This is a genomic window from Streptomyces chattanoogensis (assembly GCF_001294335.1).
Classification (GTDB): Bacteria; Actinomycetota; Actinomycetes; order Streptomycetales; family Streptomycetaceae; genus Streptomyces; species Streptomyces chattanoogensis.
On the sequence record NZ_LGKG01000143.1, the window covers coordinates 1 to 56,626 of the forward strand.

A 56,626-nucleotide genomic window follows, 5' to 3' on the forward strand; every position below is an offset into this window, starting at 1 on the left:
AGCCTGCCCCGCCCCCGCCCCAACCCCGCCCGCCACCGCGCGCCCCCGCCCCCGCATGGGCCGTACGCTGACCGGGTGACGAACTCGCACGCAGAGAACGCGCAGGACGGCCAGCACCGACCGGACGCAGCGGATGCATCAGGCGCGCCGGAGGCACCAGGCACGCCGGGCGCCCCGGATGCCCCGGCCGACCCGTACGCATCGGATGTCCGGACCGGCCCGCAGGGACACAACATCCCCAAGGGTGATCACGGTGATCACGGTGATCACGGCGGCCACAAGGCTCAGGACGAGGCGACCCAGCGTCTGGCGAAGGCCGTGATGGCGGCTGAGCAGGCGTTGATCGAGTTCGAGATCGCAGTGGAGACGTTCCGGGTGGAGGTGGAGAACTTCTCCCGGCTCCATCACCAGCGGCTCGGCCCCATGTATGCGCGGCTGGACGAGCTGGATGCGCAGATCGCCGAGGCCGTGGCGGCTCGTACGGGGGACCCTGAGGACATCCGTAAGGCCAAGGAGGCGCGCGCGTCGGTGCTGCCGATGCCCAATGTGGAAGAGCTGTTCCACGGCTGGATGGGGTCGGACGGACTGTTCCCCGAGGCGCAGGCCATGCTCACCGAGCAGCCGGTGCAGCCGCCGCAGAAGGTGCGGCCCAGCGAGGAGGCCCGCAAGGTCTACCGCGACCTGGTGCGCAAGGCTCACCCTGACCTGGCGCGGGACGATGCGGAGCGGGCCCGGCGGGATGCGTTCATCGCGCGGGTCAATGCGGCGTACGGGCGGGGTGACGAGGCGGTCCTGCGGGACCTGGCGCAGGAGTGGGAAGCCGGTCCCGCACCGGCCGAGAGGTGGCTGAGCGAGAGCGAGGAGCTCTATGCCCGGCTGGAGTGGCTGGCCGAGCGCAAGGAGTTGCTGGCCGCCGTCGCGGCGGAGCTGGAGGAGAGCGCGATCGGGGCGATGATCAAGATGGCGCCGCAGGACCCGGACGCGCTGCTGGACGAGATCGCCGAGAAGCTGCTGGCCGATGTCGCGGAACGCGAGGCATATCTCGCGCAGCTGGTCGGGTAGCGTCGGGAGCATGCGATTTGGTTCTGTGCCCACGGTCGGTGTCGACGCTCTCACGTCCGAGGACTTCCTCTTGGACGTGCGTGAGGACGACGAGTGGGAAGCGGGGCACGCCCAGGGCGCGCTGCACATCCCGATGAGCGAATTCGTCGCCCGTTACGGGGAGCTGTCCGAGGCGGCACCGGAGGGCGGCAAGGTCTATGTCCTGTGCCGGGTGGGCGGGCGTTCGGCCCAGGTGGCGCAGTATCTGGTCCAGCAGGGGATCGACGCGGTGAACGTTGAGGGCGGCATGCAGGCCTGGGAGGCCACCGGCCGCCCCGTCTCCGACGGCAAGGGCGGCACCGGGACGGTCATCTGAGCGGGACGGTCGTTTGACCGGGACGGTCATCTGAGCGGGACGGCAGCGTGGGTCGGCCGGGCCACCGCTGTCGAAGCGAACCGGACTCGTCATAGCGATCCCGCTCGGCGAAACCCGTGAACCTGTCGCAGTGCACCCGTGTGAGCGGCTCCCGTCCGGTACGGCCCGGCCGGAGCGCGTCCGGTATGCCCCATGCAGGTCACACCCACGGCGGGCCTGATACTCCCCCCCCGGCCACCGCCCCGCCCACGCGCGCCCCGCCCGCCCCTCAGCTCAACGAATGCGCCGCAAGAAGATCGCCAAGCATTTCCTCATGTGCGGCCGCCGGGCCCAGGGAGAGTTCGAGCTGTTTGGCCCAGGCGTGGTAGCGGTGCAGGGGGTAGTCGGTGTCGGCGCCGAAGCCGCCGTGCAGGTGCTGGGCGGTCTGGACGACGCGACGTACGCCGTCGGCGGCCCAGATCTTGGCGACCGCGACATCGCCGGCGGGTGGCAGCGGGCCGGCCGAGCCGGTGGTGATGCGCCAGGCGGCCTGCCAGAGGGTGGCCTCCATGGCGCGCAGGTCGATATAGCGGTCGGCGGCCTGGACAGCGACGGCCTGGAACGTTGCTACGGGGAATCCGAACTGTTCGCGTTTGCTGGTGTAGTCGCTGGTCATGGTGAGGACACGTTCGCCGAGGCCCAGGGCGAGCGCGCAGATGCCGGTGGTCAGGACGTTGCGCAGCGTCTCCCAGGCGGCCGGGTCGGTGATCGTTTCCCGGGCGTCGATGCGTACGGAATCCAGCCGGACCTCGGCGTAGCGCTCGCCGTTGGTGGATATCTGGTCGGCGAGGGTGATGCCGGGGTGGGTGCGCGGGACCAGGGTGAGTACGGCCCGGCCGTCGTGGGTGTGGGCGGGGAGCAGGATGCGGTCGGCGGTCTGGGCCCAGGGGACGGCGGTCTGGGTGCCGTCGAGGATCCAGCCGGTGCCGTCCGGGCGGGCGGTCACGGCGAGTTCGGCGGGGTCGTGGCCGCTGCGGCCGGAGGCGGCGACCGTCAGTACGAGGTCGCCGGTGGCGATCGGGGGCAGTACCTCGTCGCGCAGCTCGGCTCCCGCGTATGTCTGGAGGGTGTGTGCGGCGGCGGTGGTCTCCAGCAGGGGTACGCGCGCCAGTACCTTGGCCGATTCGCGCAGTACGAGGCAGAGGGCGATCGGGTCGAGGCCCGCGCCGCCGTGTTCGGGGGCGATCGGCAGACTTAGTAGATCGGCGTCGGCGAGCTTGCGCCACAGTGCGCGGTCGAAGTCGTCGGCGACGGCTGCGGGGGTGAGTGCGGGGCTGGGCACGCCGTCGGGAGCGACGCCCGAGAAGACGGCCCTGGCCGCTTCGAGGGCGGCTTGCTGCTCCTCGGTGAAGGTGAAGTCCACTGGTCTGTCCTCCCGCGCGGCGCATTGACCTGACGGGGCGTCAAGGTAGAACAGGTTGCAGGAATTGGGAATGGCGGGGGAGGAAATGGCGCCGTGCGGGTCCGCGGGGCGAGGTCAGCGGTCGAAGTCCAGCTCGACCTTCTCGGTGACCGGGTGCGACTGGCAGGCCAGCACATACCCGGCGTCGACCTCCTCCGCCTCCAGTGCGAAGTTGCGGTCCATGCGTATCTCGCCGGACACCAGGAACGCCCGGCAGGTGCCGCACACGCCGCCCTTGCAGGCATACGGTGCGTCCGCGCGATTGCGCAGCACCGCCTCCAGCAGCGATTCGCCGTCGTGGACCGGCCAGTTGCCGGAGCGTCCGTCGAGGGTGGCGGTCACCGTGCTGTGTGCGGGGGCGGAGCGGGCGGGGGCCGGGGCTACGGTGGCGGCGCCGTTGTCGATGTGGAAGATCTCTTCGTGGATGCGGCTGCGGGGCACCTTCAGGGAGCGCAGTGCCCGCTCAGCGCCCTGGACCAGGCCGTAGGGCCCGCACAGGAACCAGCCGTCCACCGAGTCGACGGTCAGCAGTGCGGGCAGCAGCGAGCGCAGCCGTTCCTCGTCGAGCCGTCCGGACGGCAGACCTGCCTGCTGTTCCTCGCGGGAGAGGGTCTGGATCAGCTGGAAGCGCTGTGGATAGCGGTCCTTGAGGTCGGCCACCTCCTCGAGGAACATCGTCGAGGCCGCCGTGCGGTCGCTGCGGATCAGGCAGAAGCGCGCGTCGGGCTGCCGGGCGAGCAGGGTGGTGACGATGGAGAGCACGGGGGTGATGCCGCTGCCGCCGACGATGCCCACGAAGTGGCCGGGGCGCGGTGCGAGGGTGAACCGGCCGGCCGGGGCCATGACCTCCACGGTGTCGCCGGCGGCCAGTTCCTTGAGGGCGTACGTGGAGAAGGCGCCGTCCTCGACCAGGCGGATGCCGACCCGCAGAACGGGATCGTCGGTGACGGGGGTGCAGATGGAGTACGTACGGCGGATCTCCTGGCCGTCGACCGTTCTGCGCAGCGCGATGTGCTGCCCGGGGGTGTGCCGGAAGGTCTCGCGCAGCTCGGGTGGGACGGCGAGGGTGACGGCCACCGCGTCGTCCGTGAGCCGCTCGACCTCCTGGACCCGGAGCGGGTGGAACATCACAACTCCTTGAAGTGGTCGAAGGGTTCGCGGCAGGTCTCGCAGCGGCGCAGGGCCTTGCATGCCGTGGAGGAGAAGCGGCTGAGCAGGGTGGTGTCGGTGGAACCGCAGTGCGGGCAGCGGATGGTGAGGTCGACGGTGACGGGGCCGCCGGCCGGTCCGGCGGGGCGCGGCGGGGCGATGCCGAAGGCGGCGAGCTTGCGGCGGCCCTCGGCGGTGATGGCGTCCGTGGTCCACGGCGGGGACAGGACCGTACGGACCTCGACCTCCGGTATGCCGTGCTCGTGCAGTACTCGCTCGATGTCGGCGGACATCGCCTCGATGGCGGGGCAGCCGGTGTAGGTGGGCGTCAGCTGCACTTCGACGCGGTCCGGTGATGCCAGCCGCAGGCCGCGCAGCACGCCGAGCTCGGCGAGGGTGAGTACCGGCAGCTCGGGGTCGGGTACGGAGCCGGCCGCTGCCAGCAGCTTCTCCTCGAGCGCGGTGAGGGCGGTGGTGGTCACCATGACGCCCCCGGGTGGCTGCGGTGCAGATGCTGCATTTCGGCGAGCATCCGCCCGAACGGCTCGGTGTGCAGTCCCTGCCGGCCTCCGCCGGCGGTCCAGGCGCCGCGCTGCGGGCCCTGCGGAAGGGTGAGGGTGGCCCGTTCCAGGAGGGCGGTGATGCGTGTGGTCCATTCGTCGTGCAGTGCAGCCCAGGGGGCGTCCAGTCCGTCGACCGGTTCGAAGAGCTCGCCGGTGAAGCGCCACAGGGCGTCCAGGCCGCGCTGCATACGGGTGTGGCTCTCGTCGGTGCCGTCGCCCAGCCGCAGCGTCCACTGTTCGGCGTGGTCGCGGTGGTAGGAGGTCTCCTTGACGGCCTTTGCGGCCAGCGGTGCCAGCTCGGTCCCGCCGGTGGCGAGGTGGTCGAACAGCAGCTGCTGGTAGACGGAGAAGTAGAGCTGGCGGGCGATGGTGTGGGCGAAGTCGCCGTTGGGCTGCTCGACGAGCTGGAGGTTGCGGAACTGCCGTTCCTCGCGCAGATAGGCCAGTTCGTCCTCGTCGCCCGCCAGGGAGAGCAGGATGCGGGCCTGGCCGAGCAGGTCCAGGGCGATATTGGCCAGTGCGACCTCTTCCTCCAGGACGGGGGCGTTGCCGGCCCACTCGCCCAGGCGGTGGGAGAGGACCAGCGCGTCGTCCCCGAGGGCGAGAGCAGGGGTCAGGGTGAGGTTCGTCAAAGGTGCTGCACCCCGTCCGGGATCTCGTAGAAGGTCGGGTGGCGGTAAGGCTTGTCGCCGGCCGGTTCGAAGAAGGCGTCCTTCTCGTCCGGTGAGGAGGCGGTGACCTGGGTGGAGGGCACCACCCAGATGGAGACGCCCTCGGAGCGGCGGGTGTACAGATCGCGGGCGTTGCGCAGCGCCATGGCGGCGTCCGGGGCGTGCAGGCTGCCGGCGTGGGTGTGGGAGAGGCCGCGGCGGCTGCGGACGAAGACCTCCCACAGGGGCCATTCCGTGGGCCGGGCGGCCGCCGGGACGGCGGGGGTGTCGGCGGGGCGTGGTGTCGTCATCGGTCGGCCTTCCCGTGCTTGGCCGCATGTGCGGCGGCTGCCTCGCGTACCCAGGCGCCGTCCTCGTGGGCCCGTCGCCGACGGCTGATCCGCTGTTCGTTGCAGGGGCCGTTGCCCTTGAGGACGTCCCAGAACTCGGCCCAGTCGATCGGCCCGAAGTCGAAGTGGCCGCGCTCTTCGTTCCACGTCAGATCCGGGTCGGGGAGTGTCAGCCCGAGGGCCTCGGCCTGGGGGACGCAGATGTCGACGAAGCGCTGGCGCAGTTCGTCGTTGGAGTGCCGTTTGATCTTCCAGGCCATGGACTGTGCGGAGTGCGCCGATTCGTCGTCCGGCGGGCCGAACATCATGAGTGACGGCCACCACCAGCGGTTCACCGCGTCCTGTGCCATGGCGTGCTGGGCTTCGGTGCCGCGGCTGAGTGCCATCAGGAGTTCGTAGCCCTGGCGCTGGTGGAAGGACTCCTCCTTGCAGATGCGGACCATGGCGCGGGCGTAGGGGCCGTAGGAGCAGCGGCACAGCGGGACCTGGTTGGTGATCGCCGCGCCGTCCACCAGCCAGCCGATGGCGCCGACGTCGGCCCAGGTCAGGGTGGGGTAGTTGAAGATCGAGGAGTACTTCTGGCGGCCGGTGTGGAGCTTGTCGAGGAGTTCGTCGCGGCTGGTGCCGAGGGTTTCGGCGGCGCTGTAGAGGTAGAGGCCGTGGCCGGCTTCGTCCTGGACCTTGGCCATGAGGATCGCCTTGCGGCGCAGCGACGGTGCGCGGGTGATCCAGTTGGCCTCCGGCTGCATGCCGATGATCTCGGAGTGGGCGTGTTGCGCTATCTGGCGCACCAGGGTCGAGCGGTAGGCGTCCGGCATCCAGTCGCGCGGTTCGATGCGTTCGTCCGCGGCCACGGTGGCGTCGAAGACGGCTTCGAGTGCCGGTTCTTCCGGCGCGATCGTCGTCATATGGTGCCCCCTCGCTCCCGACCGACCGATCGTTCGGTTCAATGGTGAGTGGGCGGACCGCGGGTGTCAACCCTGAGAAAAGTCAGGGGACGGTGCGCCGGGTGCTGCCGCGTAGGTACCGTTCCGTGGCGGAGTCAACCGCGAGCCGGCCGGGTGCCGGCCTGGTGTCAGCCGACGGGATTCGGGGAACGGGGCGGGAATGCAGTCATACGGGGACGAAACGCGGCCACCCGCCGCGCTCTCGCTGCCCTCGCGGATCGTCATAGGCGTGGCGGCCTGCGCCGGCGTCATGATCGTCGCGATCCATCTGGCCATGATGTTCCTGCATGTCGCACCGCAGAACACGCTCAGCAAGCAGCAGGGCACCCTGATCAGCGACTACGTCTACCCCGAGTACGAACAGAACTGGAAGCTGTTCGCGCCCAACCCCCTCCAGCAGAACATCGACGTCCAGGCCCGCGCCCGGCTGCGCGGCCCGGACGGCACCACGCTGACCACCGGCTGGACCGATCTGACGGCCCGTGACGGGCGCAGCATCAACCACAACCTGGTCCCCAGCCACACCCAGCAGAACATGCTGCGCCGCGGCTGGGAGTTCTTCCTCAGCTCGCACACCGCACAGAACGGCCCCGTCGGGATGCGCGGCGAGCTCTCCGAGCGCTACATCCGGCGCATCGTGGCACAGCGCATGGGCGCCGAGTGGGCCAAGGGCGGCCGGATCGAGCAGATGCAGGTGCGCTCGGTGACCACGGCCGTCGCCCCGCCGCCGTGGAGCACGGAGAAGATCAGCGCCAAGCCCATGTACCGCGTGCTGCCCTGGTGGCAGGTCACCGCAGACGACCTGCCCAAGGGGGAGAAGAACCAGTGACATCACCGACGCCGCAGCAGCCGGCCACCGCGACCGGGACGCTCCCGGAGAAGCAGGAGCCCCGCCGACCCGGGCCGCCCTTCGAGGAAACCCGTATCGAGCGCGCCATAGGACGCGGTTTCGCGCAGGTCACCAGCCGGGCGATGGCCCCGTACCAGACCGCCGTGATACGCATCGGGTTCTCCGCGACCTGGCTGCTGTTCCTGCTGCGCGAATTCCCCAACCGCCACACCCTCTACGGTCCCGACAGCCCGTTCAGCCTGGACATGGCGCGCCGGCTCCTGGACGGCAACCATGCCTTCTCCGTGCTGCCCTGGTCCGGCAGCAGCGGCTGGTTCGAGTGCGTCTACCTCCTGGCCATCGTGGCCAGCGCCCTGCTGATGCTCGGCTGGCGCACCCGCACCATGTCGGTGCTCTTCATGATCGGCGTGCTCTCGCTGCAGAACCGCAGCATCTTCCTGGGGGACGGCGGCGACAACGTCATCCACCTGATGTCGATGTACCTCGTGCTCACCCGGTGCGGACAGGTCTGGTCCCTGGACGCGCGCCGCGCCAGGAGGGCCGGGGCGGGGTCCCCGGACGCTCCCGGCCGCGACCTGCCCGGCATCCTCCTGTGGACCGTCCTCGGCCTCGCCCTGGCCGTGGCCCAGCTGCTCGGCAACTACGGCCTGACCTGGTTCGGCAACGGCCCCTTCCCGCACATCGGCTGGAGCCTGGCGCTGTGGGGCCTGTGGGCGGTGCACGGTGTGTGGTGGGCGGTGTGCCGGTATGCGCCCGGGGAGCCGCGCACCGTCCTGGACACCCTCGCCAGGCTCGCGCACAACGGCGCCCTGCTGGTGATCATGGTCGAGGTCTGCCTGATCTACGCCACCGCCGGCTGGTACAAGATCCAGGGGTCGCGCTGGCAGGACGGCACCGCGGTCTACTACCCGATGCACCTGGACTACTTCTCCCCCTGGCCGGGCCTCTCCCAGGCGCTCGGCAACACCGGCCTGATGGTCATGCTGCTCACCTACGGGACGGTCATCGTCCAGGTGGCCTTCCCCTTCACCCTCTTCAACCGCCGCCTGAAGAACGTCCTGCTGGTCGCGATGATCTGTGAGCATCTGTCCATCGCGGCGCTGCTCGGGCTGCCGTTCTTCTCCCTCGCGATGATCACCGCGGATGCGGTCTTCCTGCCGACGAACTTCCTGACCTGGCTCTCCGCCCGGCTGGCGGGCCTGCGCGACCGGCTGTTCCACCGGGGCGACGCCCCCCTGCCCCAGGGCGGCGAACCGGAGGCCCGTCCCCGCAGCGACGGCGATGGCCATGCCCTCGTGGGGTGAGCCGCGAGAAAACCGCCCTGGACGGTGACCCCACCGCCCAGGGCACCGAACCCGTACCGCTGTCGGACGCGCGAGGCGCTCGTCGCCGACGTCGACACCCGACGCCACGACTTCCCTGTGGCCGTCGGGAACCGGGGCCACGACCTTGAGCCGGAGGTGCCCGAGGAGCACCGGCGCAGCGTTGGAGTGACATGGCCGCCTGCTGGAGGCGGTTCGGGTGGTTGGGGGGAAGGATCACGAACGATCCTGCCGATAAGTCGCCTGACGAGTGGAGTCCCCCATGAAGCGCCTGGCTGCTCTCGCTACAGCAGTAGCGGCCTCACTACTGATCATCCTTGGAGCCGGCACCGCCCATGCCGACAACCACAAGCCCGGTTCCGGATCTGCTTCGATCGGAACTGCTCCGATCACTGAAGGTCTTCAGAAAATCTTGACCGGCTCCTTCGCCATGGACTGAGCCCCTCCCAGGGCCAGGTCCTGCCAGGAGGCTGATGCACGAGGGAGCCCAGCCGTCGGCCGTTCCGGGCGAAGGTCCTGGTGACGGCCGCGAGCCGTAGTCTGACCTGGTGAGCCAGGACGAGATCCAGACAGTCGTACGGCAGTGGAGAGACACGGCGCCTGAGATGGTGCTGCTGGACGGTTTCCACGCCTTGAAGCACGCTCTCCGCTTCGAGGCGGACGTCCGCGTGGCGATTGCCGGCGACAAAGGCTCCGTTCTGACGCTGGCAGACGAGTTGGCCGGCGACCTCACGAAGCGGTTCAGCGAACTTGTCACCGAGGTGCCGGCCGAAACCTTCCGGGGTCTTGTGCCGAGGGTGCACCCCACGCAAGTGGCCGGTCTGGCTGTCAGACCCAGCCCTCAACAAAATCTGGACAGGCTGTCGTGTGCCCCGCGCCCGGCTCCGATCGTCGTCTTGGAGAACCCTCGCAACCTGGGAAATGTCGGCGCCGTGGTCCGGCTTGCCGCTGGGTTCGGGGCCACCGGCGTGGTCACTACCGGTGACATGGACCCGTGGCACCCCAACGTGGTGCGCGCAGCGGCAGGCCTTCATTACGCGACGGCGGTGGAAAGCCTCCCGCTTGATGGACTACCGCCGGGCCCGGTGTACGCGCTGGACCCGGAGGGCGACGACATCAGGTCCCTGATGCTTCCGGATGACGCGTTGCTGGCGTTCGGTTCCGAGCGGCACGGGATATCGCCGGAGCTCCGGGAAAGGGCCACCAAGCTGGTGGCACTCCCGATGAGGCCCCAGGTGTCCAGTTACAACCTGGCTACGAGCGTCGCCATGGCTCTCTTCCACTGGGGAGGCCCGCGTCCAGCGCCGTGAGCAGCGCGTACGCCACCACCCCGACACCGCCGACCGCGCCGCCCGGGCCGCCGCCGAGGAGCTGCCGATCATCGAGACCGACGATCTCCCCGGCGCCGTGCCCCCGGAGACGACCGAGCTGCCGCGCTGCTGTGTGCAGTTCGGCTCCACCCGGTCGATCAACGCGGGCGCCGCGGCCGCCCTCGCGAGGCACTCCCGGACCGGCCGCCACCCCTGTATCGCCCCTGAGGGCTATGCCGGCCGCCTCACCTCCACCGTACGGAAGCGGTTCGCCACGAACGCGCCGTCGCACAGCGCCGCATTGGCCGCCGGGTTGCCGCCGGACCCGTGGAAGTCGGAGAACGCCGCCGTCTGGTTCACATACACACCACCGGTGAGGTTGAGCGACAGCTGGGCGCACTCCTCCAGGCAGGCCTCCTCGACCAGCCGCTCCACCTCGGGGTCGGTGGTGTACGCGCCGACCGTCATGGCTCCCTTGTCCCGGACGGTGCGCCGCAGCAGCTCCACCGCACCGGCCGCCGAGTCGACGGCCACCGCGAAGGACACCGGGCCGAAGCACTCCGACAGATAGGCCGCCTCGGCGTCCGGCTTGGCGCCGTCCAGCTTGACGATCACCGGGGTGCGGACCGTGGCCTCCGGGAACTCGGGGTTGGCCACCTCGCGGGAGGCCAGTGCCACCTCGCCCAGCCCCGCAGCGGCGTCGACCCGCTCCTTGACCTGCGGATTGACGATCGCGCCCAGCAGGGCGTTGGCCCGCGCGTCATCGCCCAGCAGGCCGCTGACCGCGCCCGCGAGATCGCTGACCACCTCGTCGTACGACTTCGGCCCGGCGTCCGTGGTGATGCCGTCGCGCGGAATCAGCAGATTCTGCGGGGTGGTGCACATCTGGCCGCTGTAGAGCGACAGGGAGAAGGCGAGATTGCCGAGCATGCCCTTGTAGTCATCGGTGGAGTCGATGACGACGGTGTTGACGCCGGCCTTCTCGGTGTAGACCTGCGCCTGGCGGGCGTGCGTCTCCAGCCAGTCGCCGAAGGCGGTCGATCCGGTGTAGTCGATGATGCGGACCTCGGGGCGCACCGCCAGCGTCTTGGCCAGCCCCTCGCCCGGCTTGTCGACGGCCAGGCACACCAGGTCGGCCGGGAACCCGGCCTCGGTGAGCACCTCGCGCGCCACCCGGACGGTCAGCGCCAGCGGCAGCACGGCCCGCGGATGCGGCTTGACCAGCACCGGGTTGCCGGTGGCCAGCGAGGCGAACAGGCCCGGATAGCCGTTCCAGGTGGGGAAGGTGTTGCAGCCGATCACCAGGGCGACACCGCGCGGCACGGCCGTGAAGGACTTGGCCAGCTCCAGCGGGTCGCGCTTGCCCTGCGGCTTGGACCAGGGTGCCTGCCCCGGGGTGCGGACCTGCTCGGCGTACGCGTACGCCACCGCCTCCAGTCCGCGGTCCTGGGCATGCGGCCCGCCCGCCTGGAACGCCATCATGAAGGCCTGTCCGCTGGTGTGCATCACGGCCTGTGCGAACTCATGGGTGCGCGCGCTGATCCGCGCCAGGATCTCCAGACACACCGCCGCCCGCGTCTCGGGTCCCGCGTCCCGCCAGGCGGGGATCGCGGCGCGCATGGCCGGCAGCAGCACATCCACATCAGGGTGCGGATACGTGATGCCCAACTCCGGGCCGTACGGGGAGACTTCCTCGCCCGCCCAGTCGTCCGTGCCGGGCTGGTCCAGCTCGAAGCGCTTGCCGCGCAGCGCCTCGAACGCGGCCAGGCCGTCGGGCGCGGCGCTCTCGCCGTACGCCTTGGGGTGCTCGGGGTGCGGGGACCAGTACGCGCGGGTACGGATCGCCTCGAGCGCCTGGTCGAGGGTGGGGCGGTGCGTTCCGAGCAACTGCGCTGCGGTCAGTTGCGGCGGGGTCGGTTGCGCTGCGGTCACTTCGGTGGCCATCGATGACCAACTCCTCGTCGAGCCGGGCGGAGAGCGGATGCGGCGGTGATATCGGAACCAGTACGGAAATCAGGACCAGTACGGAAACCAGAACCAGTGCGGAAAGCGGAACCAGGACTGGGGTCGGAAGCAGAGGCTGAGATCGGAACCAGGGACAAAGATCAGGGCCAGGGACCCGGGATCAGGGCCGAGCGCGGTGGTCGGAACCAGCGACCGGGCCGGACCCAAGGGCTGGGAGCGGAAGTACCGACGGAGTTAGAGTAACCGAACGATCGGTCGGGGCAAGAGCGTCCCGCACACCTGTGGACAACTCGGGTCGGGGAGGATCAATCGCCATGACGGCAATCGGGACCGGCAGCACGGTGGCAGTGGTGGGCACCGGCACCATGGGGCAGGGAATCGCGCAGGTGGCGCTGGTCGCCGGGCATCGCGTACGGCTCTACGACGCGGTCCCGGAGCGGGCCGGGCAGGCCGCCTCGGCCATCGTCCGGCGGCTGGACCGGCTCGTCGAAAAAGGCCGGATCACGTCGCAGGAACGGGACGCCGCCCGCGACCGCCTCTCCCCCGCCGCCGCCCTCGACGAGCTGGCCGACGCCGCCCTCGTCATCGAGGCGATCCTGGAGCAACTTCCGGCCAAACAGGAGCTGTTCACGGCCCTGGAGGCCATCGTTCCGGCCGACTGCCTCCTGGCCACCAACACCTCCTCCCTGTCGGTGACCGCCGTCGCCGGCCCGCTGCGCCACCCCGGCCGCTGCGTCGGCCTGCACTTCTTCAACCCCGCCCCGCTGCTCCCCCTGGTCGAGGTCATCAGCGGCTCCGCCACGGACCCGACGGCCGCCACCACCGCGTACGACACCGCCGCGGCCTGGGGCAAGACCCCGGTGCGCTGCGCGGACACCCCCGGGTTCATCGTCAACCGCATCGCCCGCCCCTTCTACGCCGAGGCCCTGCGCGCCTACGAGGAGCAGGTCGCCGACCCCGCCACCCTCGATGCCGTTCTGCGCGACGGCACCGGCTTCAAGATGGGCCCCTTCGAGCTGACCGACCTCATCGGACAGGACGTGAACGAGGCGGTCACCCACTCCGTGTGGACGTCGTTCTTCCAGGACCCGAGGTTCGCGCCCTCGCTGGCGCAGCGCCGCCTGGTGGAGGCCGGGCTGCACGGCCGCAAGTCCGGGCGCGGCTGGTTCGACTACGCCGAGGGGGCGCCTCGCCCGGCGCCGCAGACGGCCGCGCCGCATCCCGCCCCGGACGCCGTCGGGCTGCACGCGGAACTGCCCGGTCCCGCCGCGGCGCTGCGCGAGCTGATCGAGGAGGCCGGCATCAAGATCACCGCCGAGCGCGCCTCGGGCCCCGACGGCACACCGGGGGAGCCCGAGGGCTTCCTCCGGCTGCCCGGTGGCGCGCGCCTGGCGCTGACCGACGGCCGTCCGGCGACGGGCAGGCCCTGCGGCAAGGACATCCGCTTCGACCTCTCGCTCGACTACCGGGCCGCCACCCGGATCGCCCTCGCCGCCTCCGTGGCCTGTTCCGAGGCGGATCTGGCGGAGGCGGCCGGGCTCTTCCAGGCGCTCGGCAAAGAGGTCAGTGTCATCCAGGACGTGCCGGGCATGATCGTCGCCCGTACGATCGCGATGATCGTGGACTTCGCCGTGGACGCGGCGGACCGCGGGGTGGCCACGGCCGGCGACATCGACACCGCGATGCGACTGGGCGTGAACTACCCCGGCGGCCCCATGGAGTGGGCCGGGCGGCTGGGCGCCCGGTGGGTGTGGAAACTGCTGGATGCGGTGCACCGCCACAACGCGGGTGGCCGTTACGCACCGTCATGGGCCCTCAGGCGCCGTGCGGACCTGGAGGGACAGGTGCTCTAATCATGACCATGGCCAAGCGCGACACCTATACGCCCGATTCGCTGCTCGCGGTCGCCGTCGAGGTGTTCATCGAGCGCGGATACGACGGCACATCCATGGAGCATCTCTCCAAGGCGGCCGGCATCTCCAAGTCCTCGATCTACCACCATGTGCGCAGCAAGGAGGAGCTGCTCCACCGGGCGATAAGCCGCGCCCTGGACGGTCTGTTCGGCGTCCTGCAGGAGCCGGGCGCCCTAGAGGGACGGGCGATCGAGCGGCTGGAGTACGTCACCAGGCGCGAGGCCGAGGTGCTGATGGACGAACTGCCCTATGTGACGCTGCTGTTGCGGGTGCGCGGGAACACCGACACCGAGCGGTGGGCGATGGAGCGGCGCCGCGAGTTCGACCACGAGGTCGCGGATCTGCTCAAGCAGGCGGCCGCCGACGGTGATCTGCGCGACGACGTCGACATCCGGCTGGCCACCCGGCTGCTGTTCGGCATGATCAACTCGATTGTGGAGTGGTACCGGCCGGGGCGCGGCGGCGCGGCGAGCCGGGACGACGTGGCCGAGGCCGTGGTGCAAACGGCGTTCGCGGGGCTGCGCAAGAGCTGAGGGGCGGCGGGGGCCTGCGGGGCGGCCGGGAGCCCGGAGCCGCCCGTTCGCGCTACTCCTCCTCCGGGCCCAGTTCCGTCTCCTCGAAGACCAGCAGGGTGCGGGTGCTGAGCACCTCCGGGATCGACTGGATCCGGGTCAGGACCAGCTCCCGCAGTTCCCGGTTGTCCCTGGTGTGGACCAGCAGCAGGACGTCGAAATCGCCGCTGACCAGCGCGATGTGGGCCGCCCCGGGCAGCGCCGTGAGCTGGGCGCGCACGGTCCGCCAGGAGTTCTGCACAATCTTCAGCGTGATGTACGCGGAAGCGCCCTGACCTGCGCGTTCCTGGTCTATGAGGGCGCTGAAGCCCCGTATGACGCCGTCGTCGATCAGCCTGTTGATCCGGGCGTAGGCGTTGGCGCGCGAGACATGGACCTGCTCGGCGACGGAGCGGATCGAGGCGCGGCCGTCGGTCCGCAGCATGCGCAGGATCGCGCGGTCGACGGTGTCCAGCGGGCGTGCGGGCGGTGACGGCGGGGCGGATGCCGGCGACGGCTGGGCGCCAGGATTGGCCATCTGTTCGTCCCGCATATGGTCCCGCCTCCCCGTTGTGGACGTCCTGCATTCATCTCAAGCTGTGGAGAACCGTTTGTCCACAGGCTGAGTCCGCATGTAGCCAAAATGCATTGGCGACCGAACAATCGGTAGGGAAGGGCCGGGCCGCCCCTACCGGCTGCATCCTGCCCATGAGTCGCCCGCCACCACCCCATATCAGGCGCCTCGCGCCGCCCCCTTCGATCCGAGGAGGTGCTCGTCATGACGGTCCTTGAGCAGCCCGGCAGCAGCAGGAACAAGAGCTCTCTGCCCGGCCCGCCGCCCGACTGGCGGCCGCGCGTCGATCCCGCACCTCTCCTGCCCGATGCCGAGCCGTACCGCCTCCTGGGGACGCCCGCCGCCCGCGGGCTCGACGCGGACCTGCTCAAGCGGCTCTACGCCGAGCTGGTGCGCGGCCGCCGCTACAACGTCCAGGCCACGGCCCTGACCCGGCAGGGGCGGCTCGCGGTCTATCCGTCCTCCACCGGGCAGGAGGCCTGCCAAGTGGCCGCCGCGCTGGCCCTGGAGGACCGCGACTGGCTCTTCCCCAGCTACCGCGACACCCTCGCCGCCGTGGCCCGCGGCCTCGACCCCGTACAGGCGCTGACCCTGCTGCGCGGCGACTGGCACACCGGCTACGACCCGCACCGGCACCGCATCGCCCCCCTGTGCACCCCGCTCGCCACCCAGCTCCCGCATGCCGTGGGCCTGGCACACGCCGCCCGCCTCAAGGGCGACGACGTCGTGGCGCTGGCCATGGTGGGCGACGGCGGCACCAGCGAGGGCGACTTCCACGAGGCGCTGAATTTCGCGGCGGTCTGGCAGGCCCCGGCCGTCTTCCTCGTCCAGAACAACGGCTTCGCGATCTCCGTACCGCTCGCCAAGCAGTCCGCCGCCCCCTCCCTGGCACACAAGGCGGTCGGTTACGGCATGCCGGGCCGCCTGGTGGACGGCAACGACGCACCCGCCCTGCACGAGGTCCTCACCGAGGCCGTACAGCGCGCCCGCAGGGGCGGCGGCCCCACCCTGATCGAGGCCATCACCTACCGCATCGAGGCCCACACCAACGCCGACGACGCCACCCGCTACCGCACCGACGCCGAGGTCGAGGCATGGCGGGCGCACGACCCGATAGCCCTTCTGGAGCGCGAACTGACCGCCCGCGGACTGCTCACCGACGAATTCGCCGCCGCCACCCAGGACGGCGCCGAGCGCCTGGCGGCCGACCTGCGGGGGCGGATGAACCAGGACCCGGCGCTCGACCCGATGGACCTGTTCACCCACGTCTTCGCCGAGCAGACCAGCCAACTACGTGACCAGGCCGCCCAGTTGCGCGCCGAACTCGACGCAGAGCAGACCCCCGCCGAGGAGGCCAGGCCATGACGACCACTGCTCCGGCGGCCACCCGCAAGCCCGCCACCATGGCGCAGGCGCTGACCCGCGCGCTGCACGACGCCATGGCAGCGGACCCGACGGTCCATCTCATGGGCGAGGACGTCGGCACCCTGGGCGGCGTCTTCCGGATCACCGACGGCCTGGCCAAGGAGTTCGGCGAGGACCGCTGCAGCGACACCCCGCTCGCCGAGGCCGGCATCCTCGGCACCGCCGTCGGCATGGCCATGTACGGGCTGCGGCCGGTGGTGGAGATGCAGTTCGACGCGTTCGCCTACCCGGCGTTCGAGCAGCTCATCAGCCATGTCTCCCGGATGCGCAACCGCACCCACGGCGCCGTGCCGATGCCGCTGACCATCCGCGTCCCCTACGGCGGCGGCATCGGCGGCGTCGAGCACCACAGCGACTCCTCCGAGGCCTACTACCTCGCCACGCCCGGCCTCCAGGTCGTCACCCCGGCGACCGTCGCGGACGCCTACGGGCTGCTGCGCGCCGCCATCGCCTCCGACGACCCGGTCGTCTTCCTGGAGCCCAAGCGGCTGTACTGGTCCAAGGACGACTGGTCGCCCGACGCCCCCACGCCCGTCGCCCCGATAGGCCGCGCCGAGATCCGGCGCCGCGGCGAGAGCGCCACGCTGATCACCTACGGCCCGTCGCTGCCGGTCTGTCTGGAGGCCGCCGAGGCCGCCCGCGCCGAGGGCTGGGACCTGGAGGTCCTCGATCTGCGCTCGCTGATGCCGTTCGACGACGAGGCGGTCTGCGCGTCGGTCCGGCGTACCGGCCGTGCGGTGGTCGTCCATGAGTCGCCCGGATTCGGCGGCCCCGGTGGCGAGATCGCCGCCCGGATCACCGAGCGCTGCTTCCACCACCTGGAGGCGCCGGTGCTGCGGGTCGCCGGTTTCGACATCCCGTATCCGCCGCCCATGCTGGAGAGACACCATCTGCCTGGTGTGGACCGGATCCTGGACACCGTCGCCCGTCTCCAGTGGGAGTCGGGCTGGACCGAGGGACGTGGTGCGTGATGGCCGTGGTCCGTGAATTCACCCTCCCTGACCTGGGGGAAGGCCTCACCGAGGCGACGATCGTGCAGTGGCTGGTCGAGGTCGGCCAGGTGGTGGCCGTCGACCAGCCCGTGGTCGAGGTGGAGACCGCCAAGGCGATGGTGGAGGTGCCCTGCCCCTACGGCGGCGTGGTCACCGCCCGCTTCGGCGAGGAAGGGGCCGAGGTCCCGGTGGGGTCGCCGCTGGTGACGGTGGCGGTGGGCGCGGTGCCGGACGACCTGGCAGGCGAGGGTGCGGGCGACGGGGCGGCCGGTGCCGCCGGAGCGGCGGACACCGGGCCCCCGGAGGAGTCCACCGGCTCGGGAAATGTGCTGGTCGGCTACGGAACGAGCGAGGCCGCGGCGCGTCGGCGGAGGGTCCGGCCGGCAGGCGCCGGTCCCGCGCAGGACGTACCGGGCCCGCCCGAGCGGGCCGCGGCCCCCGTCGCCACCGCCCCCGAGAGCCGTACGATCCCCGTCATCTCGCCGCTGGTGCGCCGCATGGCGCGGGAAAACGGCCTGGACCTGGGGGAACTGACCGGGTCAGGGCGGGACGGGCTGATTCTGCGCTCGGACGTTGAGCGGGCGATCCGGGAGCGGGAGACGGCCACCACGGCGGCCTCCGTGGCGGGCGCGGTAGGGGCCGCGTCCGCCGCCGGGGCCGCACCGCAGGCCGAGCGCATCCCGCTGAAGGGAATGCGGGGCGCCGCGGCCGAGAAGTTCAGCCGCAGCCGCCAGGAGATCCCGGACGCCACCTGCTGGGTGGACGCCGACGCCACCGAACTCCTCGCCGCCCGCCGGGCGATGAACGTCCCCGGCGCCCCCAAGGTGTCGCTGCTCGCGCTGCTGGCCCGGGTCACCACGGCCGCGCTGGCCCGGTTCCCCGAGCTCAACGCGACCGTCGACACCCGGACCCGGGAGATCGTCCGGCTGCCCGCCGTCCACCTGGGCTTCGCCGCCCAGACCGACCGCGGCCTGGTCGTCCCGGTGGTGCGCGACGCCCACACCCGCACGGTCGAGGACCTGTCGGCCGAGATGGCCCGGCTCACCGAGACCGCCCGGACCGGCGGGCTCTCTCCGTCCGAGCTGACCCACGGCACCTTCACCCTCAACAACTACGGCGTCTTCGGCGTCGACGGCTCCACGCCGATCATCAACCACCCCGAGGCCGCGATGCTCGGCGTCGGCCGGATAGCCGCCAAACCCTGGGTCCACGAAGGTGAGCTGGCCGTCCGGCAGGTCGTCCAGCTGTCGTTCACCTTCGACCACCGGGTGTGCGACGGCGCCACGGCCGGCGGCTTCCTGCGGTTCGTCGCCGACTGTGTCGAACAACCGGCGCTGCTGCTGCGCACGCTGTGAGACGTCGGGGTGCCGCGCGCAGCCGTAGCCCGGTGGCTGCCGCGACACCTTCGACGGCCGTGACCCCTGTGTGAACGCGAAGACCCTGGTGATACTCAAGGGGTGAGCGACCACACCGACTACGACAGCATCGTGCTGGCCGGAGGCGCGGCCCGGCGGCTCGGCGGGGCGGACAAACCCGCCCTGTCGGTCGGCGGCCGCGCCCTGCTGGACCGGGTCCTCGCCGCCTGCACCGATGCGGCGATCACCGTCGTCGTCGGCCCCCGGCGCCCGGCGGGCCGCCCCGTGGTCCGCGCCCTGGAGGACCCGCCCGGCGGCGGCCCGCTCGCCGCGCTCGACGTCGGCCTGAGGCACACCACCGCCCCCACCGTCCTCGTCCTCTCCGCCGACCTGCCGTTCCTGACGCCCGGGACCGTACGCGCCCTCCTCGCGGCGGCGACCGGGACGGCCGACGGCGGCACGCCCCGCGACGGGGCCCTGCTGCGCGACGCCGGCGGGCGCGACCAGCCGCTGGTCGCCGCCTACCGGGCCGAGTCGCTGCGCCGCGAACTGGCCCTGCTGCGCGCCGAACACGGCACCCTGACCGGACTGCCGCTGCGCGCACTGCTGGCCGAGCTGGCGCTGGAACGGGTCCCGGACGCCACGTCCACGGCCTCCTTCGACTGCGACACCTGGGAAGACATCGGCGTGGCACGCGCCCGCATCAGGGAGCATGGACATGTGTTGGACGAATGGATCACCGCAGTAAAGGCCGAACTGGGCATCGACCTCGAGGTCGACACCGCGACCCTGCTCGACCTCGCCCGGGACGCCGCACACGGCGTGGCCCGCCCGGCCGCCCCGCTGACGACCTTTCTGATCGGCTACGCGGCGGGCCGGCAGGGCGCCGATGTGGCCGAGCTGGCCCAGCGGGCCGCCGCCCTGGCCAACCGATGGGCCGCCGAGGGCGAGGAGAGCGCGGACGGGGCCCCCGGCGCCACGGGCGGCGAAACGAAGCCCGCGGAATGACCGAGGGGGAGTTCGACGCCGCGCTGGACGATGCGCTCGCGCTGGCCAACGGAGCCGTACCGGCGGGCGCCCGGCACGCTGCCGCGAGCGGGCCGCACGGTGCGGGCCGGGCGCCCGGCGCAGGTGACGCGTACGACGGGCCGTACGGCGCATGGAGCGAAACACCGGACCACGCGCACGCCCGGGGCACCGCCCCGGACAATCCGCCCGGTACGGGCACCCCGGCCGATACGGGGGCCCCCTCCGGCACCGGCAGCACGCCCCCCGTCGGCACCCCCTCGCCTGCCGCCTCCCGCACCCCCGACCCGGCCCCGGTCGCCCCCTGTCCGTGGCACACCGCACGCGCCATCGCCCGCCGCGCCGCGCCCGGTCCGCTCCCGCCCGAGACGGCCCCGCTGGGCGAAGCACTCGGCCGCACCCTCGCCGCCCCGCTCGCCGCCCTCACCGATCTGCCGTCCTTCGACACCTCGGCCATGGACGGCTGGGCGGTCTCCGGCCCCGGCCCCTGGCACCTCGACCACCCCGGCGACGCCCCCGGCATCCTCGCCGGCCATGTCCCCACCGCCCCGCTCGCCGACGGCCATGCGATCGCCATCGCCACCGGGGCGCGGGTCCCGGCCGGCGCCACCGCCGTACTGCGCAGCGAGCACGGCGAGGTCCGGGAGATGACCGACGGCCGGTCCCGGCTGTATGCGCTGCGGCCCGCGTCGCCGGGCCAGGACATCCGCCCGCGCGGCCAGGAGTGCCGCAGCGGCGACCAACTCCTGGCGTCCGGCGCCCTGGTGACGCCCGCGGTCCTGGGCCTGGCCGCGGCCGCCGGTTACGACGAGCTGACCACGTACCCCCGCCCGCGGGTGGACGTCTTCGTCCTGGGCGATGAGCTGCTGCGCCACGGCCTGCCGCACGAGGGCCGGATCCGCGACGCGCTCGGCCCGATGCTCGGCCCCTGGCTGCAGGCGCTGGGGGCCGAGGCGGCCGCCCCGCGCCATCTCGCCGATGACCCCGACACCCTGTACGAGGCGATCGCCGGCTCGCGGGCCGATGTCGTCATCACCACGGGCGGCACCGCGGGGGGTCCGGTCGACCATGTGCACCCCACGCTCCACCGGCTGGGCTCCGAGGTGCTGGTGGACGGCGTGGAGGTACGGCCGGGGCACCCGATGCTGCTCGCCCGCATCACCCCGCACCGCCACCTCGTCGGGCTCCCCGGCAACCCCCTCGCCGCCGCCTCCGGCCTGCTCACCCTCGCCGAGCCGCTGCTGCGCACGCTGTCCGCCCGCCGTGCCCCGGCCCCGTACCGCACGCCGCTGTGGTCCTCGGTCCACGGCCATCCGCGCGACACCCGGCTCGTCCCGGTGTCCTATCGCGACGACGACCGCTACGGGCTGATGGCCGAACCGCTGCACTTCCACGGCCCCGCGATGCTGCGCGGGATCGCCGCCGCCGATGCGCTGGCCGTCATCCCGCCCGGCGGCGGGGACCGCGGTACCGAGGTCGAACTCCTCGAACTCCCCTGGGCGGCGGACTGGTCGCCGCCCGGGGCAACGCCCCCGTACGGCCCCTCCGGAGGCGCCGGGTGAAGCTCCCGTCCCACGACGCAGCGGCGCGCGACGTCCCCGAGGACCGTTCGCACCGGGTGATACTGCCGCGCCGTGCCCCCGTGGCACCGCTGCGGCAGGTCACCCGCCGCCTGATGATGGCGCTGCTGGTCCTGATCGCGACGGTCTTCATCGTGTGGATCGACCGCGCGGAGTACCACGACAACGCCGACGGCTCGGTGGATTTCCTCGACTGCGTCTACTACGCGACGGTCACGCTCTCGACCACCGGCTACGGCGACATCGTCCCGTACGGGGACAGTGCGCGGCTGCTCAACATCCTGCTCATCACGCCGCTGCGGGTGCTGTTCCTGATCATCTTGGTCGGCACGACACTGGAGGTGCTGACCGAGCGCACCCGCGAGCAGTGGCAACTCAAACGCTGGAGAACCGCCGTGCGCGACCACACCGTCATCGTCGGATACGGCACCAAGGGCCGCAGCGCCGTCCAGACCCTCCGTGCCACGGGCCTGTCCCGGGAGAAGATCGTCATCGTCGACCCCAGCCCCAAGGTGATCGAGGCCGCGGTGGCCGAGGGGTTCGCGGGGGTGGTCGGCGATGCGACCCGCAGCGATGTACTGCTGCGGGCCGAGGTCCAGCGCGCCCACCAGGTCGTCATCGCCACCCAGCGCGATGACACCGCCGTGCTGGTCTCCTTGACCGCCCGTCAGCTCAACAAGCGGGCGAACATCGTCGCGGCGGTGCGGGAGGAGGAGAACGCTCCGCTGCTGCGGCAGTCCGGTGCCGACGCCGTGATCACCTCGGCGAGCGCGGCCGGGCGGCTGCTGGGGCTCTCGGTGCACAGTCCGAGTGCGGGAACGGTCATGGAGGATCTGATCCAGCAGGGCAGCGGACTGGACCTGATCGAGCGGCCGGTGGTGAAGTCCGAGGTCGGCAAGTCGGTGCGGGAGACCGATGACCTGGTCGTCTCGGTGCTGCGGGGCCACCGCCTGATCGGTTACGACGACCCGGCGGCCAGCCCGCTGCAGTCCACCGACCGGCTGATCACCATCGTCCGCGCGGCCGCGACGGAGGAGCCGGACATCCCCGGCAGGCCGAACCGCGCCCAGTCCACCACGCTGCCCGGCACCGGCATCTCGCCGATGCGCCGGGCGGACGATTACCGGCCGGACGAGTAGCCGCGCCGACACGGACAGCGTGCCCTTCGGCAGCTGACCGCCGGTACCGGCTGCGGTCCGCGGCACCCGCCCCATCGCCCCCTGCCCGGTCGACGAGTAGCCTCGCGCTCATGCGAGCGATCACTATCCCGGAGCCCGGTGGCCCGGAAGCACTTGTCTGGGCGGATGTGCCCGATCCGCAGCCCGCCGAGGGCGAGGTCCTCATCGAGGTCGTGGCCAGCGCCGTGAACCGCGCGGACCTGCTGCAGCGTCAGGGCTTCTACGACCCGCCGCCCGGCTCCTCGCCGTACCCCGGCCTGGAGTGCTCCGGCCGGATCGTCGCGGTCGGTCCGGGGGTGCACGGCTGGGCCATCGGCGACGAGGTGTGCGCGCTGCTGGCGGGCGGCGGTTACGCCGAAAAGGTGGCCGTCCCGGCCGGGCAGGTGCTGCCGCTGCCGCCCGGCCTCGATCTGGTGGCGGCCGCCGCACTGCCCGAGGTGGCATGCACCGTCTGGTCCAACGTCTTCATGATCGCGCACCTGCGGCCCGGCGAGACGCTGCTGGTCCACGGCGGTGCCAGCGGTATCGGCACGATGGCGATCCAGCTCGCCAAGGCGGTCGGCGCGCGGGTCGCGGTCACCGCGGGCGGTCCCGAGAAGCTGGCCCGCTGCGCGGAGCTGGGCGCCGACATCCTCATCGACTACCGCGAACAGGACTTCGTCCAGGAACTCCGCAAGGCCACCGACGGCAAGGGCGCGGACGTCATCCTCGACATCATCGGCGCGAAGTACCTGCAGAAAAACGTCAAGGCGCTGGCGGTCAGCGGGCGGCTGGCGATCATCGGGATGCAGGGCGGGGTGAAGGCGGAGCTGAATCTCGCCGCCCTGCTCGCCAAGCGCGCCGCGATCACCGCCACCGGTCTGCGCGCCCGCCCGCTGAGCGAGAAGGCGGCCATTGTCGCGGCCGTGCGCGAGCATGTCTGGCCGCTGATCGGCAACGGCCAGGTGCGGCCGATCGTGGACCGTACGATCCCGATGGCGGACGCCGCCGAGGCGCATCGCGTGGTGGACGCGAGCGCACATGTCGGCAAGGTCGTCCTGACGGTCTGACCGCCCGCCGCGACCGGCAGGCTCCGCGTACGCCGACAACCCGGAGCCCGCGCCGACCGCGGCCGGAACCGCCGCTGTCCGCGGCCCCTCCCGTCCACGACACATAACCCGATCGACATGTCCAAGATGTCGTGAATCTAGTCACATGTGACTCTGGGCATGTCACTCGACGGCTCGGCACGGGAGGGGCACGGCTGTGGCTCCAGGATTCCGTTCGCGCATGACCACCGGTCTGCTGGTGGCCGCCGCCGCTCTGCCCGTCCCGCTGGCGACCACCGCGCTGGCCGCGGAGCAGCGGGCCGCTCCGCCCGACCGCCCGTCACACCTCGTACGGGGGCATGCACTGCCCGACGGCTATGCGGCGGATCCACCGCTGGCCGGAAACCGGGCGGGAGAAGGCCGCGGACACCCCGGTCGCCCGGAGTCGCTGGAATACCTGCCGGGAGTCCCGAGGCCGGATGCCGACATGCACATCGCGGACCTCCCCGTCCTGCGGGATTTCTTCGCCCATATCCCCGATGAGACGCCGCGCTACCCGGATGAGCCGCCCGAGTACCTCCCCTGGCACGACCCCCGTTACGGGCTAGACCCGGACGACTCCTCGCCGGACGACGATCCGGACGCCCCGGGCCCGGAGGATTCCCCGTCCGGCTCCCCCGAGAGTCCGTCCGACGAGGCGCAGGACCCCGGCCGTCCGGCGCCGTCCGACCCACCACCCGCACCCCCTCGGTCCGCCGCGCCCGGTCCTTCCCCCGGACCCCACTCCGACGTCGCGGGCGGCCTCGGCCACCGCCCGTACAAGCCCCTCCAGCCGCCCTCACCGTCCAAGAAGCGGCACCACACCCCACCGGACGACGCCGAACCGTCCGACCCGGCCGAGCCGTATGCGATGGAAACCCCCACGGCCCCGGTCGAACGCGTCCTCCCCATGGGCGCCGGCCTCGCCCTCACCGGCCTGGGCCTGGCCTTCCTGGGCCTGCGGCTACGCCGCCGCTGAGCCGGAAGCCGGCTGTTTCACGTGAAACACCGCACCAGAGGAACCGCGCAATTCCCCGGCACTCACCGTTTCACGTGAAACAGACAGCTCACCGAAAAGTCACCGTTTCACGTGAAACCAGCCCGACCGTCACGCACGGTTTCACGTGAAACAACCGAGGGTGAGTGCGGTGCCAGGCCTCCTGGACTTCCCCCCTGCACCCTGCGGCCGATCCCGCATTTTCTCCCGGCCCCGCGTCCGGCGGGCTCAAAACAACGGAACGAGCACGGCGCCGCACCCGCCAACGTGCGGGTACGCGACAATGGCGGCATGGATATGCCGATGAACGAACGGTCGCAGGAGAACCCGCACGTCCTGGTTGTCGGCCCGGACGGCATGGCGCTCGGCAGTGCCGGCCCCGGTGGCGGCGGGGACAACGGCGAAGAGCCCCGCGAGGTTCCGGTGACCGACATGGTCGAACAGCCTGCCAAGGTCATGCGCATCGGCAGCATGATCAAGCAGCTGCTGGAGGAGGTGAAGTCCGCCCCTCTGGACGAGGCGAGCCGGGTCCGCCTCAAGGAGATCCACGCCAGCTCGGTGAAGGAGCTGGAAGACGGACTGGCGCCCGAGCTGGTGGAGGAGCTGGAGCGGCTCTCCCTGCCGTTCACCGACGAATCGGTGCCGACGGAATCGGAACTGCGCATCGCCCAGGCCCAGTTGGTGGGCTGGCTGGAGGGCCTCTTCCACGGCATCCAGACCGCGCTGTTCGCCCAGCAGATGGCGGCCCGCGCCCAGCTGGAGTCCATGCGCCGCGCCCTGCCGCCCGGCGCCCCGACCGACGGCGACGAGATCCCCGGTCACGGCGGTGCCCGGTCGGGTCCGTATCTCTAGGCCGCAGTGGCAGTACGACAGGAGGGGCCGGCACGCGCGCTGCGTGCCGGCCCCTCCGCTGTGTCTCAGGCTCTGGACCCGTACCCCGGTCAGTAGTGGCCGGTCGAGACGGTCAGCTGGATCGGCTCGTCCTCACCCGGGGTCCACCTGCCGTAGTAGCTCGGGGTCTGCGTCGTGACGGCGTTCTTGGCGAAGAACGAGTTGGTCTCCGTCACCTTGTACTTCCAGTGGGCGGCGTCCAGGCACGCCTTCACGGAGTCCAGGTCCTTCAAAACGAACGACGGGACGTAGACCATTTTCTCTTCGCCGTACGGGTGCTGGGGGGAGGTGCACTCGGACGCCGCTATCGTCTTCGTCTTGTCCGGAGGCCTGACGCTCACGGTCGGCGACGCCGAGTCGGAGGAGTTCGTCGAGTACCCCGATGTGGGGTCGTCGCTGCCGTTGTCGTCGCTGGACCCCCCGGCGCTCAGCCCGATGCCGATCGCGATCGCCGTGACCACGATCACACCCACTATCGCCGAGACGACGATCACCGCGGTGTTGTTCTTGCGAGGAGCGCCCGGGCCGCCGCTCGTCGGCATCGAGGGAGCCACCGGCGGCGGCGTGAACGTCGGCGGGGGCTGGAAGCCACCGGCGTTGAACGGCGCGGGGGTCGGCCCGGGCGCCGGTGCCGGGGTCGGATAGGCGTTGTTCACCGGCGGCGGAGTGGACGGTCCGAAGGCCGCCTGCGTCGGCTGATACGGCTGCTGCACGCTCGGCGGTGCCGGGGTGTGCGGGTTGCCGCTGGCGGTGGGGAACACCGAGGAGGACACCGACGAACCGCTGGTGCGCGCCCGCGGGCCCTCGCTGATGATCAGCGGCGATCCGGACTGCCCGGAGCCGGCGATCCGCAGACATTCGTCCTGCATCGCCTCGGCGGTCGGGAACCGCTCGTTGGGATTCTTCTTCAGTGCACGGGCCACCAGCGCGTCCACGGCCGGCGGCAGCGAGCGATTGATGCTCGACGGAACCGGCGGCTCTTCCTGGACATGGGCGTAGGCGATGGCCAGCGGGGAGTCCGCGTCGAAGGGCAGCTGTCCGGTCAGCAGCTCGAAGAGCATGATGCCGACGGAGTAGAGGTCGGAGCGGGCGTCCACGCCCCGGCCCAGCGCCTGCTCGGGCGACAGATATTGCGGGGTGCCGACGACCATGCCGGTCTGCGTCATGGAGGTGACGCCGGACTGCATGGCGCGGGCGATGCCGAAGTCCATGACCTTGACGACATTGCGCTTGGTCATCATGACGTTGCCCGGCTTGATGTCCCGGTGGACCAGGCCCATCTCATGGCTCGCCTCGAGCGCGGCGAGCACATCGGCGGTGATCTTCAGCGCCTTGTCGGTCGGCATCGCGCCGTGCTGGGCGATGTCGTTGTCGAGCTCCGAGCGCAGCGGCTGCCCGGAGACGTACTCCATGATGATGTACGGCACCATGCCGCCGTCGAGCTCGTCCTCGCCGGAGTCGAAGACCGAGACGATATTGGTGTGCGTGAGCTTCGCCACGGACTGCGCCTCGCGGCGGAAGCGCTCGCGGAATGCCTGCTCGCGACCGAGCTCGGTGTGCAGTGTCTTGATCGCGACCTCGCGGTCCAGCACGCTGTCGTACGCGAGGTGTACGGATGCCATTCCGCCCGCGCCGAGAAGATCACGAAGCTGGTAACGTCCTCCGCCGACCGAACGGCCCTCGAATTGGCCTTGAGCGCCGTCCTGGCTCATGGTTCCGCTTCCCCCTGGGCGTACTGCCCGTACGTATCGCGATCAAATTCTGGAATTCCGCAGCCAAGTCTGCCCCAGGGCAGTGACACGTCAAGCCGTGTGCCCGTTCCGTGACCAGATGCGCAAGATCCGGCCACGGTCCAGAGATCTTTTGCGGCTTCGATTACCCCTGGTGAACTTGCCCCTACTGACATCCGGGCGGTTTGATGGCCGGTCCATGACGGACCGGTGGGTGTCGTCGAACCTGTAGCGTGCTGTAGCGAAGACCGAGACCTTACCGCTCTTGATGCGGATCGATTCGACGGCGAGGACCGATGGCACCGACGCAGAGCCCGCAGGGCCCGTCCGATCCTGAGGCCACCGGCTCCAATATCCCCGACACACCGGAGATGTGGGGCAATGGAGGGCTGGTCGGCGATGGCCGCTACCGGCTCACGCGCCGGCTCGGCCGCGGCGGTATGGCGGAGGTGTTCGCGGCCGAAGACGTACGGCTGGGCCGCACCGTCGCCGTGAAGCTGCTGCGCGCCGATCTGGCCGAAGACCCGGTGTCCAAGGCCCGATTCACGCGCGAGGCACAGTCCGTGGCCGGACTGAACCACCACGCCGTTGTCGCCGTCTACGACTCCGGCGAGGACTTCGTCAGCGGCAACACCGTGCCGTACATCGTGATGGAGCTGGTCGAGGGCCGCACCATCCGTGACCTGCTGCTCAACGCCGATGCCCCGCCGCCGGACCAGGCGCTGATCATCGTCTCCGGGGTGCTGGAGGCGCTGGCCTACAGCCACCAGCACGGCATCGTGCACCGTGACATCAAGCCCGCGAACGTGATCATCACGCACAGCGGTGCGGTGAAGGTCATGGACTTCGGTATCGCCCGTGCCCTGCACGGCGCGCAGTCCACGATGACCCAGACCGGCATGGTCATGGGCACTCCGCAGTACCTCTCCCCGGAACAGGCGCTCGGCAAGACCGTCGACACCCGTTCCGACCTGTACGCCACCGGCTGTCTGCTGTACGAACTGCTCGCGCTGCGGCCGCCGTTCACCGGTGAGACCCCGCTGTCGGTGGTCTACCAGCACGTCCAGGACATGCCGGTGCCGCCGTCCGAGGTCGCCGAGGCGGTGCCGCCGGAGCTGGACGGCCTGGTCATGCGTTCGCTGGCCAAGGACCCGGACGACCGTTTCCAGACCGCGGAGGAGATGCGCGGGCTGGTCCAGTACTCGCTGCAGATGCTGCAGGAGCAGGGCGGTCACACCGGCACCTGGAACACCGGCCCGGTGGCGATACATGAGGGCGGCACCACCTCGGTCATGCGGGACGCCGCCACCACCGCGCTGCGGCAGCAGGATGGCGGTCATACGGCCGCGCAGCCGATCCTGCCGGGCGGCCGGGACGACGACGGCGGTTTCGACGGCGGTCACCGGCCCGCCAAGAGCGGCCGCGGCAAGCTCTGGCTGATCGCGGCGCTCGCGGTGATAGCGATCGCGGTGGGTGTGGCTTTCGCGCTGCAGAACGGCAAGAAGGACAACCAGGATCCGAGCGACCACAAGTCGCCCACGCCCTCGGTGTCCAAGAGCGACAAGACCACCGAGCCGCCGTCGGAGGAGCCGAGCACGCCGGAGACCCTGCCGGGTACCACGGGTGGCGACTCCGACACGTACTCCCCGACGCCGAGTGACGAGCCCAGCACGCCGGAGCCGTCCGAGTCGCCCAGCACGGAGCCGCCGACGGACGAGCCTTCCACGTCCGATCCCTCCACCGACCCCTCCGACGGTGGTACGACGGACGGCGGAACCGCCGACGGCGGAACGGCCGACGGTGGGACCGCGGACGGAGGCACCGCAGACGGCGGTGCTGTGGACGGTGGCACCGACGCCGGCACCACAGGCGGCGCGGACGGCGGTGCGACGCCGGGCGGTGCCACCGGCTGACCGACCAGCTGACGAATGCGGCGGGCCGCTCCAGATCTCTGGAGCGGCCCGTTGTTTCACGTGGAACAGCGGCCCGCGAACGCATCCCGTACCGCGGCGTACTCCCGGGTCCACCACACCGCCAGCGCGGCCGCCGCCGGGAACTGCGGGTCGGTGCGCGGGTCGCCCAGCCGGTAGCGCCAGGTGAGCATCCAGAAGTCGTTCAGGCGCTCCCACCACACCCGGTGTACGGCGGCGGCCAGTTCGTCGGCCCCGGCCCCGCAGGCGCTGCGGTAGGCACCCGCGTACGCCGCCACCTTCGCCAGGTCCAGGGTGCCGCAGGGCCGTACGAAGAAGATCGCGGCGGCGCGAACCGCCTCCTCGGCGCGGGGCTGGACGCCCAGCCGGTCCCAGTCGACGATCGCGGCCGGTTCCGAGCCCCGGTAGAGCACATTGAGCGGATGGAAGTCGCCGTGCACCCAGCCGGCGGCGGGTGCGACGCCGGCCGCCGGCCGGCGGTGGACCAGCCGCTTGAGCAGTGCCCTGCGCTCGAGGAGGCGGTGTTCGGCGAGTTCGTCGAAGCTGGTGCGGGGACGGGTCCGGCGGGCCAGCGCGAGCAGCTCGTCGATCAGCTCGAAGGTATGGGCCGGGTCGGCGGCCTCGGCGCGGTACGCGGGTCGCGGTGGATGCGGATCGGCCCCCATGACCTGCTCCAGGGCGGTGTGCACCAGCCCGAGGAGCGCGCCGAGCCGACGGGACTGGGCCGGGCTCAGTGCGGCGCCGCCCAGGTGCCGGCCCTCGACCCACGGGTGCAGGGCGTAGCAGCGCCCCTCCAGGACGGTGACCGTGCGGCCGTCCGTGGCGGGTACCGGCGGGGCGACCGGCAGGCCGAGATCGGCGAGCCGGAGGGTGGCGCGGTGCTGGCGGGTGATGGCGCCGAGGTCGCCGTCGAGGTGGTGCTTGAGGAAATAGCGGCCGTGCGTGGTGGCGAGGAAGTAGCCGTGGTTGAGCAGGCCTTCGGCGACGGGTTCACACGACAGGGGATCGCCGGCGCCTTCGTAGCGGCGCAGCAGGGATCCGAGGACGTGCCCGTCGGGCGTTGCCGCCGTCCGGGCTACAGATGAGCGCAGCACGCGCCAGATGTTAGATCAACGAGGTCCGGCAGAGCGGGCTTATAGGAAAGCCTCACGCAGAGTGCGCATATGGGAAGCAGCCGTACAGTACGCGCGTGTCACACCGTCTGCGCGTACTGGAAGACCGGCACGTCCGTCAGATGGTGCAGGGTCACGAACTCCGGCTCGATGCGGAGGAACACCGGGTCGAAGGGCGCGCCGTCGGCCAGTCGGGGTGTGCGGCCGAAGAGCGCGCGCTCGGCGGGGGTGGGGTCGCAGACCCGCGCCGTGCCGGTGAACTGCACGGACCAGGTGTCGCTCGCGCCGCTGTTGACGTTGTCGGCCTCGTACGCGACAACGCTGCCGTCGAGCGCCTGGTGGTAGTCGTAACCGCGGTGCAGCCGGAGAATGAGCTGCCCGTCGACGATGAGGTGCCGGGTGACGGTGGTGAACGGCAGCGCCCGTCGGCTGGCCGACACCCGGCCGTAGGGAGTCCGGCTCAGCAGCTCGATCGCGCGGTAATCGTCGAAGGGCATGCCCTCAGACTGCCCGCCCGCACCGACCCCAAGTAGGGACGGCAGCCCCGAAAGGGCCGGGACCAAGGTCCCGGCCGCGGGAATCGGTGCAGTGGCCTATTCCGCTGCTCCATGCCTGGTGAGAGGCCGTTTCAGTGCTTTTCCGCCTGCAGCCGCGCGACATATGCGGCGGCCTGGGAACGGCGTTCCATACCGAGCTTGGAGAGCAGGCTGGAGACATAATTCTTGATCGTTTTTTCGGCGAGATGGAGCCGCTCGCCGATGGCGCGGTTGGTCAGGCCCTCGCCGATCAGATCGAGGATCTTGCGTTCCTGCTCGGTGAGATTCGCCAGCCGGTCGTCGCCCTTCGCGTTGTTGCCGTCGCGCAGCCGTTCCAGCACGCGGGCCGTGGCCACCGGGTCGAGCAGGGACTTTCCGGCCGCCACATCGCGTACCGCGGAGAGCAGTTCATTGCCCCGAATGGCCTTGAGCACATAGCCCGAGGCGCCGGCCATGATCGCGTCGAAAAGGGCCTCGTCGTCGGCGAACGAGGTGAGCATCAGGCATTTGATGTCCTCGTTCTGGGACCGGATCTCGCGGCAGACCTCGACGCCACTGCCGTCCGGCAGCCGGACGTCCAGCACGGCTACATCGGGGCGGGTTGCGGGGATTCTGACCAGCGCGTCCGCGGCGGTGCCCGCCTCGCCGACGACCTCGATGTCCTCTTCGACCGACAGCATTTCGTGGACGCCCCGCCGGACAACTTCGTGGTCATCGAGCAGGAAAACCGTGATTTTTCCGTCTTCGTGCACTGCTCCAGTCTCACACACCAAACTCTTCCCGTGCTCCAGGTCACCGTTATAACGTGCCGGTGTCCCGGCGGCCTGCAACGCTGTGACCAGGAGTTGTTCCCACGCTTCGCGATTTACTTGGAAATCCAAGCAAAATCGCAGGTCAGCGCCGTTTTCACTTAGGCTTTGGCACTGGGTAACGTGCAAAGAGCAGGCCACTGTCCGGGACGCTTTGTTCCACCCGGATCCGGCCGCGTTCGCACACACCCCGTGCGCCGTATCGGATACCGGGTGAGCCGCAATACGGCCACCGGCGGACCCCGGGGGCCGGACAGACGGAGGAGCAGCACGTGACCGTGGAAGGCACTGCCCAGCGGAAAAGCACCCGCGCCGGCAGCAAGCGCACCGCCGCCAAAAAGGCATCGCCGACGAAGAAGGCGACCGAGGCAAAGGCCGGCAGCCGGCCGGACCAGGCGGAGCAGGACCAGCTCGTACAACTGCTGACTCCGGAAGGAAAGCGGGTCGAGCACCCGGAATACGCAATCGACCTGTCCCCGGAAGAGCTGCGCGGGCTCTACCGTGACATGGTCCTCACGCGGCGGTTCGACGCCGAGGCGACCACTCTCCAGCGTCAGGGCGAACTGGGCCTGTGGGCCTCGCTGCTGGGCCAGGAGGCCGCACAGATCGGCTCCGGCCGCGCGCTGCGCGACGACGACTACGTCTTCCCGACCTACCGCGAGCACGGCGTGGCCTGGTGCCGCGGCGTCGACCCGACGAACCTGCTGGGTATGTTCCGTGGCGTCAACCACGGTGGCTGGGATCCCAACAGCAATAACTTCCACCTCTACACCATCGTCATCGGCTCGCAGACGCTGCACGCGACCGGTTATGCGATGGGGGTGCAGAAGGACGGCGCGGATTCCGCGGTCATCGCGTATTTCGGTGACGGAGCCTCCAGCCAGGGCGATGTCGCCGAATCCTTCACCTTCTCCGCGGTCTACAACGCCCCGGTCGTGTTCTTCTGCCAGAACAACCAGTGGGCGATCTCCGAGCCCACCGAGAGGCAGACCCGCGTCCCGCTCTACCAGCGCGCCCGCGGCTACGGCTTCCCGGGCGTCCGGGTGGACGGCAACGACGTACTGGCCTGTCTGGCGGTGACCAAGGCGGCGCTGGAGCGGGCGCGTACCGGCCAGGGACCGATGCTGGTCGAGGCGTTCACCTACCGCATGGGCGCGCACACCACCTCCGACGACCCGACGAAGTACCGGGCCGACGAGGAGACGCTCGCCTGGGAGGCCAAGGACCCGATCCTGCGGCTGCGGACGTATCTGGAGTCCGAGGGCTTCGTCGACGAGGCGTATCTCGCCGGCATCGACCAGGAGAGCGAGGCCCTGGGCAAGCGGGTCCGCGACGCCGTCCGCGCCATGCCGGATCCGGATTCCATGGCGATCTTCGAGAATGTCTATGCCGACGGGCATGCGCTCGTCGATGAGGAGCGCGCGCAGTTCGCCGCGTACCAGGCGTCGTTCGCCGATGCCGAAGCCATCGCGGAGGGGAACTGACCATGGCCGTCCACGAGAAGATCACCATCGCCAAGGCGATCAACGCCTCGCTGCGCGCCTCCATGGAGGCCGACCCCAAGGTCGTCGTCATGGGTGAGGACGTCGGCAAGCTCGGCGGCGTCTTCCGCGTCACCGACGGACTGCAGAAGGACTTCGGCGAGGACCGGGTGATCGACACCCCGCTCGCCGAGTCCGGCATCATCGGCACCGCGATCGGTCTGGCCCTGCGCGGCTACCGCCCCGTCGCCGAGATCCAGTTCGACGGCTTTGTCTTCCCCGCCTACGACCAGATCGTCACCCAGCTCGCCAAGATGCACGCCCGCGCGCTGGGCAAGGTCAAGGTGCCGGTCGTCATCCGCATCCCGTACGCGGGCGGCATCGGCGCCGTCGAGCACCACTCCGAGTCCCCCGAGGCGCTGTTCGCGCATGTCGCGGGCCTCAAGATCGTCTCCCCTTCGAACTCCTCCGACGCCTACTGGATGCTCCAGCAGGCCATCGCGGGCGACGACCCCGTCATCTACTTCGAGCCCAAGCGCCGCTACCACGACAAGTCGCGGCTGGACACCGAGTCGATCCCCGACCCGCTGCACAAGGCCCGCGTCACCCAGGCCGGCACGGACCTCACGCTCGCCGCCTACGGCCCGATGGTGAAGGTCTGTCTGGACGTCGCCAAGGTCGCGGCCGAGGAGGGCAAGTCGGTCGAGGTCGTCGATCTGCGCTCGATCTCCCCCATCGACTTCGACACCGTGCAGTCGTCGGTGGAGAAGACCGGACGGCTGGTCGTGGTCCACGAGGCACCGGTCTTCTTCGGCTCGGGTGCGGAGATCGCCGCCCGGATCACCGAGCGCTGCTTCTACCACCTCGAGGCACCTGTCCTGCGGGTTGGCGGCTTCCACGCCCCGTACCCGCCGTCCCGGCTGGAGGACGAGTACCTTCCGGGCCTGGACCGGGTGCTCGACGCCGTTGACCGCGCGCTGGCGTACTGAGGGGTTTGAGGAGAGTTCGTGACCATGACTGCAAGCACCACAGGCGCTCAGCGCATCCGTGAGTTCAAGATGCCCGACGTGGGCGAGGGGCTCACTGAGGCCGAGATCCTCAAGTGGTACGTCCAGCCGGGCGATACCGTCACCGACGGCCAGGTCATCTGTGAGGTCGAGACCGCCAAGGCCGCCGTGGAACTGCCCATCCCCTACGACGGGGTGGTGCACGCGCTGCACTTCGACGAGGGCGTCACCGTCGATGTCGGCACCTCCATCATCGCCGTGGACACCGACCCCGGAGCCGGGCCCGTCCCGGACGGCTCCGCCGCCCCGGCCGTGGACACGGCCGCCGCACCCGCCGAGGAGGACGCGGAGCCGCAGGGCCGGCAGGCGGTGCTGGTCGGCTACGGTGCCGCCCCGTCCTCGACCAAGCGCCGGGCCCGCAAGCCGCAGCCGGGCGCCTCCACCGGTGTGCCGGTCCAGCCGGAGCGGGCGAACGCCACGCTGCAGGCCGAGGTGAACGGGCGTCCCGCGGCCCCGGCACCGGTCGCTCCGGTGGCGCCCGCCGTGACCACCGGCCGGCCGCTGGCCAAGCCGCCGGTCCGCAAGCTCGCCAAGGACCTCGGCATCGACCTGGCGACCATCGCCCCGACCGGGCCGGACGGGATCATCACCCGTGAGGACGTCCATGCGGCAGCCGCCCCGGCGCCGTCCGTGGCAGCCGCACCGGAGCCCGAGGTCGCGGGCCCCGCCGCGGCGGGCGTGGTCGACACCGCCGCCCGCGAGCGCCGGGTCCCGGTCAAGGGCGTACGCAAGGCGACCGCCCAGGCCATGGTGAACTCGGCCTTCACCGCACCCCACGTCACGGAGTTCATCACCGTCGATGTGACCCGCACGATGAAGCTCGTCCAGGAGCTGAAGCAGGACCCGGACATGGCCGGGCTGCGCGTGAACCCGCTCCTGCTCGTCGCCAAGGCCTTCCTGGTCGCCATCAAGCGGCACCCGGAGGTCAACGCGGCCTGGGACGAGGCGAATCAGGAGATTGTCTACAAGGACTACGTCAATCTCGGCATCGCGGCGGCCACGCCGCGCGGCCTGATCGTCCCGAACATCAAGGACGCGGGCGTCAAGACGCTTCCCCAGCTCGCCGCAGAGCTCGGCGAGCTGGTCGCCACCGCACGTGAGGGCAAGACCTCTCCGGCGGCGATGTCCGGCGGCACGGTCACCATCACCAACGTCGGCGTCTTCGGCGTCGACACCGGTACGCCGATCCTCAACCCGGGGGAGTCCGCGATCCTGGCCTTCGGTGCGGTCAAGCTTCAGCCCTGGGTCCACAAGGGCAAGGTGAAGCCCCGCCAGGTCACCACCCTGGCGCTTTCCTTCGACCACCGTCTGATCGACGGTGAACTGGGCTCCAAGCTGCTCGCGGATGTCGCGGCAATCCTGGAGTACCCGAAGCGGCTGATCACCTGGGGCTGAGCCGGATCGGCTGAACTCAGCGGCAGGGGCGGTGTTTTACGTGAAACACCGCCCCTGCCGCGTTTCACGTGAAACATGGCCGCCGACCGCTTCAGCCGCGGATGAGCTCCACCGCCCGGCTGAAGTGCGCCACCGGCCCGGTCGGGCCGTCGGGATCCGCATGTGCGGCGCCCCGGATCGCCGCGGCGCCGGCCCAGACCGCGGCGACGATCAGTGCCACCACGACGGTGTTCCTGGTCCGGCGTCCGGCGTTCGTCCTGGCCTGCATGGTCACTCCCCCTTGAGGTGGCGGAGCCGCCCTGGCTCCCTGCCTCTATTCACCCACGGGATCCGGGCCCGCCCGTACGCGTCAGGTACGGATTCACATCAGTCTTGAGTCGGACCCCCTGTCCCCCTGTGGTCCCTCTTTCGTCAGAGTCCGACCGCAGGGTGTGGGTGCAGGAAAGAGTTTGCCGCTTTTGGCCGGGGCTGTTTACGGTCGGCGGAATGAGCAGCGAAACGATCATCAGGCGGTACCGGACGGCCGATCGGGACACGGTGACCGACCTCTGGTCCCGCGCCTCGCGGCAGGCGCATCCGTTCGTTGAGGGGGAGGGCGAGGGCGAGCGGGCGAGGGTCCTGCGCGAGGTGTATCTCGCCCAGGCGGAGAACTGGGTTGCCGAGCGCGAGGGCCGGGTCGTGGGGCTGCTCGGCCTGCTGGACGGCCACAAAGGCGACGGCGTCCGGATCGGCGGGCTGTTTGTGGCGCCCGAGCTTCAAGGAGGCGGCATCGGGCGGAAATTGGTGGAGCATGCCGCGGCGCTGCGGGGTGGGCTGACACTCGAGGTCTTCGAGGGGAACGCCCGCGCCCGGCGCTTCTGTGCGGACCTGGGATTCACGGAGCGGGCCCGTCGGACGGACGAGGAGACCGGCCACCCGCTGATCGTCCTGGAGCGGGAGGCCCCGCTGCGGTCCGTGTCCTGGCTGCATCTGCGTGAGGGGCGGCTGCTGAGCGTACGGACCCGGGGCAATGACACCTTCTATCTGCCCGGCGGCAAGTACGAGCCGGGGGAGACCGCCCGGCAGGCGCTGTCGCGGGAGCTGTCCGAAGAGCTCGGCCTGGCGGTTCCCGCGGCGGAACTGTCGGAGGCGTTTGTCATCCACGACGTCGCACACGGCAAGAACGGCCGGCGGCTGCATATGACGTGCTTCACCGGCGGCCCGCAGGACATCTCCCCCGTACCGGGGAGGGAGATCGCCGAGTACGCCTGGTTCGACCGCCAGGAGGCGAGGGAGCGTTGCGCGCCCGCCCACTCCCAGGTCGTGGACCGCTTGATCGCGCAGGGGCGGATGCCGGGCTGAGCCACCGGGCCGATCACCGAGCCGTCGGGTCCCATAACGCCTGTAACCAGCGCAAACACTCTTCTCTTCGTCCGCATCGCGGAATCAAGTGTCGGACGCATACTTGTTGTATCTATCCTGTGCTCATGCCATCCCCGTCCGTGCCCGCCACTCCCTCCAGAGACGCCGCCCCCGCTCCCGCCAAGCAGCCCCCCGCGGCCGAGCGGGTCTATACGCACATCAAGGACGCCGTTCTGCAGCGCCACTACGAGGGCGGCATGCTGCTCACGGAGGGTGAGCTGGCCGAGGCCGTGGGGGTGTCGCGGACGCCGGTGCGGGAAGCGCTGCTGCGGCTGGAGGTCGAGGGGCTGATCAAGCTCTATCCGAAGAAGGGCGCGCTGGTCCTGCCGGTCTCCGCGCAGGAGATCGCCGATGTCGTCGAGACCCGGCTGCTGGTCGAGAAGCACGCGGCGGCCAAGGCCGTACCCGCGGGCGAGGCGCTGATCGGCGAGCTCGAAGAGCTGCTGGAGAAGATGCGGGAGCAGGCCGCATCCGGTGATCTCGCAGCGGTCTCCGTCACTGACCGCTGCTTCCACGCCGCGATCGTGCGCAGCGCCGGCAACCAGATCCTGGACCGCCTCTACGAGCAGCTGCGCGACCGCCAGCTGCGCATGGGCGTCGCCGTCATGCACGCGCACCCGGACCGGATCGCCAAGAACATCGCCGAGCACGCCGAGATCCTCCAGGCGCTACGGGACGGCGACCCGGAAGCGGCGACCGACGCCGTGCACCGGCACGTCAGCTGGGTCCGCAACCTGGCGCAGGGAGAGGTGCGATGAGCGGGGGAAGTGCCGGCGGCTCCGGAACAGGCAGCGGCGCCCCCCGCCTGCTGCCCGCGGACCCGCCCGGTGGCCGCCGGGCCATGGCGGTCTGGGGCATCGGCGTCGCGGTCTATTTCGTCGCGATCACCTACCGTACGAGCTTGGGCGTGGCCGGCCTGGACGCCGCCGAGCGCTTTCACATCAACGCCTCCGCGCTGTCCACCTTCTCGATCCTGCAGCTGCTGGTGTACGCGGGCATGCAGATACCCGTCGGCCTGCTGGTCGACAAACTCGGCGCCAAGAAGGTGCTGACCATCGGCGTGGTGCTCTACACCCTCGGTCAGTTCGGCTTCGCGCTGTCCCACTCCTACGCCATGGCCCTCGGCTCGCGCGCGCTGCTCGGCTGCGGTGACGCGATGACGTTCATCAGCGTGCTGCGGCTGGGCTCACGGTGGTTCCCGGCCCGCCGCGGCCCGATGATCGCGCAGATCGCGGCACTCGTGGGGATGGCGGGCAACCTGATCTCCACCCTCGTCCTCGCGCGCCTTCTGCACAGCGTCGGCTGGACCCCGACCTTCGCCTCCAGCGCAGTGGGCGGTGTTGTCGTCCTGGTCCTGCTGCTGCTCTTCCTCAGGGATCACCCCAAGGGCTACGAGCCACCGCCCGCGCCCACCGAGCACAGCGGCGCGGCATTCGTCCGCCGGCAGATCACGGACGCGTGGCGCGAACCCGGCACCCGGCTGGGCATGTGGGTGCACTTCACCACCCAGTTCCCCGCGATGGTCTTCCTGCTGCTGTGGGGCCTGCCGTTCCTCGTCGAGGCGCAGGGGCTCTCCCGCGGCACCGCAGGTGAGCTGCTCACCCTCATCGTGCTCTCCAACATGGCCGTCGGCCTGATCTACGGCCAGATCATCGCGCGCCACCATGCGGCCCGTCTGCCGCTCGCGTTGGGCACCGTCGGGGCCACCGCCCTGCTGTGGGCGATCACCCTGGCCTGGCCGGACGACCACGCGCCCATGGGGCTGCTGGTCGCGCTCTGCGCGGTCATGGGGGCCTGCGGCCCCGCCTCGATGATCGGCTTCGACTTCGCCCGGCCCGCCAATCCGCCCGAGCGCCAGGGCACCGCCTCCGGCATCGTCAACATGGGCGGCTTCACCGCCTCGATGACAACACTGCTCGCCATCGGCGTGCTGCTGGATGCGACCGGCGACAACTACCGCATCGCCTTCGCCTCGGTCTTCGTCCTGGAGGCGCTCGGCGTCTCGCAGATTCTTCGCCTGCGTGTTCGCGCCGCCCGCCGCGAACGCGAACGGCTGGTTGTCAGCCGGGTCGAGGCGGTCCACGTCCCGGCGTGAGACCCGGGCCGAAGCCTCGGGGTGCGGTGGCAACAGCCGTACGTGCTGTTTCACGTGAAACAGTGCGGGCTGCCCCCGGCCTCCGCCGCCGGCACCCCACCGCCTCGCGGAGACGCCCCGTCAGGAGTGCCGGTCCCCTTCCGGGGCGTCCCTCGCAGCCGGCCTCGGCTACGGCGTGACCGCGAAGTTGTCCAGGATCGCCGCGGCCAGTTCCTGGTCACCGTCGATCTTGATCTGCTCGGCGACGGCCGCCGGACGGATCCGGCCGCAGGCCAGCTGGTGGAAGATGTCCCAGTCCATGGCGAGCGTCACCGTCGGGCCGAGCGAGACGCTGCCGTTGATCGTGCCGTTGCCCTCGGCGTCGATCCGCACCGTGCGCATGAACTCCAGCGGGCCGCTGATGTCGAAGACCACGGCGGAATCGGCGGGCGCCTGGGCCTTCTTGGCGACCGTGTTGGGCAGTGTCTTCAGCAACAGATCACGTGTCACATGGGCGCCGGGGGAGTCGAGATTGCCGGGCTTGCCGAGCGCCCGGCGCAGGTCCTGCTCATGCACCCAGACGTCGAAGGCCCGCAGCTGCAGGACAAAGTCCAGCGGACGGTCCTCATCGAGCGGGCTGCGTACCACGGCGTCCGGCTGACGGGTTTCGTTGCGCAGCTGCCGGGAGCGGCGGATGACGGTGTATTCGAGTTCGCTGACCATCTCCGGCGCGGTGTGGTGCCGGCGGACGTCGACCTGCACCTCCATACGCCGGGCCGACTCGCTGCGGACGTGGTAGAGGTCGCGGGGCAGCGTGTGTATCGGCCGCGGATCGCCGAGCATCTCGCTCTCCAGGCCGATCACATGCGAGACGACATCGCGCACGGACCAGCCTGGAAGGTCCGTCGCCCTGTTCCACTCGCCCTCGACGAGCGGAGTCACCAGCTCGGCTATCGCTTCTATGGAGTGCGTCCAGGCATCGATGGAGGACTGAAGGCTGGGATGGACGGTCACGGGACCCCTCGGACGGTTCGTACGCGGGCTGCTGTCTGTGCAGTTAAGTTACGCTGCGCACGGGCACCCCGGCAGTGCTTTCGGGTGACCATCGTAGGTGGATGTTCGACGGCGGCCCGGTTCGAAAGCTTAGGCGGTGGTACTGTGCGCGCTTCCTTGCTGCAGATCGGTGTGGATCCGGCGGAATCCGTCAATTCCCGGCGTACTCGGGTGGCTTCGCTGATACGCGGTCAGGCCGACAGCGATCTCGTGGTGCTTCCCGAGCTGTGGCCGGTGGGCGCCTTCGCCGCCGATCTCTTCGCCGCCGAGGCGGAACCGCTGGCCGGACCGACGCACGACGCCATGGCTGCGGCCGCACGGGACGCCCGGGTCTGGCTGCACGCCGGGTCCGTCATCGAACGGGCCGACGATGGCACCCTCTACAACACCTCGCTGGTCTTCTCCCCCGACGGCCGCCTCGCCGCCACCTACCGCAAGATCCACCGCTTCGGCTTCGACCAGGGCGAAGCGGTCCTGCTGGGCGCCGGAGACCGGGCCGTCATGGTCGGTCTGCCGGGGGCCACCGCGGGCCTGGCCACCTGCTACGACCTGCGTTTCCCGGAACTCTTCCGGCAGTTGACGGCGGCCGGTGCGGAGCTGCTGATCGTGCCTGCCGGCTGGCCTGCCCGCCGCCGCGCGCACTGGTCGCTGCTGGCCCGTGCCCGTGCCGTGGAAAACCAGTGCTACGTCCTGGCCTGTGGCACCGCGGGCACCCATGCCGGGGTCGAACAGGCCGGTCACAGTGCCGTCGTCGATCCCTGGGGCGAGGTGCTGGCCGAGGCTGGGCCGGGCGAAGAGACGCTGACCGTAGACCTCGACCCGGCCAAGGTCGCCAAGACTCGCGCCGACTTCCCCGTCCTGCGCGACCGCGTGCTGGGCCTCGACCGGCCGTAACGCCTCGCGGAGCCCCCTCAGTCCTCCCCGCTTTCCCGCTCCGCCAGCCGGATCACACACACCGCGATGGCGATCAGCAGCGCCGGGTCCGCGTCCTCCCGTACGACACTGACGCCGTAGGTGTCCCGTACGGACAGCCAGCGCCGTGAGATCTCCGCCAGCAGTTCGCCGTCGTACTCGACCGCGAACTCCCGGTCCAGGATCTTGCCGCTGACGTCCAGCCCGGTGCCGTCCGCCAGCTCCACGCGGTAGTGGTTGCGCAGCAGCGAGAGCCGTTTGCGCCGGATGGTGGCCAGCGGCCGGTCGTCCCGCTCGAGGGTCATCGTGTCGCGCAGGGCCAGCATCTTCTTGCGGAGGGTGACCAGCACGCGGCCCTGCGGATCCTTCAGCTCGAAGGTTTCGCGCAGCCGCAGCGCCTTCCCGTCGACGAGGAAGGCATGCCGCCCGCGATCGTCCTCGATCCAGTAGTCGTCACCGATGCCGAAGATCCGGTCGCGTACGAGGTACCTCATGGCGGAGGCATTCCCCCGGGCCCCTACGGAATACGCACGCACCGGGGTGACGTTGAATGTCCACATGGCTTCACGTGCGCGCGTCCGGGCCCCCGAGCTGATCGGCAAGGGCGGCTGGCTCAACACCGGCGGTAATGAACTCACCCTGTCTGACCTGCGAGGACGCATTGTCATCCTCGATTTCTGGACGTTTTGCTGTGTGAACTGTCTGCATGTCCTGGACGAGCTGCGCGAGCTGGAGGAGCGCCACCGCGACACCGTCGTGATCATCGGCGTGCACTCCCCCAAGTTCGTCCACGAGGCCGAACACCAGGCGGTCGTCGACGCCGTCGAGCGTTACGGCGTCGAGCACCCGGTCCTCGACGACCCCGAGCTCGCCACCTGGAAGCAGTACGCCGTGCGGGCCTGGCCCACCCTCGTCGTCATCGACCCCGAGGGCTATGTTGTGGCCCAGCACGCCGGCGAGGGCCATGCACATGCCCTTGAGAAGCTGGTGGAGGAGCTCACGGCCGAGCACGGTGCGAAGGGGACGCTGCGCCGCGGCGACGGCCCGTACGTACCGCCGGAGCCGGTCGCCACCGATCTGCGCTTCCCCGGCAAGGCCGTACGGCTTCCGGGAGGCACCTTCCTGGTCTCCGATACCACCCGGCACCAGCTGGTGGAGCTGGCGGCGGACGGCGAGCAGGTGCTGCGCCGGATCGGGACCGGCGAGCGCGGGCTGGGCGCGGACTCCTTCAACGAGCCGCAGGGACTGGCGCTGCTACCGGACGGCAAGGTTGCGGTGGCGGACACCGTCAACCACGCCATCCGGGTCTTCGACCCGGTGACCGGCGCGTTGGAGACGGTGGCGGGCACCGGCAAGCAGTGGTGGCAGGGGTCGCCGACCTCGGGACCGGCCCGCGAGGTGGATCTCTCCTCACCGTGGGACATCGCCTGGTGGCAGGACCGGCTGTGGATCGCGATGGCCGGTGTGCACCAGCTGTGGACGTACGACCCGGTCACCGGCACGGTCCAGGTCGCGGCCGGTACCACCAACGAGGGGCTGGTGGACGGCCCGGCGGCGGAAGCGTGGTTCGCCCAGCCGTCGGGGCTCGCGGCGGCGGGGGACCGGCTGTGGCTCGCCGACTCGGAGACGAGCGCCGTGCGTTGGGTCGAGCGCGACGGCGACGGCTATTCGGTCCGTACGGCCGTCGGCACCGGGCTCTTCGACTTCGGGCACCGCGACGGCGCCGCCGATCAGGCGCTGCTCCAGCACCCGTTGGGCGTCACGGCACTGCCCGACGGCTCGGTCGCCATCGCGGACACCTACAACCACGCGCTGCGCCGCTTCCACCCCGCGAGCGGCGAGGTGACGACCCTGGCGACGGACCTGCGGGAGCCCTCGGCGGCGGTGCTGGCCGACGACGACATCGTGGTGGTGGAGTCGGCGCGGCATCGGCTGACCCGGCTGCGTCTGCCCGAGGAGGCGGTACGCGTCGAGTCGGTGGCGCACCGCACCCAGCGCGCGGCCACCGAGGTGGCCCCCGGCAAGCTCCGGCTGGACGTGGTCTTCCAGGCCCCGGCGGGCCAGAAGCTGGACACCCGCTATGGCCCCTCGACGCGGCTGCTGGTCAGCGCGACCCCGCCGGAGCTGCTCGCCGACGGCGCGGGCCCGGACACCGACCTCCACCGGGATCTGGTGCTCGCGGACGGCGTGACCGAGGGCGTGCTGCATGTCTCGGCAATGGCGGCGTCCTGCGACGACGACCCCGCGATCGAGTACCCCGCCTGCCATGTGCACCAGCAGGACTGGGGCGTGCCGGTGCGGGTGGTCGACGGTGGGGCGTTCCGGCTGCCGCTCGTGCTGGCCGGGATGGATGCGGGCGCCTAGGACAAACGACTCTGGTCCGTGCTTGTTTCACGTGAAACAAGCACGGACCAGAGTCATCTACGGGCACATCACCAGCGGGACGCGGTCACTTGTCGGTATTGCCGGTCTTGGTGTCCACCTCGGCCCCTGCCAGGCTCCGCGACCAGGCGCCGACCTTGGCGGTCTTGCCGATGGACGGATGCTGGTCGTACCGGCCGAAGTGGAGTGCCGTGGCCGTCCCCTGCAGTTTGCTGCCGTTGTACTGCGCCACGCCGAAGTACATGAGGTTCTGCGGCTTTCCCTTGTCCGACGCGGTCTTGGTCGGGATGCTCGCATAGGCGGAGGCGCCCGGCGCGAGCTGGATCCGGTGGTCCTGCATGAATCCCGGCTCGCCGTCGTAGAACGCCAGCGGCTTGTCGCGGTTGTAGGGCATGTCCTTGGTGCCATCCTCGCCGCGGTACAGCAGCGGGGCGTTGAAGAGGTAGCAGGACGAGCTCCTCTTGTTCTTGTACTTGAGGATCACGTGGCTCGGGTCCGCCAGAGAAGCGAACCTGAACGAGCCCGGTGTGGGCCTGCACAGGCTCCGCCGCTGCTGTGCCGCGGTCCCCGCACCCGCACCTGCGGCCGCCCCACCGCTGATGATCCGGCGCTTCTTGCTCTTCTTGGACGAGGAAGAGGTCTTCTTCGACTTCTTGGAGGAGTGGCTGTTGCAGCCGGTCAGCGCGAGCGAACCGGCCAGGCCGAGGGCCAGGGCGGCGAACGCGGCGCGGTGCCGGCGTGAGCGGCGTGCGGTCATTGGGTGAGTCCCCCTGAGAGTCGCTGCGATCAGCGAGGCGGGCGTGTCATGGCACGGCCACGATATCGATTGCCGCCGCATACGCCAGGGTGGGTTTGCTGCGGCGGAATCCGTGCAGGTCAAGGGGGGTGGAAGGGATCAGTCCGGACAGTTGGGCAATTCGCTGTTCTCCCACTGTTCCGGGCGAATGCGGATGCCCGGTACCCACGCCTGTTTGCCGTGGTGATCGACCTGGAACCACATGCTGCTGTGCCCGCCCGCCTCGTCGGTGACCGTGATCCCGTTGGCGATCCGGCAGCGGGCGTGCAGCACATCGCCGTGCCAGACATGGCCGATGACATTGGACCGGCGGTAGGCAAGATACGGATCGCGGGCCAGGCCCAGGGCGCAGTTCTCGCCACGGTCGTGCTGGCAGGCCCGCTCGACGTTGTGCACGGTCAGCCGGGCCGAGCCGGTGCCCGCCGCCGTGCCCTGGGGCTCGTCCGTCCCGGTGCGGGTCAGCGCCGGTACGGCGAGCGCGGCGGCGGCCAGTACGGCGACCGTGCCGACGACGGCCAGGACCAGCGGCAGCCGGCGTCGGCCCGGTCGCGCAGAGTCCCCACCGTCCGTGCCGCCGGCGGTCTCCGCCTCCGCCGCCGTCTCCGCAACCGGCGACGGTGTACCGTCCGCCGCCTCATGGGCCCGGTGCAGCAGCTCGACCAGCGCGGGCAGCCGGTCCTCGCCGGTGAAGGAGAGCTTGCACCACTGCACCAGCAGCCGCTCGTCCGGCAGACTCTGCCCGCGCAGATAGCGTGAGAGGGAAGAACGGCTGGCGGGCAGTCGGCCCTCCAAGTCCTTGAGGCTGTAGCCCAGTTCGCTGTGCATGCGCCGCAGTGCGGAAACGAAGTCCCGTGCGGGGCCGGTGAGTTCATCGGGAAGAGGGGCCAGTGGCTTACGGCGGACATTTGCGGGCTGGTTCGAATTGCCAGGCACGTCTGGCATTCCAGCACAGCGGGCATGCGTGCGCGAGGGGCACTTCCGCTCCCCTGTGACGGAAGTACCCCTCGTTACACGATCCGGATGGCACCCGGATCAGCTGGTGACGTTTCACGTGAAACCACGCGATGCCGCCCGTCCGATGCCGTCGGTGCCCAGGGTGCGGTGTTTCACGTGAAACGTCGGCGCCCGTGGCGACTCAGTCGCCGAACTTCACCGGCCGGTAGGGCTTGAACTCGGCGTCACCGCCCGGAAGTCCGTATGTCAGGGTCCGGTGGTCGGTGCCGTGCTCGCCGCGCTGCTCATACGCGGTGTACGAGGAGTGTGCGTCGTCGTTCCACTTCTCGAAGATCACGACATGCCGGGTGTTGTTGTCGCCGGCCGCGTCGATCAGCAGGTCGCCGGGCTTGAGTTCACCCAGCGAGAGGGGACGGGTGATGCCTCGGTTGGTGGCCAGACCCACGGTGTTGGTGCCGGGCGTCGGCAGGCCGAGCGCCATCGACACATAGCCGGAGCAGTCCTGCCGGTAGCCGTCCTTCCATACCTTGGCCTGGCTGTACGGGACCTGGGAGCCGCCGTTCGCGGTGAGCCAGGCCGCGGCGCGGTTCAGCATCTCCTGGCGGGTGCCGCCGGGCTGCGGAGGCTGCGGGCTGCCCTGGACCGGCACCCCCGGCAGCCGGTCCTGCGGGATGTCCACCGCGACCACGCTGAGGAACCCCTGGACCGGACCGGTGATATGCGCCATGAACGTCGAGCAGGCCCTGCCCTCGCACACCTTGTGGCCGGTGTCGACCTGGTAGTCGGCGGTTATCCGGTCCTGCCCCGGAGCGGACTTGTTGATCATGCCGGCTGAGGGCGAGTTGATGTCGGCCGAGGCATGCACCACCCACCGCGTCCCCCAGGTGGGGAAGTCCGCGGCCACGGCCTGGCGTACGGATCCGGCGCCCGCGGCACGCGCAGCGAGACCGGGGGCGCCCGCGCCGCCGGTGGTGTCGCGGGCGAGCTCGGTCCTGGCAACGGAGTGCCTGTCGGCCGCCGCGTCGCCGACCTGGCTGCCGTGGGCGAACCCGGCGAACGCCCCGATGCCTATGCCTGCCGCGGCGACCGCGGGTATCACCCTGCGCAGCAGGGTCCTGCGGAACGGGGACCGCGGCCCCGGTCCCCCGCCGCCGATCTCGATGGCCTCCCCGGAATGTGCGCCGTCCGTCGGCGGTGTGCTTCCGTGCTGGTGCTCGTGCATGCCGATTCCCCTCCGTGTACGGCCGGTTGGCCGGTCGGCCCGTCGGCCCTCGGTGTGCCGCCGGATGGTCCGGTCGCGGCGACGGCAGCCATCGTGTGCCGGGGTGGGGCGGCCGCTCGGGGGTTCCTCGTCCCGTGGGACGTCCCGCCCGAGAGCACGCCGACGACCTGCGGAGACGTACAGGGAAACGGCCGGGTGCGGGACACCTCGCGGGCACCGCCGGGACATGACGGGACGCCACCCGTCGTGGCGTCGGCAGTCCGGCACGAGGAGACGCCGTGCGCGGCCGGGCGCGGGCATGAGGAAGGGCGCCCGCTCGGGGGTACGGGCGCCCTGGTTCATGGGGTGCGGATGCGGCCTACCAAGATCTGGCCTGGCGAGACCTGACCAGCCGTGATCCGGTCTGCCGAGATCCGGTCTAACGAGATGTGACCCACCAAGCGGCGGCGTCACCCGGGTCCGGCTGCCAGTACGTGACCCATGCGTCGGTGCCGAGATACACCGCGCCTCCCGGCAGCGCGACCTCCGTAGCGTCGCCGGCACGGTCCTTCCCGTCCCGGACGGCGAGGCCGACGCTCAGTGCGGTCACCGTCCGGCCGTGCCCCACGGCGTCGTCCGCGGACGACGTCCGTACGGCGGCGTAGCCGGAGCTGCCGGGGGTCAGGGTGACCACGGCCCGTGGCTTGCTGGACGGGAGCGGGGCGAGCGGGGACTGCGCGTCGTCGAACCGCGGATACGGCGCGCCGTACAGATCACACGAGGAACCGGAGGTGTTGGTGGCTTCCAGCAGGAGGTGGTTGGCCGGTCGGCTCAGCGGCTTAGCCTCGATACGGAGCTGCGCGGCGTCACAGGCAGCGTGCCGGGCGCGGGACTCCCACGAGCCCCCGCCGGTGCCGTGCCCGCCGATGCCGCCCTCGGCCGCGGAGGCCTTGGCTTCCCAGGCCATCGGGGCGACCGGCTTGGCGCGTCGGGTCTGGAGCGCGTCCGCATCGTCCGGGATGCCGCAGGCGGTGAGAGTGAGCGCGGTGCCGACGGTCAGCCCGGTCACGGCGATCCGCAGCGTACGGCGGTGGGTACGGCGGGCGGCGTTGCTGTGCGGCATTCCCGGGGTCCCCCTCTCGGCGGTCTGACCGACGAAAGGCTGGTCCTGCACCAGCCGCCCCCGATGTCGGTCCTGTGGTCCGGCACCACAGTGCCGCCCACCGCTGCCGTTTCACTAACGCCTGCCTAACGCTCCCCGGCCCGGCCCGGCCCGCCCGGACCCGCTCACTTGCCGGAGCCGTCGCCGCCCGGTGCGCCGCGCCCGTCCTTCTCGTCCCGCGCGAACAGCTGGGTGAGCGTGCTGATCGTGTACACATCGGTGGCCTCTTCGTCCACCAGATGCATCTCCGCCAGCCGGTCCAGCCCGTCCTGGGTGCGCTCCGGGTCGTATCCGGCGAGCGCCGCCGCCACGGACGCGTTCAGATGCCCGTCCGCGCTCTTGGCCAGCGCGCTGAGCAGCCGGGCGTCGTCCGCCGAGAGCCTGGCCACCGACATCCGCAGCGCCGCCGCGATCCCGGTGTCCTCCGCCGACAGCAGCGCCAGCCGCCGCTGTTCGTCGCGCAGCGCCGCGGCCAGCCGGGCCAGCCGCCAGCGCGGCCGTGCGGTCAGCTGGGCGGCCGCGGCCCGCAGCGCCAGCGGCAGCCCGTCGCACAGATCCACCAGTTCGCGCGCCGCGGCCGGGTCCTCGGCGACCCGGTCCGAGCCGAGCATGGCACCCAGCAGCGCCGTTCCTTCCTCATGGCCGAGCACCTGGATGCCGACCGGCCGGGCGCAGTCCGTGGCGACCAGCCCGTCGAGGCGGCTGCGGCTGGTGACGACCGTGGCGCAGCGCGGACCGCCGGGCAGCAGCGGCCGGACCTGCGCGGAGCTGCGGGCGTTGTCGAGGACGACCAGCAGCCGGCGCTCGGCGACCAGCGACCGGAACAGCGCCGAGGCGGCCTGCGCCGAGCCGGGCACCCGCTCCGGCGGTGTGCCGAGTGCGAGCAGGAAGTCCCGGAGGATCTCGGCGGCCGGTGCCTCGTCGCCCTCGCCGAAGCCGCGCAGATCGGCGAAGAGCTGGCCGTCGGGGAAGGCCGCGGCGTGCAGATGCGCCCACTGCACGGCGCATGCGGTCTTGCCGACGCCGGCCGGTCCCACGACCACGGCCAGTGGGCTCTCACCGGTCGTGTGGTCCGTCAGCGCGTCGGTCAGCGCGGCAAGTTGCCGGTCGCGGCCGAGGAAGCGAGCTGGTGGCCTGGGCAGCAGCCGCGGCGCGGCCCGCCCGCCCCCGCCGTCCCGGGCGCCGGGGGCGGCCGGCCCCGTGCCGCCGCCCCGCACTGGCATCTGCCCCGGACCGGCTGCCCCGCCGGCTTCCGGACGCCCTTGGCCGGCGCCCCGGGAAGCCGTGGCGCCCTTCGCACCGGCGGCCCCTTCCCGCTCGGCCCGCAGGATCTCCTCGTACGCACCGCTCAACCGCTCACCGGGATCGACCCCCAGCTCTTCGTTGAGCAGCCGCCGTGTGCGATGGAACCACTCCAGCGCGTCGGACTGCCGCCCCGCCTGGAACAGCGCCCGCATCAGCGCGGCGATCAGGCCTTCCCGCAGCGGGTGGTTGACGGCCGCGGAATAGAGAATGGCCGCAGCCTGCTCATGCTCGCCGAGCGTGCCGTGTGCCCGCGCCAGCGCCTCGACGGCCGTCAGCCGGCGCTCCTCCAGGGCGTGTGCGGCGGCCGCGAACGGCGGGCTGGTGACCGTGCCGGTCAGCGCCGGTCCGCGCCACAGCCCCAGCGCCTCGCGCAGCAGCGGTACCGCATCGCCCGGCGCCGCCTCCGGACGTGCCAGTGCCACCAGCTCCCCGAACCGGTGGGCGTCGATCAACTCCTCGGGCAACCGCAGCAGATACGCCGAGCCGTGCGTGGTCAGCTCGATGCCGTACGCCGCCGCCCCGCCCTCGGCGAGCGTGGCCCGCAGGCGCGAGACATGCCCCTGGACGACCGTACGGGCGTGTTCGGGCGGCTCGTCCTCCCACAGGGAGTCGATCAACTGCTCAAGTGGGACCGTGGTGTTGGGCTGCAGCAGCAGCAGAGCCAGCACACTGCGCCGCTTGGCGGGCCCGAGCGGCAGCTCCCCGGCGCCGGTCGTGACGGCGACCGGGCCCAGCAGTGAGAATTCCAACTCAGCCCTCCAGGAAGGCCGTCAGGGCGTTCGCCAGCAGGTACGGGTCCTTGGCGCCGCACAGCTCACGTGCCGAGTGCATGGAGAGGATCGCGACGCCTATGTCGACCGTCGTGATGCCGTGCCGGGCGGCGGTGATCGGCCCGATCGTCGTCCCGCACGGCATGGAGTTGTTCGACACAAAGGACTGCCACGGCACGTCTGCCCGCTCGCAGGCCGCCGCGAACACCGCCCGGCCGCTGCCGTCGGTGGCGTACCGCTGGTTCACATTGACCTTCAGGATCGGTCCGCCGTTGGGCATCGGGTGATGCCCCGGATCGTGCCGCTCGCTGTAGTTGGGGTGGACGGCGTGGCCGGTGTCGGACGACAGGCAGACGGTGCCGGCGAAGGCCCGAGCCCGGTCCTCGTACGAGCCGCCGCGGGCGAAGACCGAACGCTCCAGCACCGTGCCGAGCAGCGGGCCGTCCGCGCCGGTGTCGGACTGGCTGCCGTTCTCCTCGTGGTCGAAGGCGGCCAGCACCGGGATGGTGGTCAGCGCGCTCCCGGCGGCGGCCGCTGCGGTCAGCGCGGCCGTACCGGCGTGCACCGACAGCAGGTTGTCCATCCGCGGACCGGCGACCAGCTCCTGGTCGCGCCCCAGGTAGGCGGGCGGCTCGATGCTGTGCACCATCAGGTCCCAGCCCCGTACCGTCCCCGGCGCGACGCCGATCTCCTCCTCGACGAAGGAGATCAGATCGCCCTCCGCGACCTCGCCGAGGCCCCAGATCGGCGTCATGTGCCGCTGCTTGTCCAGCTTCAGCCCGTCGGTGTTCACCGACCGGTCCAGGTGCACGGCCAGCTGCGGTACGCGCAGCAGCGCCCGGTCGACGTTCACCAGCCGGTGCTTCCCGTCCTTCAGCGTCACCCGCCCGCTGAGCCCCAGATCGCGGTCGAGCCAGGTGTTGAGCAACGTGCCGCCGTAGATCTCGACGGCGATCTGTCGCCAGCCGCGCGCACCGGTGTCGGGAATCGGCTTCACCCGCAAATTGGGAGAGTCGGTATGCGCTCCCACAATCCGGTACGGAGTGGCCGCGCTCGCGCCCTCGGGCACGTACCACGCGATGATCGCCCCGCCCCGCAGCACATACTTGCCGCCGCTCGATCCGTCCCATGCGTCCGTCTCCGCGACCTGCCGGAAACCGGCCTTCTCCAGCCGCTCCGCCGCATTTGCCACCGCGTGGTACGGCGACGGACTGGCCGCGAGAAAGGACATCAGGTCGTCGGTGTGGCCGCGATCGAAGCGGGTGGAGTTGCTCATGACTTCAGCATAAAGAGACAGACCCCGCTTTCCCGGTGGTCTTGCGGCGTGACGCCGCTCCCTTCCGGCCATGATGCGTGCGATCTACAGCGAAGCGCCGGACGCGACGATGCCCGCCTCCCCGGGGGAAGGGAGACGGGCATCATCAGTGTGGATGCCGATTCTGAGAGACGTCTGAGAACGCAGCTCGTACCGGATCCGGGAAGGGCCTAGAACGCGGCCTCGTCCAGCTCCATCAGCGACTGGTCGATGGACTCGGCGAGGGAGCGCTGGACGGCCAGGCCCGGCAGGACGTTGTGGGCGAAGAACTTGGCGGCGGCGATCTTGCCCTCGTAGAACGGCTTGTCCTTCGAGGAGGCGCCCGCCAGCTTCTCCTGCGCCACCGCGGCACCCTTGAGCAGCAGGTAGCCGATGACGACATCGCCCGAAGCCAGCAGCAGGCGGGTGGTGTTGAGGCCGACCTTGTAGATGGACTTGACGTCCTTCTCGGTGGCGGCGAGGTCGGTCAGCATGGCGCCGACGATCGCCTCCAGGTCGGCGGCGGCCTTGGCCAGCTCGCCGCGGGCCTGCTCCAGCTCCTCGCCGCCGGCCGCTTCGGCCAGGAACTTCTTGATGGTCTCCGACAGCTCGGTCAGCGCCGCACCCTGGTTGCGGACGATCTTCCGGAAGAAGAAGTCCTGGCCCTGGATGGCGGTGGTGCCCTCGTAGAGGGTGTCGATCTTGGAGTCCCGGATGTACTGCTCGATCGGGTACTCCTGCAGGTAGCCGGAGCCGCCGAAGGTCTGCAGCGACTGGGCCAGCTGCTCGTAAGACTTCTCCGAGCCGTAGCCCTTGACGATCGGCAGGAGGAGGTCGTTGAGCGCGTGCGTGCCGGAGGCGTCCTCGCCCGCGGCCTCCTTGATCAGGATCTCGTCCTGGACGGTGGCGGTGTAGAGCACCAGGGCGCGCATGCCCTCGGCGTACGCCTTCTGCGTCATCAGGGAGCGGCGCACGTCGGGGTGGTGGGTGATGGTGACGCGCGGCGCGGCCTTGTCGGTGAAGGCGGCCAGGTCCGGGCCCTGCACACGCTCCTTGGCGTACTCCAGGGCGTTGAGGTAGCCGGTCGACAGGGTGGCGATGGCCTTCGTGCCGACCATCATCCGGGCGAACTCGATGATCCGGAACATCTGGCGGATGCCGTCGTGCTTCTCGCCGATCAGCCAGCCCTTGGCGGGGTGGCGGTCGCCGAAGGTCATCTCGCAGGTGTTGGAGGCCTTGAGGCCCATCTTGTGCTCGACGTTGGTGGCGTAGACGCCGTTACGGTCGCCCAGCTCGCCGGTCTCGAAGTCGAACTCGAACTTCGGGACGAGGAAGAGCGACAGGCCCTTGGTGCCCGGGCCGTGGCCCTCGGGACGGGCGAGGACGTAGTGAAGGATGTTCTCCGACATGTCGTGCTCGCCGGAGGTGATGAAGCGCTTCACGCCCTCGATGTGCCAGGAGCCGTCCTCCTGCTTGATCGCCTTGGTGCGGCCGGCGCCGACGTCCGAGCCGGCGTCGGGCTCGGTCAGCACCATCGTGGAGCCCCAGGCCTTCTCCGTGGCGATCTTCGCGATGTGCTTCTGCTGCTCGGTGCCCTCCTCGAAGAGCACACCGGCGAAGGCCGGGCCGGAGGCGTACATCCACACCGCCGGGTTCGAGCCCAGGATGGACTCGGCGAAGGCCCACAGCAGCGAACGCGGCGTGGTGGTGCCGCCGATCTCCTCCGGGATGCCCAGGCGCCACCACTCGGCGTCCATGTACGCCTGGTAGCTCTTCTTGAAGGTGTCCGGCACCGGCGCGGTGTTGGTGTCGGGGTCGAAGACCGGCGGGTTCCGGTCGGCGTCGGCGTAGGAATCGGCCAGCTCGTTCTCCGACAGCCGGGCGATCTCGGACAGCACGCTCTTGGCGGTGTCGACATCCATCTCCGCGAACGGTCCGGTGCCGTACACGCTGTCACGGCCGAGCACCTCGAAGAGGTTGAACTCGATGTCGCGGAGATTCGACTTGTAGTGCCCCATGGGTACGGCTCCGTAAGGGTTCGGGAGAGGACCCGTGGGTGGGGCCTCCAACGCAATACCGGCTAGTAGTCAAATGATGCTACCCACCGGTAATAAGAATCAACCCCTTCCGCCCATCTGTGACGAGCGTCCCCTGGTGAGGCGCCGACTCAGTACGCTGTGGCGCATGTACGGCTACGACCAGAACGCGGGTGCCGGGCAGCAGCAGTACGGAGCCCCGCCGCAGCAACCGGCCCCCGGGGGCTACGGCGAGCAGCCGCTGTATCCCGAGCCGTCCCCGCCCTCCCTCGCCGACGCGGTGCGCGCCTTCACCACCGGCTCGATGTCGGCCGAGGATTTCCAGGGCATCTTCTCCACGTCCAAGATCTACTGCCCGCGCGGTGACAACCCCGGTTTCCTGGCGCTGCACAACACCCAGCAGCCGGTGATCCCGATGTTCACCTCGCTCAAGGAGCTGCGGCGGTACGCGGGCAAGGAGTCCAAGTACTTCGTGATCACCGGCGCCGAGGTGCTCGACCTGCTGCCCACCGGTTATGGCTTCGTCCTCGACATGGAGGGCGACCACCGGATGGTCTTCGACGCGAAGGCCGTGGAGCAGATGGTCGACTTCGCGATGCGCCGGATGTATGGCTGAACACCGTCGCCGAACAGACGGTTGTGCGCCATTGTCCGGCGGTCACCGACGGGTGTGCGTTCCCTCCTCCTGAACTGCGTCTGAACTGCTCCTGACCTGCGAAAACATCGATCCGATGCGCAGCGGGAATGCCGAACGCCTTGCCAATTGTTCAGTATTCAACTAACTTCAATGAAGTTGAATGGCGAACGACCGAGGAGGCCGTCATGCCCGCCGTGACCGTAGAGAACCCGCTGACCCTGCCGCGCGTGGCGGCGCCCGCCGCGTCGCGTCCCCGTCCCGTGCTGGCCGTCGCCACCGCTCCGAGCGGATTCGAGGGTGAGGGTTTCCCGGTGCGCCGGGCGTTCGCCGGCATCAACTACGAGTACCTCGACCCGTTCATCATGATGGACCAGATGGGCGAGGTGGAGTACGCGCCCGGGGAGCCCAAGGGCACGCCCTGGCACCCGCACCGCGGCTTCGAAACCGTCACCTATCTGATCGACGGCACCTTTGTGCACCGCGATTCGCACGGCGGCGGTGGCGTCATCAACGACGGCGACACCCAGTGGATGACGGCCGGCTCCGGTCTGCTGCACATCGAGGCGCCGCCTGAGTCCCTCGTCATGAGCGGCGGGCTCTTCCACGGCCTTCAGCTGTGGGTCAACCTGCCCAAGAGCGACAAGATGATGGCCCCCCGCTACCAGGACATCGGCGGCGGCCGGGTCAAGCTGCTGGCCTCGGCCGACGGCGGCGCGCTGCTGCGGCTGATCGCCGGTGAGATCGACGGCCACCAGGGTCCGGGCGTCACGCATACGCCGATCACGATGATGCATGTGACGGTGAACCCGGGCGCCGAGGTGACGCTGCCCTGGCGCCAGGACTTCAACGCCCTCGCGTACGCCCTGGCCGGGCACGGTTCGGCCGGTGCGGAGGGCAGCCCGTTCGGAATGGGGCAGTCGGTGGTCTTCGGCACCGGCGACTCGCTCACGATCCGGGCGGACGAGAGCCAGGAGTCGCGCAGCCCGAACTTCGAGGTCGTGCTGCTGGGCGGGCTGCCGATCCGCGAGCCGATGATGCACTACGGCCCGTTTGTGATGAACACCCACGCCGAACTGGCCCAGGCCTTCGAGGACTTCCAGGCGGGAAGGCTCGGGACGATCCCGGCGGGCGAGCGCTGACAGAGCGGTACGATCCCCAACGCCGGTGCCAGGGGCGGTGTTTCACGTGAAACACCGCCCGCGGGGGCGGACGCGGCGGGGCGGGAGGCGGAGCCGGTATGTCGATGCACGACTGGATCGACGAACTGATCGGCTTTCTGCTGGAGCGTCTCGACGACGACGGTGTGGCGGTGCTGGAAGCCCATCTGCCGACGAGGGTTCCCGTCGAATGGTGCAAGCCGGTGCAGGGCCCGCTCGTCACCATGGTCTGGGGCTGCGAAGCATGCTGGCAGAAGCCTGAGGAGTACCGCCGCACACCGGGTGACAGATGGCCGTGCGCCACGCTTCGCGCGCTGGCCCGGCCGTTCGCCCAGGACCCGGACTACGCCGATATCTGGTGGATTCCCGATCACCCGGACTACGCCGACTTCTGGTACCGGTAGCGCTTCGGGGGCGGTGTTTCACGTGAAACACCGCCCCGCCCGTTGCGGGCCCCCTGCCCGGGCCGTTCCGCGTGGTGGACTGTCCGGGTGCGAAACGACTCTGACAACGGCGCGACGCAGCGATCCGGTGGTGACGGGGCCGGCCGGGCACCGGCGGACAAGCCGCTGCTGCCCGTCGAGGCCCGCCGCGCCGCGGCCTGGTGCGCGGTGGTGCTGCTGGTCGCGGCTGTTCTGGCCCTCGGGGTGTGGCTGTGCGTGGAACTGAGCGCGGCGGTCACGCCCGTCCTGCTGGCGCTGCTGGGGAGCGGGCTGCTCGGGCCGCTCTACCGGCGGCTGGTGCAGATGCGGCTCAACCGTTCGCTGGCGGCCGGGCTGACCTGCGCCGTCCTGCTGATCGTGGTCGGCGGTGCGGGCTACATCGTGGCCGGCGCACTGATCGACACCGGCGACCAGATCATCGCCTCGCTCAAGGACGCCTCCGAGGGACTGTCCAAGTACTTCGGTACGGCCGGCACCTCGCTCAATGACCTCGCCAGCAACGCCAAGAGCCTGGCAGGCAAATTCGGCAGCGAGGCGGCCTCCGGGCTGCTGGCCGGTGTCAGCGTCGTCGGCCAGGCCATCGCCGCGGCGGTGCTGGCGCTGCTGCTGACGTTCTTCTTCCTGCGCGATTCGGACAAGGCCGTCCGCTCGCTGCACGACTGGGCGCCCGGAGACTCGGCTCCCCGGCTGGAACGGATGGCCCGGCGCGGCTTCCAGAGCATCGAGGGCTTTATGCGCGGCACCACCTTCATCGCGTTGATCGACGCCATCTGCATCACCGTCGGGCTGCTGATCCTGCAGGTCCCGGGTGCCTTCGGCCTGGGCGCGCTGGTCTTCGTCGGTGCCTATATCCCCTACCTCGGCGCGTTCATCTCGGGCGCTGTGGCGATCTTGGTGGCGTTCGCGGACCGCGGCTTTGTGATCGCGCTCTGGGCGCTCGGCGTCGTCCTGGCCGTACAGGTCCTCGAGGGCCATGTGCTGCAGCCGATGATCCAGAGCCGTACGGTCCAGATGCATCCGGCGACCGTGATGCTGGCGATCACCGCGGGTGCCAGCGTCGCCGGAATCCTCGGCATGCTGCTGTCCGTACCGCTGACCGCCGCGGTCTCCGGCGTACTGCACGAACTGCGCAAGCACTACGCGGAGGGCTCCGGCACGGAGGGACCGGAGGGGGCCGGCTCCCCGGAACCGGCGGGCGGCACCCCGCCCTCCCCCGCGTCCTCGTAGAGCTCGAACCACGTCGATTTGCCGTCCCCGCGCGGGTCCACACCCCACGCCCCGGCCAGCATCTCCAGCAGCACCAGACCGCGCCCCGACGACGCCAGTTCGCCGGGGCTGCGGCGGTGCGGGAGCTCATCGCTGCCGTCGGCGACATCGACCCGTATGCGACGGCCGCCCCGCTCGCCGGAGATCTCGGCGATCAGCAGCGCATCACCGTCGGTGTGCAGCAGGACGTTGGTGACCATCTCGGAGAC

General features: G+C 70.6%; 53 protein-coding genes and 1 pseudogene (1 of these 54 cut by a window edge). 31 read left to right on the forward strand and 23 right to left on the reverse strand.

Annotated features, from left to right (window positions below; translation table 11 throughout):
* Positions 1–75: 75 nt before the first annotated feature.
* Both ADL29_RS21660 and ADL29_RS21665 read left to right on the forward strand, forming a co-directional pair.
* Positions 76–1,062, forward strand: coding sequence for a J domain-containing protein (locus ADL29_RS21660; RefSeq protein WP_078971182.1), 987 nt, complete (start codon positions 76–78; stop codon positions 1,060–1,062).
* Between the two features lie 10 nt (positions 1,063–1,072).
* Positions 1,073–1,417, forward strand: a complete 345-nt coding sequence (locus ADL29_RS21665) for a rhodanese-like domain-containing protein (protein ID WP_169795249.1) — start codon at positions 1,073–1,075, stop codon at positions 1,415–1,417.
* A 268-nt stretch (positions 1,418–1,685) separates the two neighbouring features.
* Here ADL29_RS21665 and ADL29_RS21670 read toward each other — a convergent pair whose 3' ends face one another.
* The 6 genes from ADL29_RS21670 to paaA form a co-directional block, all read right to left on the reverse strand.
* Entirely contained in the window at positions 1,686–2,819 is a 1,134-nt protein-coding gene (locus ADL29_RS21670) for an acyl-CoA dehydrogenase family protein (protein WP_053925272.1), read from the reverse strand.
* 114 nt (positions 2,820–2,933) lie between these two features.
* The gene (gene paaE / locus ADL29_RS21675) at positions 2,934–3,986 is read right to left on the reverse strand and encodes a 1,2-phenylacetyl-CoA epoxidase subunit PaaE (protein ID WP_053925273.1); all 1,053 of its coding nucleotides are present in this window, start codon (positions 3,984–3,986) and stop codon (positions 2,934–2,936) included.
* Positions 3,986–4,492 carry a 1,2-phenylacetyl-CoA epoxidase subunit PaaD gene (gene paaD, locus ADL29_RS21680; RefSeq protein WP_046927108.1) on the reverse strand — a complete coding sequence of 169 codons (507 nt, stop codon included), beginning with the start codon at positions 4,490–4,492 and terminating at the stop codon, positions 3,986–3,988. The genes paaE and paaD overlap by 1 nt, the downstream gene beginning before the upstream one ends.
* Positions 4,486–5,202, reverse strand: coding sequence for a 1,2-phenylacetyl-CoA epoxidase subunit PaaC (paaC, locus tag ADL29_RS21685; protein ID WP_078971183.1), 717 nt, complete (start codon positions 5,200–5,202; stop codon positions 4,486–4,488). The genes paaD and paaC overlap by 7 nt, the downstream gene beginning before the upstream one ends.
* Positions 5,199–5,531 carry a 1,2-phenylacetyl-CoA epoxidase subunit PaaB gene (gene paaB, locus ADL29_RS21690; protein WP_046927109.1) on the reverse strand — a complete coding sequence of 111 codons (333 nt, stop codon included), beginning with the start codon at positions 5,529–5,531 and terminating at the stop codon, positions 5,199–5,201. The genes paaC and paaB overlap by 4 nt, the downstream gene beginning before the upstream one ends.
* Positions 5,528–6,478, reverse strand: a complete 951-nt coding sequence (gene paaA, locus ADL29_RS21695; RefSeq protein ID WP_053925274.1) for a 1,2-phenylacetyl-CoA epoxidase subunit PaaA — start codon at positions 6,476–6,478, stop codon at positions 5,528–5,530. The genes paaB and paaA overlap by 4 nt, the downstream gene beginning before the upstream one ends.
* A gap of 199 nt (positions 6,479–6,677) precedes the next feature.
* On the opposite strand from paaA, the gene ADL29_RS21700 reads away from it, so the two are divergent.
* The 5 genes and pseudogenes from ADL29_RS21700 to ADL29_RS45395 form a co-directional block, all read left to right on the forward strand.
* Positions 6,678–7,346, forward strand: a complete 669-nt coding sequence (locus ADL29_RS21700; protein ID WP_053925275.1) for a DUF5819 family protein — start codon at positions 6,678–6,680, stop codon at positions 7,344–7,346.
* Entirely contained in the window at positions 7,343–8,671 is a 1,329-nt protein-coding gene (locus tag ADL29_RS21705; RefSeq protein WP_053925276.1) for an HTTM domain-containing protein, read from the forward strand. Before ADL29_RS21700 ends, ADL29_RS21705 begins: the two co-directional genes overlap by 4 nt.
* 280 nt (positions 8,672–8,951) lie before the next feature.
* Complete coding sequence (locus ADL29_RS44170) at positions 8,952–9,128, forward strand: hypothetical protein (RefSeq protein ID WP_169795248.1); 177 nt, start codon at positions 8,952–8,954, stop codon at positions 9,126–9,128.
* A gap of 109 nt (positions 9,129–9,237) precedes the next feature.
* Positions 9,238–9,999, forward strand: coding sequence for a TrmH family RNA methyltransferase (locus ADL29_RS21710; protein WP_053925277.1), 762 nt, complete (start codon positions 9,238–9,240; stop codon positions 9,997–9,999).
* Positions 9,980–10,210, forward strand: a pseudogene (locus ADL29_RS45395) (rRNA methyltransferase); the annotation flags it as partial. The gene ADL29_RS21710 and the pseudogene ADL29_RS45395, both read left to right, overlap by 20 nt.
* Positions 10,211–10,230: 20 nt before the next feature.
* Here the strand turns inward: ADL29_RS45395 and paaN are convergent.
* Positions 10,231–11,943 carry a phenylacetic acid degradation protein PaaN gene (paaN, locus tag ADL29_RS21715; RefSeq protein ID WP_053925278.1) on the reverse strand — a complete coding sequence of 571 codons (1,713 nt, stop codon included), beginning with the start codon at positions 11,941–11,943 and terminating at the stop codon, positions 10,231–10,233.
* 335 nt (positions 11,944–12,278) lie between these two features.
* Between paaN and ADL29_RS21720 the strand changes: the two genes are divergently transcribed.
* Complete coding sequence (locus ADL29_RS21720) at positions 12,279–13,817, forward strand: 3-hydroxyacyl-CoA dehydrogenase (RefSeq protein ID WP_053925279.1); 1,539 nt, start codon at positions 12,279–12,281, stop codon at positions 13,815–13,817.
* 2 nt (positions 13,818–13,819) lie between these two features.
* Positions 13,820–14,410 (forward strand): TetR/AcrR family transcriptional regulator, encoded by a 591-nt coding sequence (locus tag ADL29_RS21725; protein WP_053925280.1) that lies wholly within the window; start codon positions 13,820–13,822, stop codon positions 14,408–14,410.
* Positions 14,411–14,462: 52 nt separating this feature from the next.
* Here ADL29_RS21725 and ADL29_RS21730 read toward each other — a convergent pair whose 3' ends face one another.
* On the reverse strand, positions 14,463–14,981 hold the full coding sequence (locus tag ADL29_RS21730; RefSeq protein ID WP_046927116.1) for an Lrp/AsnC family transcriptional regulator: 519 nt from the start codon (positions 14,979–14,981) through the stop codon (positions 14,463–14,465).
* Between the two features lie 225 nt (positions 14,982–15,206).
* On the opposite strand from ADL29_RS21730, the gene pdhA (ADL29_RS21735) reads away from it, so the two are divergent.
* The 9 genes from pdhA (ADL29_RS21735) (at position 15,207) to ADL29_RS21775 (ending at position 25,474) form a co-directional block, all read left to right on the forward strand.
* Positions 15,207–16,367: a pyruvate dehydrogenase (acetyl-transferring) E1 component subunit alpha gene (gene pdhA / locus ADL29_RS21735; protein WP_053925281.1), complete on the forward strand. Its 1,161-nt coding sequence runs from the start codon at positions 15,207–15,209 to the stop codon at positions 16,365–16,367.
* Positions 16,364–17,398 (forward strand): alpha-ketoacid dehydrogenase subunit beta, encoded by a 1,035-nt coding sequence (locus ADL29_RS21740; RefSeq protein WP_053925282.1) that lies wholly within the window; start codon positions 16,364–16,366, stop codon positions 17,396–17,398. The genes pdhA (ADL29_RS21735) and ADL29_RS21740 overlap by 4 nt, the downstream gene beginning before the upstream one ends.
* Complete coding sequence (locus ADL29_RS21745; RefSeq protein WP_053925283.1) at positions 17,398–18,774, forward strand: dihydrolipoamide acetyltransferase family protein; 1,377 nt, start codon at positions 17,398–17,400, stop codon at positions 18,772–18,774. Before ADL29_RS21740 ends, ADL29_RS21745 begins: the two co-directional genes overlap by 1 nt.
* A gap of 102 nt (positions 18,775–18,876) precedes the next feature.
* Positions 18,877–19,782, forward strand: coding sequence for an NTP transferase domain-containing protein (locus ADL29_RS21750; protein WP_053925284.1), 906 nt, complete (start codon positions 18,877–18,879; stop codon positions 19,780–19,782).
* Positions 19,779–21,362 carry a molybdopterin molybdotransferase MoeA gene (locus ADL29_RS21755; protein ID WP_053925285.1) on the forward strand — a complete coding sequence of 528 codons (1,584 nt, stop codon included), beginning with the start codon at positions 19,779–19,781 and terminating at the stop codon, positions 21,360–21,362. Before ADL29_RS21750 ends, ADL29_RS21755 begins: the two co-directional genes overlap by 4 nt.
* A complete protein-coding gene (locus tag ADL29_RS21760; protein ID WP_046927122.1) occupies positions 21,359–22,519 on the forward strand; it encodes a potassium channel family protein in 1,161 nt (386 codons plus the stop codon). The genes ADL29_RS21755 and ADL29_RS21760 overlap by 4 nt, the downstream gene beginning before the upstream one ends.
* Positions 22,520–22,629: 110 nt before the next feature.
* Positions 22,630–23,607 carry an NAD(P)H-quinone oxidoreductase gene (locus tag ADL29_RS21765; RefSeq protein ID WP_046927123.1) on the forward strand — a complete coding sequence of 326 codons (978 nt, stop codon included), beginning with the start codon at positions 22,630–22,632 and terminating at the stop codon, positions 23,605–23,607.
* Between the two features lie 220 nt (positions 23,608–23,827).
* Positions 23,828–24,604 carry a hypothetical protein gene (locus ADL29_RS21770; protein WP_053925286.1) on the forward strand — a complete coding sequence of 259 codons (777 nt, stop codon included), beginning with the start codon at positions 23,828–23,830 and terminating at the stop codon, positions 24,602–24,604.
* Positions 24,605–24,913: 309 nt separating this feature from the next.
* A complete protein-coding gene (locus ADL29_RS21775; protein WP_211274364.1) occupies positions 24,914–25,474 on the forward strand; it encodes a bacterial proteasome activator family protein in 561 nt (186 codons plus the stop codon).
* A gap of 89 nt (positions 25,475–25,563) precedes the next feature.
* On the opposite strand, the gene ADL29_RS21780 is transcribed toward ADL29_RS21775, so the two are convergent.
* Positions 25,564–27,225, reverse strand: a complete 1,662-nt coding sequence (locus ADL29_RS21780; RefSeq protein WP_053925288.1) for a protein kinase domain-containing protein — start codon at positions 27,223–27,225, stop codon at positions 25,564–25,566.
* Between the two features lie 314 nt (positions 27,226–27,539).
* Here ADL29_RS21780 and ADL29_RS21785 point away from each other — a divergent pair, with 314 nt between their 5' ends.
* Positions 27,540–29,156, forward strand: a complete 1,617-nt coding sequence (locus ADL29_RS21785) for a protein kinase domain-containing protein (RefSeq protein WP_053925289.1) — start codon at positions 27,540–27,542, stop codon at positions 29,154–29,156.
* Between the two features lie 56 nt (positions 29,157–29,212).
* Here ADL29_RS21785 and ADL29_RS21790 read toward each other — a convergent pair whose 3' ends face one another.
* From ADL29_RS21790 to ADL29_RS21800, 3 genes are all read right to left on the reverse strand, one after another.
* Positions 29,213–30,268 (reverse strand): phosphotransferase, encoded by a 1,056-nt coding sequence (locus tag ADL29_RS21790; RefSeq protein WP_053925290.1) that lies wholly within the window; start codon positions 30,266–30,268, stop codon positions 29,213–29,215.
* A 98-nt stretch (positions 30,269–30,366) separates the two neighbouring features.
* Positions 30,367–30,783, reverse strand: a complete 417-nt coding sequence (locus tag ADL29_RS21795; protein ID WP_053925291.1) for a pyridoxamine 5'-phosphate oxidase family protein — start codon at positions 30,781–30,783, stop codon at positions 30,367–30,369.
* Positions 30,784–30,914: 131 nt separating this feature from the next.
* Positions 30,915–31,574: a response regulator gene (locus tag ADL29_RS21800; RefSeq protein ID WP_053925292.1), complete on the reverse strand. Its 660-nt coding sequence runs from the start codon at positions 31,572–31,574 to the stop codon at positions 30,915–30,917.
* Positions 31,575–31,903: 329 nt separating this feature from the next.
* On the opposite strand from ADL29_RS21800, the gene pdhA (ADL29_RS21805) reads away from it, so the two are divergent.
* From pdhA (ADL29_RS21805) to ADL29_RS21815, 3 genes are read left to right on the forward strand one after another with little or no spacing between them, the layout of a single operon-like run.
* Complete coding sequence (gene pdhA, locus ADL29_RS21805; protein WP_053925293.1) at positions 31,904–33,115, forward strand: pyruvate dehydrogenase (acetyl-transferring) E1 component subunit alpha; 1,212 nt, start codon at positions 31,904–31,906, stop codon at positions 33,113–33,115.
* A gap of 2 nt (positions 33,116–33,117) precedes the next feature.
* Positions 33,118–34,101, forward strand: coding sequence for an alpha-ketoacid dehydrogenase subunit beta (locus ADL29_RS21810; RefSeq protein WP_053925294.1), 984 nt, complete (start codon positions 33,118–33,120; stop codon positions 34,099–34,101).
* Between the two features lie 24 nt (positions 34,102–34,125).
* The gene (locus ADL29_RS21815) at positions 34,126–35,574 is read left to right on the forward strand and encodes a dihydrolipoamide acetyltransferase family protein (RefSeq protein ID WP_053925295.1); all 1,449 of its coding nucleotides are present in this window, start codon (positions 34,126–34,128) and stop codon (positions 35,572–35,574) included.
* Positions 35,575–35,665: 91 nt separating this feature from the next.
* Here ADL29_RS21815 and ADL29_RS44180 read toward each other — a convergent pair whose 3' ends face one another.
* Positions 35,666–35,842, reverse strand: a complete 177-nt coding sequence (locus ADL29_RS44180) for a hypothetical protein (RefSeq protein WP_169795251.1) — start codon at positions 35,840–35,842, stop codon at positions 35,666–35,668.
* A 218-nt stretch (positions 35,843–36,060) separates the two neighbouring features.
* Here ADL29_RS44180 and ADL29_RS46070 point away from each other — a divergent pair, with 218 nt between their 5' ends.
* The 3 genes from ADL29_RS46070 to ADL29_RS21830 all read left to right on the forward strand — a co-directional run bounded on the left by ADL29_RS46070 (position 36,061) and on the right by ADL29_RS21830 (position 39,070).
* A complete protein-coding gene (locus ADL29_RS46070) occupies positions 36,061–36,915 on the forward strand; it encodes a GNAT family N-acetyltransferase (RefSeq protein ID WP_053925296.1) in 855 nt (284 codons plus the stop codon).
* 125 nt (positions 36,916–37,040) lie between these two features.
* Entirely contained in the window at positions 37,041–37,733 is a 693-nt protein-coding gene (locus ADL29_RS21825; RefSeq protein ID WP_053925340.1) for a GntR family transcriptional regulator, read from the forward strand.
* A gap of 83 nt (positions 37,734–37,816) precedes the next feature.
* Entirely contained in the window at positions 37,817–39,070 is a 1,254-nt protein-coding gene (locus ADL29_RS21830; RefSeq protein ID WP_053925341.1) for an MFS transporter, read from the forward strand.
* Between the two features lie 168 nt (positions 39,071–39,238).
* Here ADL29_RS21830 and ADL29_RS21835 read toward each other — a convergent pair whose 3' ends face one another.
* A complete protein-coding gene (locus ADL29_RS21835) occupies positions 39,239–40,063 on the reverse strand; it encodes a maleylpyruvate isomerase family mycothiol-dependent enzyme (RefSeq protein WP_053925297.1) in 825 nt (274 codons plus the stop codon).
* 144 nt (positions 40,064–40,207) lie between these two features.
* Between ADL29_RS21835 and ADL29_RS21840 the strand changes: the two genes are divergently transcribed.
* Positions 40,208–40,996 carry a carbon-nitrogen family hydrolase gene (locus ADL29_RS21840; protein ID WP_053925298.1) on the forward strand — a complete coding sequence of 263 codons (789 nt, stop codon included), beginning with the start codon at positions 40,208–40,210 and terminating at the stop codon, positions 40,994–40,996.
* 17 nt (positions 40,997–41,013) lie between these two features.
* Here the strand turns inward: ADL29_RS21840 and ADL29_RS21845 are convergent, their stop codons facing one another.
* A complete protein-coding gene (locus ADL29_RS21845) occupies positions 41,014–41,508 on the reverse strand; it encodes an LURP-one-related/scramblase family protein (RefSeq protein WP_053925299.1) in 495 nt (164 codons plus the stop codon).
* Between the two features lie 64 nt (positions 41,509–41,572).
* On the opposite strand from ADL29_RS21845, the gene ADL29_RS21850 reads away from it, so the two are divergent.
* Positions 41,573–43,378 (forward strand): NHL domain-containing thioredoxin family protein, encoded by a 1,806-nt coding sequence (locus ADL29_RS21850; RefSeq protein WP_053925300.1) that lies wholly within the window; start codon positions 41,573–41,575, stop codon positions 43,376–43,378.
* Positions 43,379–43,463: 85 nt separating this feature from the next.
* Here ADL29_RS21850 and ADL29_RS21855 read toward each other — a convergent pair whose 3' ends face one another.
* From ADL29_RS21855 to ADL29_RS21885, 7 genes are all read right to left on the reverse strand, one after another.
* On the reverse strand, positions 43,464–44,153 hold the full coding sequence (locus tag ADL29_RS21855; protein ID WP_053925301.1) for a DUF4232 domain-containing protein: 690 nt from the start codon (positions 44,151–44,153) through the stop codon (positions 43,464–43,466).
* Between the two features lie 138 nt (positions 44,154–44,291).
* Entirely contained in the window at positions 44,292–45,134 is an 843-nt protein-coding gene (locus ADL29_RS21860; RefSeq protein ID WP_053925302.1) for a helix-turn-helix domain-containing protein, read from the reverse strand.
* A 193-nt stretch (positions 45,135–45,327) separates the two neighbouring features.
* Complete coding sequence (locus tag ADL29_RS21865) at positions 45,328–46,368, reverse strand: NlpC/P60 family protein (protein WP_245689572.1); 1,041 nt, start codon at positions 46,366–46,368, stop codon at positions 45,328–45,330.
* A 418-nt stretch (positions 46,369–46,786) separates the two neighbouring features.
* On the reverse strand, positions 46,787–47,470 hold the full coding sequence (locus ADL29_RS21870) for a DUF4232 domain-containing protein (protein WP_053925303.1): 684 nt from the start codon (positions 47,468–47,470) through the stop codon (positions 46,787–46,789).
* Positions 47,471–47,634: 164 nt separating this feature from the next.
* Positions 47,635–49,563 (reverse strand): AfsR/SARP family transcriptional regulator, encoded by a 1,929-nt coding sequence (locus ADL29_RS21875; protein ID WP_053925304.1) that lies wholly within the window; start codon positions 49,561–49,563, stop codon positions 47,635–47,637.
* Between the two features lies 1 nt (position 49,564).
* On the reverse strand, positions 49,565–50,860 hold the full coding sequence (locus ADL29_RS21880; protein WP_053925305.1) for a M18 family aminopeptidase: 1,296 nt from the start codon (positions 50,858–50,860) through the stop codon (positions 49,565–49,567).
* Between the two features lie 209 nt (positions 50,861–51,069).
* Complete coding sequence (locus ADL29_RS21885; RefSeq protein WP_053925306.1) at positions 51,070–52,896, reverse strand: acyl-CoA dehydrogenase; 1,827 nt, start codon at positions 52,894–52,896, stop codon at positions 51,070–51,072.
* A gap of 166 nt (positions 52,897–53,062) precedes the next feature.
* Between ADL29_RS21885 and ADL29_RS21890 the strand changes: the two genes are divergently transcribed.
* From ADL29_RS21890 to ADL29_RS21905, 4 genes are all read left to right on the forward strand, one after another.
* Positions 53,063–53,530 carry an SseB family protein gene (locus ADL29_RS21890; protein ID WP_053925307.1) on the forward strand — a complete coding sequence of 156 codons (468 nt, stop codon included), beginning with the start codon at positions 53,063–53,065 and terminating at the stop codon, positions 53,528–53,530.
* Positions 53,531–53,736: 206 nt separating this feature from the next.
* Positions 53,737–54,690 carry a pirin family protein gene (locus ADL29_RS21895; RefSeq protein WP_053925308.1) on the forward strand — a complete coding sequence of 318 codons (954 nt, stop codon included), beginning with the start codon at positions 53,737–53,739 and terminating at the stop codon, positions 54,688–54,690.
* Between the two features lie 98 nt (positions 54,691–54,788).
* Positions 54,789–55,112 (forward strand): hypothetical protein, encoded by a 324-nt coding sequence (locus tag ADL29_RS21900; protein WP_053925309.1) that lies wholly within the window; start codon positions 54,789–54,791, stop codon positions 55,110–55,112.
* A gap of 87 nt (positions 55,113–55,199) precedes the next feature.
* Positions 55,200–56,378 (forward strand): AI-2E family transporter, encoded by a 1,179-nt coding sequence (locus ADL29_RS21905; RefSeq protein ID WP_053925310.1) that lies wholly within the window; start codon positions 55,200–55,202, stop codon positions 56,376–56,378.
* Here the strand turns inward: ADL29_RS21905 and ADL29_RS21910 are convergent.
* A protein-coding gene (locus tag ADL29_RS21910; protein ID WP_053925311.1) for an ATP-binding SpoIIE family protein phosphatase crosses the window boundary here: on the reverse strand, positions 56,288–56,626 show its end. The gene runs 1,845 nt beyond the window's last position; only the last 339 of its 2,184 coding nucleotides appear in the window; the start codon falls outside the window, past its right edge; its stop codon occupies positions 56,288–56,290. The genes ADL29_RS21905 and ADL29_RS21910 overlap by 91 nt on opposite strands.

Coding starts and splice junctions, on each gene's coding strand:
- ADL29_RS21830 (WP_053925341.1), top strand. CDS start 37,817: ATGGCGGTCTGGGGCATCGGCGTCGCGGTCTATTTCGTCGCGATCACC.
- ADL29_RS21810 (WP_053925294.1), top strand. CDS start 33,118: ATGGCCGTCCACGAGAAGATCACCATCGCCAAGGCGATCAACGCCTCG.
- ADL29_RS21780 (WP_053925288.1), bottom strand. CDS start 27,225: ATGAGCCAGGACGGCGCTCAAGGCCAATTCGAGGGCCGTTCGGTCGGC.
- ADL29_RS21740 (WP_053925282.1), top strand. CDS start 16,364: ATGACGACCACTGCTCCGGCGGCCACCCGCAAGCCCGCCACCATGGCG.
- ADL29_RS21720 (WP_053925279.1), top strand. CDS start 12,279: ATGACGGCAATCGGGACCGGCAGCACGGTGGCAGTGGTGGGCACCGGC.
- ADL29_RS21795 (WP_053925291.1), bottom strand. CDS start 30,783: ATGCCCTTCGACGATTACCGCGCGATCGAGCTGCTGAGCCGGACTCCC.
- ADL29_RS21895 (WP_053925308.1), top strand. CDS start 53,737: ATGCCCGCCGTGACCGTAGAGAACCCGCTGACCCTGCCGCGCGTGGCG.
- ADL29_RS21885 (WP_053925306.1), bottom strand. CDS start 52,896: ATGGGGCACTACAAGTCGAATCTCCGCGACATCGAGTTCAACCTCTTC.
- ADL29_RS44170 (WP_169795248.1), top strand. CDS start 8,952: ATGAAGCGCCTGGCTGCTCTCGCTACAGCAGTAGCGGCCTCACTACTG.
- ADL29_RS21855 (WP_053925301.1), bottom strand. CDS start 44,153: ATGACCGCACGCCGCTCACGCCGGCACCGCGCCGCGTTCGCCGCCCTG.
- ADL29_RS21700 (WP_053925275.1), top strand. CDS start 6,678: ATGCAGTCATACGGGGACGAAACGCGGCCACCCGCCGCGCTCTCGCTG.
- ADL29_RS21725 (WP_053925280.1), top strand. CDS start 13,820: ATGACCATGGCCAAGCGCGACACCTATACGCCCGATTCGCTGCTCGCG.
- ADL29_RS21815 (WP_053925295.1), top strand. CDS start 34,126: ATGACTGCAAGCACCACAGGCGCTCAGCGCATCCGTGAGTTCAAGATG.
- paaN (WP_053925278.1), bottom strand. CDS start 11,943: ATGGCCACCGAAGTGACCGCAGCGCAACCGACCCCGCCGCAACTGACC.
- ADL29_RS21870 (WP_053925303.1), bottom strand. CDS start 47,470: ATGCCGCACAGCAACGCCGCCCGCCGTACCCACCGCCGTACGCTGCGG.
- ADL29_RS21775 (WP_211274364.1), top strand. CDS start 24,914: ATGGATATGCCGATGAACGAACGGTCGCAGGAGAACCCGCACGTCCTG.
- ADL29_RS21845 (WP_053925299.1), bottom strand. CDS start 41,508: ATGAGGTACCTCGTACGCGACCGGATCTTCGGCATCGGTGACGACTAC.
- paaB (WP_046927109.1), bottom strand. CDS start 5,531: ATGACGACACCACGCCCCGCCGACACCCCCGCCGTCCCGGCGGCCGCC.
- paaA (WP_053925274.1), bottom strand. CDS start 6,478: ATGACGACGATCGCGCCGGAAGAACCGGCACTCGAAGCCGTCTTCGAC.
- paaD (WP_046927108.1), bottom strand. CDS start 4,492: ATGGTGACCACCACCGCCCTCACCGCGCTCGAGGAGAAGCTGCTGGCA.
- ADL29_RS21825 (WP_053925340.1), top strand. CDS start 37,041: ATGCCATCCCCGTCCGTGCCCGCCACTCCCTCCAGAGACGCCGCCCCC.
- ADL29_RS46070 (WP_053925296.1), top strand. CDS start 36,061: ATGAGCAGCGAAACGATCATCAGGCGGTACCGGACGGCCGATCGGGAC.
- ADL29_RS21880 (WP_053925305.1), bottom strand. CDS start 50,860: ATGAGCAACTCCACCCGCTTCGATCGCGGCCACACCGACGACCTGATG.
- pdhA (WP_053925281.1), top strand. CDS start 15,207: ATGACGGTCCTTGAGCAGCCCGGCAGCAGCAGGAACAAGAGCTCTCTG.
- ADL29_RS44180 (WP_169795251.1), bottom strand. CDS start 35,842: ATGCAGGCCAGGACGAACGCCGGACGCCGGACCAGGAACACCGTCGTG.
- ADL29_RS21860 (WP_053925302.1), bottom strand. CDS start 45,134: ATGCCAGACGTGCCTGGCAATTCGAACCAGCCCGCAAATGTCCGCCGT.
- ADL29_RS21900 (WP_053925309.1), top strand. CDS start 54,789: ATGTCGATGCACGACTGGATCGACGAACTGATCGGCTTTCTGCTGGAG.
- ADL29_RS21745 (WP_053925283.1), top strand. CDS start 17,398: ATGGCCGTGGTCCGTGAATTCACCCTCCCTGACCTGGGGGAAGGCCTC.
- ADL29_RS21865 (WP_245689572.1), bottom strand. CDS start 46,368: ATGCACGAGCACCAGCACGGAAGCACACCGCCGACGGACGGCGCACAT.
- ADL29_RS21765 (WP_046927123.1), top strand. CDS start 22,630: ATGCGAGCGATCACTATCCCGGAGCCCGGTGGCCCGGAAGCACTTGTC.
- paaE (WP_053925273.1), bottom strand. CDS start 3,986: ATGTTCCACCCGCTCCGGGTCCAGGAGGTCGAGCGGCTCACGGACGAC.
- ADL29_RS21665 (WP_169795249.1), top strand. CDS start 1,073: ATGCGATTTGGTTCTGTGCCCACGGTCGGTGTCGACGCTCTCACGTCC.
- ADL29_RS21785 (WP_053925289.1), top strand. CDS start 27,540: ATGGCACCGACGCAGAGCCCGCAGGGCCCGTCCGATCCTGAGGCCACC.
- ADL29_RS21890 (WP_053925307.1), top strand. CDS start 53,063: ATGTACGGCTACGACCAGAACGCGGGTGCCGGGCAGCAGCAGTACGGA.
- ADL29_RS21730 (WP_046927116.1), bottom strand. CDS start 14,981: ATGCGGGACGAACAGATGGCCAATCCTGGCGCCCAGCCGTCGCCGGCA.
- ADL29_RS21770 (WP_053925286.1), top strand. CDS start 23,828: ATGACCACCGGTCTGCTGGTGGCCGCCGCCGCTCTGCCCGTCCCGCTG.
- ADL29_RS21850 (WP_053925300.1), top strand. CDS start 41,573: ATGGCTTCACGTGCGCGCGTCCGGGCCCCCGAGCTGATCGGCAAGGGC.
- ADL29_RS21755 (WP_053925285.1), top strand. CDS start 19,779: ATGACCGAGGGGGAGTTCGACGCCGCGCTGGACGATGCGCTCGCGCTG.